The following is a 54,807-nucleotide window of genomic DNA, read 5'->3' as shown; positions in this document are numbered from 1 at the left end:
AGCTCGCGCGCCGCGACGGTCAGTGCCCAGCTCGCCAGCATCACCGCCATCGCCAGCATCGGCCAGAAGCTGCCCGGCCCATCCATGCCAGGGCCGTCGGGCGGGAAATCCTCCTGCCGCGTCCAGAAGAAATAATAGCCGAACACCAGCCCCGAGAAAGCGGTGGCGTCCGCCATCATCGTGATGAACATCGCCCACCAGCCGCTCGCCGAGGCGCCCGAGATATACAGCGGCAGCTCGATGCCGTGGCCGATCGGCTTGCCTTCCTTCTCCGGGATCTCGGCGGTGCCGGTCCACAGCCAGTAGAGCACCAACGCCAGCGTCGCGACGCCGCCGATCAGCGCCGCCCAGTAGAGATGGTAGGTCGTCAGGATGAAGACGCTGCCCAGCGCGATCGCAGTGAGCATCGGCACCACGCTGGGCCCGCCGAGCCGCAGCACCTGCACTGGCCGCGCGTCGAGCACGCTGGTGACGATCGTCTCGCGCCGGCCCTCCTCGGCATCGGGCAGGAAGAAGCGGCCCTCGTCGACCTTGGCGACGAAATCCTTCTGGTCCCAGATCGGGTAGCGGCTCTCGATCAGCGGGATCGAGCGGATGCCCCAGTCCTCGTCGTCGGGATGGGCGAGCCACTCGAGCGTCCCCGCCTCCCACGGGTTGCGCGGCGACTTGGATCGGCGCGGGCTCAGCGCGAGGTCGACGCACACCAGCAGCACGCCCGCGGCGAACACCCAGGAGCCGATCGTCGACGCCAGGTTGAGCCCGCCGATGCCGAGCTCCTCGGGATAGGTGAAAACTCGCCGCGGCATCCCCATCAGCCCGGAGAAATGCATCGGGAAGAAGGTGAGGTTGGCGCCGCCGAACAGCAGCCAGAAGGCGCTGCGCCCGATCCGGTCGGACAGCTTCTTCCCCGTGATCAGCGGCCAGTAATAATAGAGGCCGCCGAACAGCGGGATCAAAGTACCGCCGATTAGCACGTAGTGGAGGTGCGCGACGATGAAATAGGTGTCGTGCGCCTGCCAGTCGAACGGCGCGATCGCCACCATCACGCCCGTCAGCCCGCCGATGACGAAGATCGCGATCGAGCCAGTGACGTAGAGCAGCGGCGTCGACCAGGTCACGCGCCCGGCCCAGAGCGTGGCGATGAAGGCGAAGATCTGGATGCCGGTCGGGATCGCCACCGCCTCCGACGCGGCGGAGAAGAAGGCCAGGCTGATCTTGGGCAGGCCCGTGGTGAACATGTGGTGCACCCACAGCCCGAAGCTGAGGAAGGCCGTCCCCACCGCCGCCAGCACGATCCAGGGATAGCCCAGCAGGTGCCGCCGCGCGAAGGTCGGCACGATCATCGCGAACAGCGCGATCGAGGGCAGGAAGACGATATAGACCTCGGGGTGGCCGAAGATCCAGAACAGGTGCTGCCACAGGATCGGGTCGCCGCCCCGGGCCGCGTCGAAGAAGGGCCAGCCGAGCAGCCGCTCCAGCTCGAACAGCACGTCGCCCGCGATCAGCGGCGGGAAGGCGAACAGGATCATCACCGCGACGACCAGGATGTACCAGGCGTAAAGCGGCATGAGGTTGAGCCGCATGCCCGGCGGGCGGCATTTGAGCACGCCGGTGATCAGCTCCACCGCAGCGGCGACCGACGACACCTCGATGAAGCTCAGCCCCAGCATCCAGATGTCGGCGCCGAGCCCGCTGAGATCCGTGCGCGTGGTGAAGGGCGGGTACATGAACCAGCCGCCGTCGGGCGCGGCGTCGAAGAAGATCGAGCCCGAGACGAAGACGCCGCCGATCAGGAAGCTCCAATAGCCGAAGGCGCTGAGCCGCGGGAACGGCAGGTCGCGTGCGCCGAGCAGCTGCGGCAGCAGGATGATCGAGACCGCCTCGAACATCGGCACCGCGAACAGGAACATCATCATCGAGCCGTGCAGCGTGAACAGCTGGTTGAAGGTCGACGGCGTGACCAGCTCGTTGCCCGGCTGCGCCAGCTGCACGCGCATGATCAGCGCGAGCACGCCGGCGAACAGCATGAAGCCGAAGGCGGTCAGCGTGTACCACACGCCGACCTGGTTGTTGTTGGTGTCGGTCCAGCGCAGGAACAGTCCCTCGGGCGGCGCCCAGACGGCGCGCAGCCGCTCCTCCTGCGCCGCGCGCAGCGCGCGATCGTCCTGCGCGTGGAGGCTCATCGGTTCGTCTCCAGCCAGCGCGCGATCGCGGTGGCGTCCTGCGCGGACATCTGCGGGTAAGCGGGCATGCGCGCGCCGGGCTTCACCGCCGGCGCCTCGCGGATGAAGCGGACTAGGTTGGCGGTGGTGAGCGGCTGGATCCCCGCCGCCATCGTCTCGCGCGCGCCGAGATGCGTGAGGTCGGGCCCGATCGCGCTCGCCGCGCCGGTGCCGCGCACCGCGTGGCAGCCGCCGCAGCCGTGCGCATCGAACAGCCGCGCGCCCGCGGCGGCGGCGGTGGTGACTGGGCGGCGCTCCGCGGCTAGCCAGGCGTCGAAGGCGGCGGGCGCCATCGCGACCACATCGAACGCCATCAGCGCGTGGCTCAGCCCGCAGAACTCGGCGCATTGCCCGCGGAAGCGCCCCGCGCGCGTGGCGTGGACGACCAGCGTGTTGGTGCGCCCCGGCACCATGTCCATCTTCCCCGCGAGTCCCGGCACCCAGAAGCTGTGGAGCACGTCGCCGCCCTCCAGCGCGAGCACGACGTCGCGTCCGACCGGCACGCGCAGCTCGTTGGCCGCGGTGACCGGCGGCGCACCCGCGGGCTGATAGCGCATCCGCCACCAGAATTGCTCGCCGGTGACGGTGACGCGCAGGTCATCTCCGGCGGCGCGGATCGGGCGCATCGCGGGCAAGGTGACGACGAGCAGCGCGAGCAGCACGACGCTGGGCACGATACCACCCGCCCATAGCACCAGCCGCATGCCCTGGCGGTGGGTCAGTGCGCCCTCGCGCGAACGCGACGCGGTGACCATCAGCGCGGCGAGCGCGAGTGCGATGATCACCGCGCCGAGCACCATCCAGCCGGTCAGCCCGGCGAGCCAGGCGGCCTCCGTGCCGAAGGTGGTGAATGCAGATTGGCGCCCCGAGCCGATGGTCTTGTCCCCCTCGTTCGACAAGGATCGGTATGAAGCTTTGTTCCTGGCCTTGCGGTGACGAAATGTTGCTGCGGTATCGATTGCATCGCCGCCTAGTGCCGCCGGCGCAGGCCGGGGCACGAGGAGGAAGATCGGCGGCTGCCCTCTCCCATGCCGTCATCCTGAGCTTGTCTCAGGATCTACCGTGCCGCACAGTCCGGCGCGGCGGCACCTGCCTGATAGTGGATCCTGAGACGAGTTCAGGATGACGGCATCGTCGGTCGGCACCTCGTGCACGCCAGCACAAAATCATCTCACGCAACATCTCGCCCGCCGGACGGTTACCCGTCACGATGAGTCATACCGACGATCCGCCGCCGCCCTGGTGGGAGAGCGGCACGGTCTACCAGATCTACCCGCGCTCGTTCCAGGACAGCGACGGCGACGGCGTCGGCGACCTCGCCGGGATCGAGCGCCGGCTCGACCATGTCGCCGCGCTGGGAGTCGACGCGATCTGGCTGTCGCCGATCTTCCCCTCGCCGATGGCCGACTTCGGCTATGATGTCGCCGATTACTGCGGCGTCGAGCCGATGTTCGGCGACCTTGCCGCGTTCGACCGGCTGCTCGCCGCGGCGCACGCGCGCGGGCTCAGGCTGCTGCTCGACTTCGTCCCCAACCACTCGTCGGACCAGCACCCCTGGTTCCAGGCGAGCCGTTCCAGCCGGACCGACCCGAAGCGCGACTGGTATATCTGGCGTGACCCTGCCGCGGACGGCGGCCCGCCCAACAATTGGATCAGCGACTTCGGTGGGTCCGCCTGGGACTATGACGCGGCCACCGGACAATATTACCTGCACGCCTTTCTCAGCCAGCAGCCCGATCTCAACTGGCGCGACCCGGCGCTGAAGGCGGCCATGCTCGACGCGATGCGTTTCTGGTTCGAACGCGGCGTCGACGGCTTCCGCATCGACGTGCTGTGGCACATCGTCAAGGCGGAGGGCCTGCCCGACAATCCGCCCAATCCCTATTGGCGCCCCGGCATCACCGAGCGCGACCGGCTGATCCAGCAGCACTCGACCGACCAGCCCGAGGCGCACGCCATCGCCGCCGAGATGCGCGCGCTGGCCGACAGCTACGGGGCCTGCGGGCGAGAGCGCGTGCTGATCGGCGAGATCTTCCTGCCCAACGAGCGCCACGCGCGCTGGTACGGCACGCCCGAGCGGCCGCAGGTGCACCTGCCCTTCAACTTCCAGCTGATCGAGAATGCGTGGGACGCCGCCTCGCTGCGCCGCGTGATCGCCGACTATGAGGCGTCGCTGCCGCCGCACGGATGGCCCAATTGGGTGATCGGCAGCCACGACGCGCCGCGCATCGCGGCGCGGGTCGGCGAGGCGCAGGCGCGCGTCGCGGCGATGCTGCTGCTGACGCTGCGCGGTACGCCGACGCTCTACCAGGGCGACGAGCTCGGCATCGGCCAGGTCGATATCCCGCCCGAGCGCGTGCGCGACCCGCAGGAACTGCGCCAGCCCGGCCTCGGCATCGGCCGCGACCGCTCGCGCACGCCGATGCCGTGGGACTCAGGCGCCTTCGCGGGCTTCTCCGACGTGGAGCCGTGGCTGCCGCTCAACCCGGACTGGCACACGCGCAACGTCGCCGCGCAGGAGGCGGACCCGCGCTCGATGCTGACGCTCTACCGCCGGCTGCTCGCGCTGCGCCGCGCGCATCCCGCACTGGCGGTGGGCGACTTCGCGCTGCTCGACGCCGCGCCCGACGTGCTGGCGTATGAGCGGCGGCACGGCGACGTGACGCTGCGCGTCGCGCTCAACCTGTCGGGCGAGCCGCGCCCGCTGCCGTTCGACGGCGAGGTGCTGCTGTCGACGCTGGAGGGCGCCGGAGACGGCGTGCTGCGCGCGGACGAGGGCGTGGTGATGCGGTGAGTCACTCACACGTTGCCTCCTTCCTGGCGTCATCCTGAACTTGTTTCAGGATTCACCGTGCCGCACACCCGACGGCCGCTGCCCGCACGGACCGCTGGATCCTGAGACGAGTTCAGGATGACGCCGGGAGTGGGAGACGCCCCACACTCCCGCATGACGAAGGACCACGAATGAAGATCGCCATGCTCGCCCCGATCGCCTGGCGTACCCCGCCGCGCCACTACGGCCCGTGGGAGCTCGTCACCCACCTGCTCACCGAGGCGCTGGTGGCGCGCGGCATCGACGTCACCCTGTTCGCCACGCTCGACAGCGTCACCGCCGGCACGCTCGACGGCGTCGTCCCCGCGCCCTACGCCGAGGACCCGAGTGTCGACGCGAAGGTGTGGGAATATCGCCATCTCGCGCACGTGTTCGAGCAGGCCGACCAGTTCGACCTGATCCACAACCAGGCCGATTTCCCCGCGCACGCCTTCGCGCGGCTGGTCGACACGCCGCTGGTGACGACGATCCACGGCTTCTCGTCCGATCGCATCCTGCCGATGTACGAGCCCTTCCAGGACCGCGTCCACTATGTCGCGATCAGCGACGCCGATCGCCACCCCGCGCTGCGCTATGCCGCGACGATCCACCACGGCATCCCGCTCGACCATTTCGCCTTCGATCCGCGCGGCAGCGACGACCTGCTCTTCTTCGGCCGCATCCATCCCGACAAGGGCGCCGAGGAGGCGATCGCCGCGGCGCGCGCGAGCGGGCGCCGGCTCCACCTGTACGGCATCGTCCAGGACCAGGGCTATCACGAGCGCGCGGTGGCGCCCGCGCTCGGCGGCGCGGGGGTGACGTGGCACGGCGCGGTGGGCGGCGCGGAGCGGGTCGCCGCGCTGGGACGGGCACGCGCGCTGCTTCACCTGATCAACTTCGACGAGCCGTTCGGCCTGTCGGTGGTGGAGGCGATGGCGTGCGGCACGCCGGTGATCGCCAATTGCCGCGGCGCGATGCCCGAGCTGATCGAGCACGGCGTCACCGGCTTCCTGGTCGAGACCGTCGACCAGGCGGTGGAGGCGATCGAGCATGTCGGCGACCTCGACCGCGCCGCGTGCCGCCGGCGCGTCGAGGAGCGGTTCAGCGTCGAGCGCATGGCCGACGATTATGCCGCATTGTATCGGCGGATCATCGGCTAGGGTCTGACCCACCTCCATCGATCCGTGCTCCGGCGAACGCCGGCGCCCAGGGCCGCGGGCGTGGCGCTCGGGGCTCCTGCGCCCGCAGGAGCACCCCGCTGGTCCACGTCAGATGGATCAGCCTCTGGGAGGGCGCGACCGGCCAGCGTCGCGCCGCTTCGACATCCTGCGCACGCGGGAGCCCAGCGGCGCCGGCGCTGACCGACGCGCCTCCCGTCACGCTCAGCCGCTCACCCCACGCACCCATCGCGTGCTGGCGAGCGGCCCTCCCCCCGCCTATCTCCCGCGCATGACCGCCCCGCCCGATCGCCGCGCCACGCTCTACCGCATGGTCATGCCCGGCCACACCTGCCCGTACGGCCTCAAGGCCAAGGACCTGCTCGAGCGCCGCGGCTACACCGTCGAGGATCACCCGCTGCGCACGCGCGAGGAGACCGACGCGTTCAAGGCCGCGCACGGCGTCAAGACCACACCGCAGGCCTTCATCGCCGGCGAGCGCGTCGGCGGCTACGACGACCTGCGCCGCCACCTCGGCCAGCGCGTCGCGGCGCCGGGCGAGACCAGCTACCGCCCCGTGATCGCGGTGTTCGCGATGACCGCGCTGATGGCACTCGCCGCCAGCCACGCCGCCTACGGCACCCCGCTCACCGCCCGCGCGGGCGAGTGGTTCGTCGCCTTCAGCATGTGCGTGCTCGCGCTGCTCAAGCTGCAGGACGTCGAGACCTTCTCGACGATGTTCCTCAACTACGACCTGCTGGCCCGGCGCTGGGTGCGCTACGGCTACGTCTACCCTTATGCCGAGGGGCTGGCGGGCCTGCTGATGGCGGCGCACGCGGCGGACTGGCTGTCGGTGCCGGTCGCGCTGCTGATCGGCGGGATCGGCGCCGCCTCGGTGATCAAGGCGGTCTACATCGACCGGCGCTCATTGAAGTGCGCCTGCGTCGGCGGCGCGACCCGCGTCCCGCTCGGCTTCGTCTCGCTCACCGAGAACGTGATGATGGTCGCGATGGCGCTGTGGATGGCGGCGAGATGACCCTTGCCGTCACCGCGGGGAAAGTAAGATACGAGGTTTATCGCAAATAGATGCGCCGCGCGCGCAGACACAAAACGTAATCCTGTCAAAGGACGTCTGTCACGGCTAAGTCGTTGACTCGCCGTTAACCAGAAGCTGTCTGGTTGCGGGCGAGCGAGGTCCGGGACAGGCCGCGATCTCTGCTTCGTCCGACGACAACAGAGGGAGTTGCGGTGATGAGACAGACAGTTCTTCTGGCCTGCGCGGCGATGCTGGCCCCCGCCAGCGCGTCGGCGGCCACGATCTTCGGCGTGGACGAGACCAACCGGCTGGTGACGTTCAGCAGCGCGATGCCGGGCACGTTCACCTCGTCGGTGAAGATCACCGGGACGAACAGCAGCATCGAGGCGCTCGACTTCCGCCCGCTCAACGGCACGCTCTACGGGCTGGGCACCGACCGTATCGTCTACACGATCAACACCGCGACCGGCGTGGCCACCGCCGCCAGCGCGGTGCTGGGGATCGAGGGCAGCGTGTTCGGCTTCGACTTCAACCCGACGATCGATCGCGTCCGCATCGTCAGCAACACCAACAACAATTACGTCTACAACCCGAACGACGGCGCGCTGACCGGCGCGCCGACCACCGCCGCGCTCGGTTATGCCGCGGGAGACGCGAACGCGGGTCGCGACCCGGGGGTGAGCGCCGCCGCGTACACCAGCTCGAGCTTCGGCGCGCCGGGCACCTCGACCCAGCTCTACGTGATCGACACCGACCTCGACGTGCTCGCCAAGCAGAACAACAACGGCGGCGTGCTCACCACGGTCGGCGCGCTCGGCCGCGACCTGGGCTCGCGCACCAGCTTCGACATCGCGGGCAGCGAGGCGTTCGCGTACAACGGCCGCTCGCTCTATGGCGTCGATCTCGCCACCGGCGCGCTGTCGTCGCTCGGCAACACGCCGCGCCAGCTCTTCGGCATCGCGGTCGCGCCCGTCCCCGAGCCGGCGACCTGGGCGATGATGATCCTGGGCTTCGGCGCGGTCGGCTACACGATGCGCCGCCGCACCGCGCGCGTGCGCCCCGCCCAGCTGGTCTGAGCCCCGGGGCCGGGAGGCGCGTTCATCGCGCCTCCCGCGACCCTCACGGCTGGTCCTGCTCCACCTTGGCGGCGGCCTTGCGCTCGCGCTTCCAGCGCGTCGCGTTCTGCACGACACACCCGGTGGCGCTCGCCGCGCCCACCGTGGAGCAGCTGCCGACGCCGACCGCGCCGACGCCCTGATTGGCCGCCTCCTTCGCCGCCCATGCCTGGTTCTCGGGCGTCACCTCGAACTCGCGCAGCTCCTTCGGGATGCGGAACTGTTCCTCGGCGGGCCGGCGCGTGCAGACCACCACCTCGGCCCCGTCGGCGTTGGTCGGGCAGCGCTCGTTGCCGTAGAGCACCAGCACGCCGTTGACGGGCGCGTTGCGCGACACGCCCCCGGCCGCGGTGGTGCGCGGCGCGCGCGGCGCGTCGGGCGACGGCGGCCCGCTCTGCGCCACTACGGCGGCCGGAGCGATCAGCAGCAGCGCCGCGGCGAAGACCCGTCCTACCATCACCTTCCTCTCAGATCCTCTTGGCCGTCGCGATCGCCACCCGGCAGCCGAGCCGGATCACCGCCGACATCAGCGGATAGGCCGGCGCGTTCTCGGCACCGTTCGCCAGCGCGGTGTCGCGATGCTCCAGCTCCTCGGCCTGGAACTCGCGGATCGCCTCGGACAGCTCGGGGTCGCTGTCGCCGAGCGCGACGAGCTGCTCCTCATAATGTTTGTCGATCTCGGTCTCGACCGCGGCGGTGCAGGCCATCGCCGCCTCGGGCCCGATCGCCGCGGTCACCGCCCCCAGCGCGAAGCCGGCGACGTCCCAGAACGGCTGGAACAGCGTGGGCCGCACGCCGCGCTCGACGATCATGCGGTCGAAGAAGGCGCGGTGCTTCTCCTCCTGCAGCGCCATCGCCGAGATCTTGCGCGCCATCGGCGAGCGCTGGCCCATGATCGCGAGCTGCCCCGCGTAGATCCGGATCGCGCCGAACTCGCCCGCCTGATCGACGCGGATCATCGACTCGCTCGCGGCGGGTGTGTCGCCGGGTTTCCAGGTCATGCGCGCCTCCACAGCTGCGATACGATCAGCGCGGCGCCGACGAACGAGAGCAGTGCGTTCCATCCCGCCAGCGACACGCCGAACAGCGACCATTGCGCCGCGTCGCACCGAACGATCGGCGCGGCGAGCAGGTCCTTGAGCGCCTGGTCGGTGGAGAGGCCGAGCGTGCTGGTCGTCTGGGTGCAGGCGGTCATGCCCTGCCACCAGTGATATTCCACCCCGGCGTGGAAGACGCCGATCGCGCCCGAGACGACGATGAGCGCGGCGGCGCCGGCCACCAACGTCGCCTGGACACGCGGCGCACGGACCACGAAGGCCAGCGCCGCCATCGCCGCCGCGCCATAATGGGGCCAGCGTTGCCAGTGGCACATCTCGCACGGGTACAGACCGCCGATCAGCTGGAACGCCCAGGCCCCCGCGAGCAGCGCCGCGGGTACCAGCAGGGCGAGCAGCCGCGCGTGGCGCAGCCCCCTCGTCTCGCGCGCGGCGAACGGCCGATCGAGCGCACCGCCGCCGGTCATTTCTTATTGGCCGTCGGCGGAGTGCTCGCCATCGACTGGGTCACCGCGGCGACCTGCTGCGGCCCGCCCAGCCGCGCGATCGTCTTGAGCGCGTACCACAGTTGGAAGTCCTCGACGCCCTGCTTCTTGAGCGCCTCGGGCGTGGCGGCGAAGCGCGGATCGTCCTTGGTATCCTCCTCGAGCACCGCATTGTCGGGCGACTTGATCTCGTTGATCAGGTGGCGGCGCAGGTCGGCCTCGCGGAAGACCGGCCGTGACTTGTAATCGGGGTCGGAGAGCTGCGGCACGCGGATGTCGGGTTCGATCCCGCCCTCCTGCACGCTGCGCCCCGACGGCGTGAAGTAGCGCGCGGTGGTGAGCCGCAGCGCGGTGCGCGGCCCGAGCTGGAGCAGCGTCTGCACCGAGCCCTTGCCGAAGCTGCGCTCGCCCATGACGAGCGCGCGGTGATGGTCCTGCAGCGCGCCAGCGACGATCTCGCTCGCCGAGGCGGTGCCGGAGTCGGTCAGCACGATGATCGGCAGGCCGTGCGCGACGTCGCCGGGCTTGGCGAAATAGCGCTCGATGTCGTCCTTCTCGCGGCCGCGCTGGCTGACGATCTCGCCGCGCTCGAGGAACGCGTCGGAGACCTCGATCGCCTGGGTCAGCAGCCCGCCGCCGTTCTCGCGCAGGTCGACGACATAGCCCAGCGGCTTGTGGCCGAGCGACTTGTCGATCGCCATCACCGCGGCGCGCGTGTCGGCGCCGGTCGCCTCCGAGAAAGTGTTGATGTTGATGTAACCGACGTCGCCCTTCACCTCCCATTTGACCGGGCGCTGGACGATCACCTCGCGCACCAGCGTGACGTCGATCGGCTTGTCGCGGCCGGGGCGCACGAGCGTGAGCGAGATCTTGGTGCCGGGCTTGCCGCGCATCTGCGCGGTCGCCTCGTCGAGCGTGCCGCCGTAGATCAGCTTGCCGTCGATATGCGTGATGAAGTCGCCCGACTTGATCCCGGCGCGCCCGGCCGGCGTATCCTCCTGCGGCGAGACGACCTTCACCGCGCCGTCCTCCATCGAGACGGTGAGGCCCAGGCCGCCGTAATTGCCCTCGGTCTGGATGCGGAGATTGTCGAAGTCGGAGGCGTCGACGTAGCTGGAATGCGGGTCGAGCGCGGCGAGCATGCCGTCGATCGCGCCCTTGATCAGCTGCTCGTCGGTGACCTTGTCGACGTAATCGGCCTTCACGCGATTGTAGACGTCGAGGAACTTGTCCATCTCGCGATAGGCGCTGGTATCGGCGGCGGCCATCGCGCCGGTGGCGACGGGCACCATCGCGATCGTGGTGACCAGCGCGGCGGCCTGGAGCAGCTTGGACTTCATGCGAACGGTCGAGACCCCGGTGAGAGCGATCCCGCGATGTAGCGGAATTGCACGACCGATCCTAGCGCCCGCGCGGCTGAACCGCGGCTGAGCGCGCGAGGCCGCGCGCGACGATTGGTCCTCCCCTCGCGGGGAGGATCAGCGCGTCACCGCCGCGCCTTCGGCAGGCGGCACTTGCCCCTGCGGCACTCGGGCGGCGCGTAGGCGCCGAGATAGACCGGCGGCGCGGCCACGGCCGCGATCACGACCGGGTCGCGCGCCACCGCCGGCTCGGCCGGGAAGGCCGCGCGCGCGCGTGCGAACAGCGCGCGCGCGCGGGCCGCCCCCGGGACGGTCGCGCTGGCGCCAACCCAGCGCCAGTGCCACGGCTCCCATTTCACGCGCTGGCGGTTGCCCGCGGGGAACGACATCTCGAAGCCGTAGCGCGCCGCGTTCGCCACCAGCCAGCGGAACGCCGGGGTCGCCGCGCCGCACGCCTCGGCGTCGGGGCAGTCGTTGACGCGCGGGCGGAAGGCGAAGTCGAGCGCATAGCCGGTGGCATGCTCGCTGTGCCCCGGCGGCGCGACCGACAGCGCGCGCTCGCCCGCCGCGGTCTGCCCCTCGCGACAGAACACCGCCTGCTGGTAGCCGATCGAGCGGTGGCACGACAGCGCGCGCACTTGTCCGCCCGAGGCCGCGATCAGCCGCGCGAGATCGGGGACGACCTCGCGGCGCAGCACGCACGGTCCCAGCGCGAGCCCGTCCGGCACCGCGACCAGCTCGGCCGGCGGCGCGTCCCCGTAGGGGAGATGGCCGAAGGCGCGCCCGTCCGCGCCCACGCGCACGTTGCTGTTGTCGCAGAGCTGCGCCTGAGCCGACACGGCGAGCGCGAGCAGTGGGACGGCGAGGAAGAGGGAGGCGCGGCGCATCGCGCCCTCTGGCCATGGCGCCGCGGCGATGGCAAGGGCGGGCCGCATGTTAGGCGACCGGGTCCTGTTCCTCGACGGCGAGGCGTTGGTGATCGACAAGCCCGCCGGGCTGCCGGTCGATCCGCCGCGCGACGGCGGGCTGAGCCTCGAGAACCATCTCGCCTCGCTCACCTTCGGCTTCCACCGCTGGCCAGTCGCGGTTCACCGGCTCGACCGCGACACCAGCGGCTGCCTGCTGCTGGCACGCAACCCCAAGGCGCAGGCGCGCTTCCAGCAGGCGTTCGAGGCCGGCCAGGTACGCAAGCGCTATCTCGCGGTGCTCGACGGGGTGCCCGCGGGTGAGCGCGGCACGGTGGAGCTGGCGCTGCGCAAGGTCTCCAGCGCCGAGCGCGGCTGGCGCATCGCGGTCGACCCGCGCGGCAAGGCGGCGCGGACCGACTGGGAGCTGCTCGACGCGCGCGACGGCCGCGCGCTCGTCGCCTTCACCCCGCATACCGGCCGGACGCACCAGCTGCGGGTCCACGCGCGCGAGGGGCTGGGTGTCGCGATCGTCGGCGACCCGGTCTACGGCCGCGCCGACCCCGCCGGGATGATGCTCCACGCCGCCGCGATCGCGCTGCCGCGCCCGGGCAAGGAAGACGTCGCCGCCGCGGCGCCCTGGCCCGAGCGCTTCGCCGCGCTCGGCTTCGCCGGCGGCTGAGCTGCCCTCGACGCGATCGGGAGCGTGGCCGTCACACGCGGGCGGGCGGAACGCCGACGAGGTGGCCGCGCCTTCTGCCTGAGCGGATCAGTCGAACGACGGCTTCTTCCGCCCTGCCTTCACCCCAGCGCGGCCCTTCTTGGCGTCCACGCGTCGGGTCTGCGACGCGCGGGTCGGTCGCGTCGGGCGGCGCTTGGCCTGGACCACGGTCGCCTCCTGGACCAGCGCGATGAGGCGCTCCAGCGCCTCCTGCCGGTTGACGTGCTGCGAGCGCGACCCCTCGCTCCGCAGCACCAGCACGCCCGCCGCCGTCATCCGCGATCCCGCCAAGGCGACGAGACGCTCCTTCACCCGCTCCGGGAGGTCGCTCGCGGCGACATCGAAGCGCAGGATCACCGCCGAGTCGGTGGTGTTGACGTGCTGCCCGCCGGCGCCGCCGGAGCGGGTCGCGGTATAGTCGATCAGCTCGTCGTCGAGGGAGAGGGAGCGGGTGACGGGGATGCGGGCCATGCCGGTATATAACGGCGAAGGCGCCCAGCGCGATGACTCCCGGGAGCGCTGATCCCGAACGCTCGCGCGATGTCGCCGAGCGGCGATCCGGGATCATGGCGGGGTATAGGACCGGCCGAGCGTCGCGCCGCAACATGACGGCCGAACGGATGCAACGTAGCGACACGCGAGCGAGATGCGATGGGCGCACTCGGCCCGCGCCGGCTGTCCCCCTGCCGGCGTCACGAGGAAGTTGGCATGTACATCTCGTCCCGCAGCCGCGCGCCGCTGCCGCGCCAGGCGACCCCGCCGCTGGTCGACAATCCCTTCGCCGCCGAGCTGTTCGCGACCGGCTGCGCGGGTTTCACCAGCCTGGGCGGCACCGTGGTACTCACCTTGGAAGCGGCACGCTGCGATCACTCGGGCGAGACGCCGGTGGTGGAGCGCGTGGTCGCGGGCCGGATCGCGCTGACGGTCGCGGGCGCGCAGGCGCTGGCGGCCGGGCTGAACCAGTTCCTCGACCAGCAGGGGCTCGCCCCGGCGCGCGCGGGCGGCAATCAGTGACGGCGCTGCGTTGCTGGCGCGGGGGCGCTTCCCAACCCGCGATCACGCTTCGGCTGAGCGAGATCGCATCATGGCCGCTGTGCGAGGCGGGCTATAGCCGGGTGGTGGTGCATTGGACGGTGCGGGGCTGAGACCCCGTACCGGTCGCGCGGCGGTCTAGACGGGTACGTCGATCCGTCGTGACGCGGCGGCTCTCGCCTCCGCTGCACCGCGCGACGGCGCTCCTGCCCCTTCGTTCTCCCGCGCACGCGGGAGCCCAGGGCCGCAGATGCCGCGGCACGTCGCTCTGCTCGGCGCTGGGTTCCCGGGTTCGCTGGAACCCAGTTGAGTGACGAGAGACAGGCGGCGCATTGCCACCCGCGCCCGTGGCCGCTCCCGCACCGCGCCGCCCGATTGCGGGCCGGTGTGAGAGCCCCTAGGTCGGCGGCATGTACGAGTTCGCCGTCGCCGCCGAGTCGAAGCCCAACCTTTACGACGATCTGTTCGCCGCGCTGGACGCGCTGACCGGCGACGAGCCCGACCCGATCGCCAACATGGCCAATGCCGCGGCGCTGCTGTGGCAGTATCTGCCCGAGCTCAACTGGGCGGGCTTCTACCGGCTGATCGGCGACGAGCTGGTGCTCGGCCCCTTCCAGGGCAAAGCGGCCTGTATCCGCATCGCACTGGGTCGCGGCGTGTGCGGCACCGCCGCGGCCGAGCGGCGCATCCAGCTGGTCGAGGACGTTCACGCCTTCCCCGGCCATATCGCCTGCGACGCGGCGAGTCGGTCGGAGCTGGTCGTGCCGATCGTCCACGAGGGCCGGCTGATCGGCGTGCTCGACCTCGACAGCCCGGTCCCCGCGCGCTTCGACGCGGAGGACGCGCGCGGCTGCGAGCGGCTGATGGCGTTGCTCGCGCCGCGCCTGGCGGGCTGAGGCGCTACTTCTTCTCGCGCCCGGCGAAGGTGACGAGGCTCTCCGCCCCGTCCGCGCCGATCGCCGCCACGCCGAAGAAATGATCGTCCACCGGCACGCCGGCGACGTCGAGCGTGGTCCCGGTCGCCTCGCGCGAGTCGCTCCACGCCGCGGCGTCGGCGCGGCGCCAGTAGACCTTGTAGCGCGCCGCGCCCGCCACCGGCGCCCAGCTCACCTTGGTGTCGTAGGACAGCGCGCCCGAGATCGCCGCGCTCGCCGGCGCGGCGGGGGCGGCGGCGAGCCGCGCGATCGTCGCGACGTTGATCGCGGTCACCTTGGCGAGATAGCCGAAGTCCATCCCCTCGATCGTGTCGGCGTAGACGCGACCGTTCTCGGTGCGCACGTCCTGGTGCTGGCGATCCCAATTCTCCGCCGCGACCGAGAAGCGCACCGCGGGATAGCCCTGTTTGAGGAAGGGCTCGTGGTCGCCGCCGCGGCCGAAACGGTCGGGCCGGCGGTCGACGAACACGCCGAAGCCGCCGGGCAGTGTCGTCGCGACGCCGCCGATCATCTTGGCCAACGCGCGGCTGGGGCCATCGTCCTCCCCGCCCAGCCCACGCCGCTCGATCGCCTCGGCGAGCGACTCGCTGGCGCGGATCCCCTCAGAGAACACGCGGACGTAGCGGTCGTTGACGACACCGCCCTGCCCCAGCGAGTTGCCGACGATGTCGTTGTTGAGCATCGCGTCGACCTGCCAGCCGCGCGCGCGCGCGGTCTCGGCGAGGAGCGTCGCGCCCCACAAACCCTGCTCCTCGCCCGAGAACGCGACGTAGACGATGTTGGCGCGGAAACGCTCGCGGTGGAGCAGTCGCGCCGCCTCGAGCACCAGCGCCACGCCGCTGGCGTCGTCGTTGGCCCCGGGTGCGTCGCCGGTGACGTTCATCACGTCGGTGACGCGGCTGTCGATGTGCGCGCCGACGATGACGTAGCGGTCCGGGTCGGTGCCGCGCTGGACGCCGAGCACGTCCTCGATCACCACGCCGTCGGGCGCGCGCGGCCCGGTGAAGCGGCGCGACAGGCGCTCGGTGGTGATGCAGCCGCCGCAGTCGCGCGACAGCCTGGCGAACTCGCCCGCCACCCAGGTCCGCGCCGCGCCGATGCCGCGCCTCGGGTCGGTCGGCGACGAGAGCGAGTGGCGCGTGCCGAACGACACCAGCTTCTCCACGGTGGCGCGCTGGCGCTCCGGCGACACCGCGTCGCGCGCGGCGGCGGGGGTGGCGAGCGTCAGCGCGAGCAGCGCGGCGGCGGGGAAGCGGAGCGTCATCGGTCGCTTGTGGCGGGCCGCGGCGGGCGGCGCAATCGCTTGCTGGACGAGGCCGCCGCATCTCAGGCATGACGCGACCCACAGGAACGATCAGCGAGAGGAGCGGCGCCATCACTCGACGCCTCGAACATTTCCCCAACCTGGTGACGATGTTCTTCACCCGCGCCGCCGAGAAAGGCGACGCGCCTTTCCTGTGGCGCAAGCGCGACGGCGCGTGGCAGGCGATCAGCTGGCGCGAGGCCGCCGAGACGGTGGCGCGGCTCGCCGCCGCGCTGCGCGCGATCGGGTTGGAGCGCGGCGACCGCGTCATGCTCGTCAGCGAGAACCGGCCCGAATGGTGCCTGTCCGACCTCGCGATCATGGCGGCGGGCTGCGTGACGGTGCCGACCTACACCACCAACACCGAGCGCGACCACGCGCACGTGATCGAGAACTCGGGCGCGAAGGCGGTGATCGTCTCGACCGACAAGCTCGCCAAGGCGCTGTTGCCCGCGATCCTTCGCTCGATCCGCCCGCAGATGCTGATCGGCATCGACCCGATGCGGCTCGGCCAGACCCCGTTCGAGGTGCACGACTGGCGCGCGCTGATCGAGCGCCACCCCGCCGAGGTGAGCGCCGCCGCCGACCGTGCCGCCGCCGAGTTGGGCCGCGACGACCTCGCCTGCATCATCTACACCTCGGGCACGGGCGGCGCGCCGCGCGGCGTGATGCAGCACCACGGCGCGATCCTGCACAACGTCAACGGCTGCGTCGTCATCATCGCGGAGGATTTCGGCTGGGGGGACGAGGTGTTCCTCTCCTTCCTGCCGCTCAGCCACGCCTATGAGCATAGCGGGGGCCAGCACCTGCCGATCGGGCTGGGCGGGCAGATCTATTATGCCGAGGGGCTGGAGAAGCTCGCCGGCAACATCGAGGAGGTGCGCCCCACGATCATGGTGGTGGTGCCGCGCCTCTTCGAGGTGCTGCGGACGCGCATCACCAAGGGGATCGAGAAGCAGGGCGGCACGCCACAGAGGCTGCTGCGGCTCGCGCTCGACGTCGGCACCAAGCGCTACGAGGGGCGGCTGGGGCTGCGCGACCGGCCCGCCGCGCTGCTGGTCGACACGCTGTTCAAGCGCAAGATCGCGCGCAAGTTCGGCGGGCGGATCAAGGCGATGGTGTCGGGCGGCGCGCCGCTCACGCCCGAGGTCGGCGTGTTCTTCCAGTCGCTCGGCATCTGCTTCCTGCAAGGCTACGGCCAGACCGAGGCGGCGCCGGTGATCTCGTGCAACCGCCCGTCCGCCGGGCTGCGGATGGACTCGGTCGGCCCGCCGCTCGCCGAGACCGAGGTGCGGATCGCGGAGGACGGCGAGATCCTCGTGCGCGGCGAGCTGGTGATGCGCGGCTATTGGCGCAACGAGGCCGAGACCGCGCGCGTGCTCCAGGACGGCTGGCTCCACACCGGCGACATCGGCGAGCTCGACGCGCGCGGTCGGATCAGGATCACGGATCGCAAGAAGGACCTGATCATCAACGACAAGGGCGACAATGTCGCGCCGCAGAAGGTGGAGGGCATGCTGACGCTGCAGCCCGAGATCGGCCAGGCGATGATCTACGGCGACCGCCGCCCGCACATGGTCGCGGTGCTGGTGCCCGACGCGGAATGGGCGTTCGACTGGGCGCGCGCGCAGGGCCGGCGCGATCCCGTGACGCCGGACGATCCGGCCTATCGCGCCGCGCTCCAGGCGGCGGTCGACCGCACCAACAAGGACCTCTCGGTGACCGAGCGCGTGCGCCGCTGGATCGTCGCGGACGCGCCCTTCACGATCGAGAACGAGCAGCTCACGCCCAGCCTGAAGATCCGCCGCCACGTGCTGCGCCAGGTCTATGGCGCACGGCTGGACGCGCTGTACGGGGGGTGAGGCGGATCGTCGTCGTGGCACCTGCCCGTCGCCCCGACTCCTGACACCACCCCGGCGCACGCCGGGGTCGGGGTGGGGAACCTCGGCGCTTCTCTCGATGGCTTTCCCACCTGGACCCCGGCGTGCGCCGGGGTGGTAGTGGAGCGGACGGAGACTGCGGCGGCCGAACCGCGCTACTTCGCCGGCGCGGCCTGAAGCGGCGATCCGGCCGGCGTAGCCGCCGCCCCGCCCGCGGCCGCCTTCGGCACCACCGCCATCGTCCAGTCCTTGTCGGGCCGCAGGTACTTGGCGGCGCTGGCCTGGAGCGCCTCGGGGGTGATGCCGGTCATGTCGCCGATCAGGGTCTGGCTCGCCTCGATCCGCTTGGGGTCGAAGGTGCCGCCCGAGGTCTGGATCAGCCAGAACTGGTTCCCCGACGAGGCGCGCGCCATATATTGCAGCATGGGCACGATCGTGCGGCGCAGCTCGTCCGCGCTGATCGGGGTCGACACCAGCTCGGCCGCGATCTGGCGCGAGAGCTGGAAGAACAAGGGCACCTTATCGGGCGCCACCTTGCCCACCGCGATCAGCCGCCCGCCGCCGGGCAACCCGACCGGCCATTGGCTCTGCGCGGACGGCGAGTAGCTCGCCCCCGCCACCGAGCGTAGCCGGTCGAACAACCGGTCGGCGAACACCGCCGCGAGCACGTCGAGCCGGCGCTGCTCGGCATGGTCGGCCGAGCCGCCCCCGGTCGGCCAGGCGATCACCGCCGCGGCCTGGTTGTCGTCGCCGTCGTGGGTGCGCATCACCGGGGCGGCGTTGTGCTCGGGGAAGCGCACCGGCGCGCCCGTCCCCTCGTCGGCGCGGCGCGGCTTGAGCGCGCCGAAGCTCTTCGCGATCGCGGCGATCGCCTCGTCCGCCTTGACGTCGCCGAACACGTCGACCTCGATCGGCCCGGTCGCCAGCAGCGGCTGCCACAGCTTCTTGAAGTCGCGCGCGGTGAGCGCCTGGATCTGCGCCAGGGTCGGCATGCCCCAGCGCGGGTCGCCGTCGCGCAGCAGCCCCTCGAGGTCGCGCGCCAGCACGCCGTCGGGCGAGGAGTTCAGCCCGGCATAGCCGGTCAGCATCGCCGCGCGCGCGCGCGCCACCGGCGCCGCGTCCCAGCGCGGCGCGGCGAGCTTCGCCGCCATCAGCGTCAGGTTGTCCGCATAGTCGCTCGGGGTCGTCTGCGCGCCGAGCAGGAAGGAATCGTCGCCGATGTCGAAATCGAGCCCCATGCGGCGCCCGGTCGTGAGCGAGTCGAGCGCGCCCTGGTCGAGCGAACCGATACCGCTGGCGATCAGCGCGGTCTCGCCCGCCCAGGCCGGGGTCGGCCTGTTACCCGGCAGCGCCTGATAGCCGCGCCCGAAGCGCACGCGCAGGTAGACGCGCCCGGTCTCGGACGGGTTGGCGTAGATCAGCGCGCGCACGCCGTTGGCGAACGTCACCTGCTCCATCGGCGGGTCGCCCACCGTGGTGCGCGCGGTCGCCTGGCCCGGCGTGCCGAGCTTGGGCACCTTGGAGAAATCGACCGAGCGCTGCTCGGCGCGCTTGCCCGCCAGCTTGGAGACGTCGGCGGTGAGCGCGGCGGCCAGCTTGGTCGCGGCGCTGGCGTCGGGGGTGCGCGTGTTGAGCAATGCGCGCTGGACGTCGCCCTTGAACAGGCGGTTGGTCGATTCCACCATCGCCGCGGGCGTGAACATCCCCTTGGCGCGCGCGCCCTGCAGGATGTCGTAGCTGGTCTTGGGGCCGGCCACGGTCTCGCGGATGTCGAGCGCGTTGACCATGTCGTCGGCCTGCTTGGCGCCCGCCTCGACGCGCGCGGTGTCGACGTCGTTCTTCATCGCCGCGTCGAACTCGGCCAGCTCGCGATCGACCTCGGCCTGGGTCGGCGGCGTCGCCATCGCGTCCGCCACCACCGCGCGCACGTCCTTGAGCGCCGCCTCCCAGTCGTCGCCGATCGGGATCACGTTGGTGAAGGTGCCGTTGGCCGAGCGCGACACGTCGTCGAGGCTGACCGAGGCCTGAAGGAAGCTGCCCCCGGCGCGGGCACGCGACTCCAGCCGCCGGTTGATCAGCCGGGTCGCGAGGAAATCGACCAGTCGCTTCTGGTTGAAGATGATCGTGTCGTCGCGATAGACCCAGGGCCGCAGCACGGCGGTGGCGACCACCGGGGGCAGCGACGGCTCGGCGATCGTCTTGGTCGCGGGCGCCTTGGGATCGGGCTTGCCGAAATCCGGGTCGGCCGGGTCCGCGCCCTTGCCGGTCCAGCCGCCGAAGTTCTTCACCACCAGCCGCGCCGCGACGTCGGGGTCGATGTCGCCCGAGATGATCACCACCGCGCGCGCCGGGCGGTACCATCTGTCGTGGAACGCCTGCACCGTCGCGGGCGAGGCGGCCTCCAGCGTCTTGATCGTGCCGATCGGCGAGCGCTCGGCCAGCGGCTGACCCGCGAAGAAGGTCTGGCGGATCGCGTCGCCGTAGCGCACCTGCGCGCCCGGCGCCTCGCGCTGCTCGGCCAGCACCGCGGGGCGCTCGGCGGCGAGCCCGGCGACCGTGATCGCGGGCTCCGCCATCATCCCGGCGAAGATCTTGAGGCTCTCGTCGAGCTTGACGTCGGTCGCGCCGGGCAGGTCGAGCTTGTAGACCGTCTGGGTCGGCGTGGTGGAGGCGTTCGAGTCCGAGCCGAAGGTGGCGCCGAAGCGCTGCCACACGCGCTTGGCCTCGCCGTCCGGCACGTAGCGTGAGCCGCGGAACGACAGATGCTCGATCAGATGCGCGAAGCCCTGCTCGGCGTCGCTCTCGTACAGCGAGCCCGCGTCGATGCGCACGCGCACCGCCACCTGCCCCGGCGGCACGCCGTTCTTGCGCACCGCGTAGCGTAGCCCGGTCGGCAACGCCCCGAAGTGCCACTCGGGGTCGGGCGGGATGTCCGACCCCTTGAACAGCCACGGCGAGGTGTCGACGCGCATCGCCGGCGCCGGCGCGGGCGCCGCCGCGGCGGGCTTGGCGGGAGCCGCCGCCGCCCGGCGCGCGCGCTGCTGCGCGGGGAGCGGCAGCGACACGGAGACGAGCAGGAGGGCGACGAGCGGCTTCGCGAGCACGCGCGAATACGAATTCATGGGCGCGCTTGTAGGGCGACCGCGGGCCGGCGGCAACTCACGCCGGTGAAACGATCCTTTCCCGTGCCCGAGCAAGCCTTTGCCCAGCGGATGCCACGTTTTGGTCGCGATGCGGGTTTAGCCGGGAAGAACAAAGGGTGGTGGCCCGCGCGCCGCCGCGACGAGGACCGATAGATGAAGCACGACATGCGATCGGCGCAGGCGCCGATGTGGCAGGACAGCGGCGACCCGAGCGACCCGGTCCTGGTACCCGATCTCAACGTGATCTCGGGCGCGCCCGTGCCCGGCACCGAGCTGCGCGCCGACACCGACCGGCCGCTGCTGATCCGCGTCGGCAAGCATCTGCGCGGCGTCTTCGACCGGCTGATCGCGGGCTCGTCGCTGGTGCCCAACGATCCCGTGCTCGACGTCCGCGACTTTCCCTGGAGCGCGCTGCTGCGCGAGCATTGGGAGGCGATCCGCGACGAGGCGCGCGCGGTGGCGCTGGTCGGCAACGCGGCGCCCAGCCTCGCGACGATCTCGCCCGACCATCGCGCCATCGCCGAGGTCAACAAGTGGCGCTCCTTCTTCCTGTGGGGCTACGGCTATCCGATCCACGACAATCTGGCGCGCTGCCCGCGCACCCAGGCGGTGATCGCGCAGATCCCGGGGCTCAACTCGGCCTTCTTCTCGATCCTCGCGCCTGGCACCCACATCCCGGACCATCGCGGCGTGAGCAAGGGGCTGATCACCTGCCACCTCGGGCTGATCGTGCCGCGCGACGGCGACGTGCGCATGCGCGTCGGCGACCGCGTGGTGCGCTGGGCCGAGGGCGAGACGTTGGTGTTCGACGATACCTACCGTCACGAGGTGTGGAACGACACCGCGGGCACGCGCGTGGTGCTGCTGATCCAGTTCGAGCGCCCGCTCCGCCACCCGGGCAAGTGGTTCGCGGACCTGTTCCTCGGCGCGGTGAAGCGCTCCGCCTTCGTGCAGGAGGCGCGCGCCAATGTCGCCAAGTGGAACGCCGCGGTGCAGCAGCTCGACGGGTAGGTCCTCCCCGCTTGGCGGGGAGGGGGCCGCTCGCGAAGCGAGTGGTGGAGGGGGGCTTCCGCAGACGAGTCGCTCGCGGAGAGCCCCCTCACCATGCCCTTCGGGCGCGGCCCCCCCCCCGTACTGGGGAGGAATTTCCCCTTCCACCCGAAACAATCCCTTTCTCGCCGCCCGCTTGATCCCCCGCCGCGCAGGCGCCACATGCCCGCCATGCTGATCGAGACCGAAGCCACGCCGAACCCCGCGACCGTGAAGTTCCTTCCCGGCCGCATCGTGATGGACGCGGGCACGCGCGACTTCGCCACCCCCGAGGAGGCCGAGGCAAGCCCGCTCGCCGCCACCCTGTTCGGCCTGGGCGACGTGACCGGCGTGTTCTTCGGGCGCGACTTCGTCTCGGTCACCGCCGCGCCGGGCGTGAATTGGAGCGACCTCAAGCCCGACGTGCTCGCGCTGCTGATGGATCATTTCACCGCGCAGATGCCGCTGTTCCGCGCCGGTGGCGCGGACTTCAGCGTGCCCGCCGAGGAAGAGGCCTTCACCGACGATCCCGCCGACGCCGACATCGTCGCGCAGATCCGCGAGCTAATCGACACGCGCGTCCGCCCCGCGGTGGCCAACGACGGCGGCGACATCGTCTACCGCGGCTTCGACAAGGGCAAGGTGTTCCTGCGCATGCAGGGCGCCTGCTCGGGCTGTCCCTCGTCCACCGCGACGCTGAAGAACGGCATCGAGCAGCTGTTGCGCCACTATGTCCCCGAGGTGACCGAGGTGCGCGCGGTCTGACGCGCGCACTCGTCCGCTCCCCTCCACCTACCGACAGGATCGCCATGCCCGCGCCCGACCGCCCGATCGACGACGCCGCGCTCGACCAGCTGTTCCGCACCGCCCGGACCTTCAACCATTATCGCGACGAGCCCGTATCCGAGGAGACGCTGCGCGCGATCTGGGACCTGATGAAGATGGCGCCGACCTCGGCCAACCAGCTGCCCGCGCGGCTGGTGTGGTGCGTGTCTGAGGACGCCAAGGCGACTCTCGCGGCTGCCTGTTCCGACAGCAACAAGGCGAAGGTGCTCGCCGCGCCGGTCAGCGTCGTGATCGGCATGGACACCGAGTTCCACGAGCATCTTCCCACGCTGTTCCCGCACGTCGATGCCAAGAGCTGGTTCGACGGCAACCGCGAGCTGCGCGAGGCCTCGGCCTTCCGCAACTCGTCGCTGCAGGGCGGCTATCTCATCCTGGCGGCGCGCGCGCTGGGGCTCGGCGTCGGGCCGATGTCGGGGTTCGACGCGGGCGCGGTGGACAAGGCGTTCTTCGCCGACACGCCCGCGGTGCGCACCAACTTCATCGCCACGCTGGGCTATGGCGACACCGCGACGCTGCATGAGCGGCTGCCGCGCCCCGCCTTCGAGACGTTCAACCGCATCGCCTGACGTGCGCGACCGACTGCTCGTCATCGATACGGCCACCGCGGCCTGCTCGGTCGCGCTGTTCGAGGGCGATCGCCTGGTGGCGCGCGCGCACGAGGAGGTCGGACGCGGCCACGCCGAGCGGCTGGTGCCGATGATCGCAGGTCTGCCCGACGGCGGTCGTGCCGCGCGCATCCTGGTCGACGTCGGTCCGGGCAGCTTCACCGGCATCCGCGTCGGCATCGCCGCGGCGCGCGCGCTCGCGCTCGGCTGGCGCGCGGAGGTGGCGGGTTATGGCGCGCTCGCGCTCGTCGCCGCTGCCGCGCTGGAGGAAAGTACCGGATCGGCGCCACTTGCGGTGATCGCGGAAGGCGGGCACGGTGAGGTCTTCATGCAGCGTTTCGCTCACCCGTTCCGCCCGCTCGACGCGCCGCGCTCGCTCACCCCGGCGGCGGCACTGGCGGAACTCGACGGCGCCGCGGCGATCGGCACGGGCACGCGCTGGCTCGCCGCGCTCGACGCCGCGGTGCCCGATCGCCCCGCTTTGCCCGACGCGGCGCACGCGCTGCTGCTCCCCGCCGGCGAGCGCGCGCTGCCCGCGGTGCCCTTCTACGGCCGCGCGCCCGACGCCAAGCCGCCCGCCCCGCGCCCCGCGGCGCCGTGAGCGCGCGGGTGCGGCTGGTCGAGCTCGCCGCCGGGGGCGCCGCCGACGCCGAGGCGATCGACCGCGTGATGGCCGCCGCCTTCAACCCGCGCTACGGCGAGGCGTGGACGCGCAGCCAGTGCGTCGGCATCCTGGCGATGCCGGGCGTGTGGCTGACGCTGGCGCGGGTCGAGGGCGCGGTGGTCGGCTTCGCGCTGAGCCGCGCGATCATGGACGAGGCGGAGCTGCTGCTGATCGCGGTCGACCCCGCGCACGCGCGCGCCGGCATCGGCGCGACGCTGCTGCGCGGCGTGATCGCCGAGTGTCGCGGGCGCGGGGTCAAGCGGCTCCACCTCGAGGTACGTGCCAACAACCCCGCGGTGGCGCTCTACGCCGCGCACGGCTTCCGCCGCGCCGGCGTGCGCCGCGACTATTACCGCAGCCGCGCCGGCGACACGTTCGACGCGCACACCTACGCGCTCGCGCTGGAGTGACCGGGCGGAGGCCGCCGCCGCCCGTCAGGCGGATCGGCCTCACCACCGTCGTCCCCGACCAGGAAGGCGGATGAGGTCGGCGCGGCCCGATCAGCGCGAACGGCCGACCGTCCTCACTCGCGACGCTCCGCCGACCTCAACTCCCTCGGATCGTACCAATTCCTCTTCTTGCGAGTCGCTAGCGCTTTTCGCAACAAGCCGGACGCACTACATAGGATGGCATGGCCCGTAAGATCGATCTCGAAGCGCTCTGTCAGGAGAAGGGGCTGCGTATCACCGAGCAGCGGCGCATCATCGCGCGCGTGCTATCGGAGGCCGAGGACCATCCCGACGTCGAGAAGGTCTACGCGCGCGCCTCGGCAATCGACCCCGGCATCTCGATCGCTACCGTGTACCGCACGGTGCGGCTGTTCGAGGAGGCGGGCATCCTCGACCGCCACGATTTCGGCGACGGCCGCGCGCGCTACGAACCCTCGCCCGAGGCGCACCACGATCACCTGATCGACGTCGAGAGCGGCCGCGTGATCGAGTTCGTCGACCCCGAGTTGGAGCTGCTGCAGAAGGCGATCGCCGAGCGGCTCGGCTTCCGCCTCGTCGACCATCGCATGGAATTGTACGGCGTCTCGCTCGCCAAGAAGTGAGGCGGATGGCATCGCGGTGATCCGTTCCCCGCTCGCTCACCCCCTCGATGCACCCGCTGGTGTGAGGCTGGCGCCATACCATAGCCCACCACCCCGACGCACGCCGGGGCCCAAGGGGGGGGGCCGTGGCGGCTCGGCCGAGACCTTCCCCACCTCTCCCCCGGCCTCCGCCGCGGTGGTGCTGCCCTTCGAAGATGAGAGCGCCCGCGTCGCGACACGTCTCGGTCGCGCTGCCTCATCGCATCGCGGATGATCGCCTATCTCCGCCTCGCCGCGCTCGTCGCCTGGCTGCTCCTCGCCCTCTCTCTCCACGGCCTATGGCGCGTCATGCGCGCGCGCTCTCCCTGGCCGCGGCGGTTCCTCGGCGTCTCGGCGCGACTGTTCGGCGCGCGCGTCCGCGTGATCGGCACGCCGCTGCGGCGGGACGCGGTGCTGCTGGCCAACCATCTCAGCTGGCTCGACATCCTGCTGCTCGCCGGCGCCAGCGGCTGCGCCTTCGTGGCCAAGGCCGAGCTGCGCGGCGCGCCGCTGGTCGGCTGGCTCAGCACGCTCAACCGTACCGTCTTCGTCCGCCGCGGCGACCGGCTGGGCGTCGCGGACCAGGTCGCCGCGCTCCGCACCGCGCTCACCCGCGGCCAGCCCGTGGCGATCTTCCCCGAGGGCACCACGGGCGACGGCGCCACGCTGCTGCCGTTCAAGGCGGCGCTGCTCGCCGCGCTCGACCCGCCGCCGCCGGGGCTGATGGTCCAGCCGGTGCGGATCGACTATGAGCCCGCCGCGCGCGCGCTCGCCTGGGTCGGCGACGAGCCGGGGGCCGCGCACGCGCGCCGCGTGCTCGAGCGGCGCGGCACCTTCGTGGCGACGCTCACCTTCCTCGCCCCCTTCGCGCCGACGGGCGACCGCAAGGCGATCGCCGCCGAGGCGCGCCGTCGCATCCTGGCCGCGGGTAGCGAGGCGGGCGTGTTTCCGGTAGAGCGCGCGCCATGTCCGTGACCGCCAAGACCCCACCCCAGACCTTCCACGTCAAGTCGTTCGGCTGCCAGATGAACGTCTATGACGGCGAGCGCATGGCCGAGCTGCTGGCGGCCGAGGGGCTGGTCAAGACCGAGGACGCCGACGCCGCCGACCTGGTGGTGCTCAACACCTGCCACATCCGCGAGAAGGCGACCGAGAAGGTCTATTCGGACATCGGCCGGCTGCGCAAGCACGCGCGCGCGCGCGGCAGCGACGCGCCGATGATCGCGGTGGCGGGCTGCGTGGCGCAGGCCGAGGGCGAGGAGATCGTGCGCCGCGCCAAGGTGGACGTCGTGGTCGGCCCGCAGGCCTATCATCATCTGCCGCGGCTGGTGGCGCGCGCCGCCGCGGGCGAGGCCGCGCTCGACACCGACATGCCGCTCGCCTCCAAGTTCGCGCATCTGCCCGCGCGCCGCCGCGTCGGCGCGAGCGCCTTCCTCACCGTGCAGGAGGGCTGCGACAAATTCTGCACCTATTGCGTGGTGCCCTACACCCGCGGCGCCGAGGTGAGCCGGCCCTATGCCGCGATCCTCGACGAGGCGCGCGCGCTGGTCGACGCGGGCGCGCGCGAGATCACGCTGCTGGGGCAGAACGTGAATGCCTGGGGCGACGACGACGGGCGCGGACTCCACGACCTGATCGGCGCGCTCGACCGGCTGCCGGGGCTGGCACGGATCCGCTATACCACCAGCCACCCCAACGACATGGCGCAGGGGCTGATCGACGCGCACCGCGACATCGGGTCGCTGATGCCCTTCCTCCACCTGCCGGTGCAGTCGGGCAGCGACCGCGTGCTGCGCGCGATGAACCGCGCGCACACGGTCGACGGCTACCTCCGCCTGCTCGACCGCGTCCGCGCCGCGCGGCCCGACATCGCGCTGTCGGGCGATTTCATCGTCGGCTTCCCCGGCGAGACCGACGCCGATTTCGCGGAGACGCTGCGGCTGGTCGACCGGGTCGGCTACGCCCAGGCGTTCAGCTTCAAATACTCGCCGCGCCCGGGCACGCCCGCCGCCGACCTCGCCGCGCAGGTGCCCGCGGGGGTGATGGATGAGCGACTGCAGCGGCTTCAGGGAGCGCTCAACCGCGACCAGGCCGCGTTCAACGCGGCCTCGGTCGGCCGGCGCTGCACCTTGCTGATCGAGCGCCGCGGCAAGCTGCCCGGCCAGTGGCTCGGTAAGTCGCCGTGGCTCCAGTCGGTCCATCTCGTCGGCGACCATGCGATCGGCGACCTGGTCGAGGTGACGCTCGCCGCGGCGGGGCCGAACTCGCTCACCGGCGAGGTGACGCTCCGCGACGCGGCGTGAGGCGTGGCCCCCTGCCGCATGCCCCGGCCCATGAAGGGGCAGGATCGGCCGGCTTAGTCTCGCAGACGCGCCACCACCTTGATCTCGAAGTCGAAGCCCGCGAGCCAGGTCACGCCCACCGCGGTCCATGTCGGGTACGGCGGCGCGCCGAACACCTCGCTCTTGACGCGCATGATCGTCTCGAACTGCGCCGCCGGATCGGTGTGGAAGGTCGTCACGTCGATCACCTCGTCGAAGCCGATCCCGGCCGCACGCAGCACGGTCCCGAGGTTGTCGAAGGCGCGACGTACCTGCGCCTCGAACTCGGGCTCGGGCGAGCCGTCGTCGCGGCTGCCGACCTGGCCCGAGACGAACAGCAGCTCGCCGGCGCGCGCCGCGGGGGAATAGCCGTGCGCGTCGTACAACGCGTGGCGGTGGGGGACGTCGACGACATCGCGCAGGGGCATCGGTCTTCTCCTCGGTCGCGCCGCACTGGATCGCGGCCGCTAGGTGACATACGATGCGTAGGTGATTAGATACGAGGCGTATGTCAACTCACATGCGGCACGTATGTGGAAGGAGTCGCCGAGATGACGGGCAGACGGGCCGAGACGATGGAGGCCAATCGCGCGCGACTGCTCGCCGCCGCGCGGACAGCCTTCGCCGCGCACGGTTTCGCGGGCGCCTCGATGGACGAGCTGACCGCCGCGGCGGGGCTGACCCGCGGCGCGCTCTATCACGGTTTCGGCGACAAGAAGGGATTGCTGGCCGCGGTGGTGGCGCAGGTCGACGGCGAGATGGCGGCGCGAGCGCGAGCGGCGTCGGCCGACGCCGGCGACGACTGGCAGGCGCTGCTCGCCGAGGCCGCCGCCTATATCGAGATGGCGCTCGACCCCGAGGTGCGTCGCATCGTGCTGCTCGACGGCCCCGCCGTCCTCGGCGACCCGTCGCGCTGGCCGAGCCAGAACGCCTGCCTCGCCGAGACCCGCGCCACGGTGGCGCGCCTCGTCGCCGCGGGGACGATGCGCCCGGTCGACGTGGAGGCGGCGGCGCGGCTGCTGAGCGGTGCCGCGCTCAACGCGGCGCTGTGGGTGGCGGCCAGCGACGCGCCCGCCACGGCGCTGCCGCGCGCGCTCGACGCCTTCGCGCTGATGGCGGATGGGCTGCGCGCGCGCTGACCCATGCCGGCGCGGGGCGCTGGACGCGTCGTGACGGTACCGCGAGGGTCCGCCGCATGATCGCCGCGCTCGCACCGACCCTGATGATCCGCTGCCTGTTGGCGGAGCTGCTCGCCGGCGCGGTGGCGGCACTGACCCCCGTGGTCGGCACCCGCGTGGAGCGCGCGTTGATCTACCTGCTGCTGGTGCGCCGCACGCTGGAACGCGGTCGCCCCACCCCCGTCGTCGGCATCGGCGAGGCGGTGGGCATGCCATTCGAGACCGCGCGCCGCCACGTCGCCGCGCTCACCGCGACGGGTCATTGCCAGCGCATCGCCGGCGGGATGATCGCCGCCGGCCGGCCGCTCGACGATCCCGCGCTGGCGCCGCGTCTCGCGCTCGTCCACGATCGCGCCGTCGCCTTGATCGAGCGGCTCTCCGCGGCGGCGCTGCTGCCCGAGATCGCGGTCCCGCCGGGGGATTATGACTGGACCGATGGCCTCCGGGTCGCCGCCGATCTCACGCTCGCGGTGGCGCTGGCGGACCGGTCCCGCTGCGCGAAGCCGCTCGATCGCGTCCTCCTCGCCGCCCTGCTGGCGGGCAATGCCGGCGCGGCCCTGTTCCACCGCGCCGCGCCGGCCGACGAGGGCCCGTCGGCGTGGCGCCCGGTGCGCGGCCGCCTCGTCGCCGCGGCGCTCCACCTGCCGGAGGCGACGGTGCGGCGGCGCTACGCCGGTCTCGACGCCGCGGTCGCGGTGACCGCGGGCGGCCTCGTGCTGCGTCCCGCCTGGCTCACCGACGCCGCGGGCGAGGCGGTGGCCGCGGCGTCGCGCGTGGCCCTGCGGCGCCACCTCGGGCAGCTCGCCCGGCACCGGTTCCCCTTCGATGCGCCGGGCACGGCGTATCGTCGCGGCACGCCCCTGCCGCTCGATTTCGGATAGCGCCACGCGCGATTCCGCTTGTTCGCGCCCCGCCGCCGCTGCCACACTCGCCGGCGATGCCATTGCGTCACCGCCCCTCGCGCCTATCTCCCGCCCCAACCGGCGCGTCCGTCGCCGTGCAAGGAGCCGCATGAGCCGAAAGCCCGTTCCCGCCCAATCCGGCGAGCGTTCCCGCGTCGAGCTGCTGTTCGACAAGCCCCAGCTGCTCAGCCAGCTGTTCGGCCAATATGACCAGCATCTGGTGGCGCTCGAGAACCGGCTCGGCGTCTATATCACCGCGCGCGGCAATCGCGTCGGGCTGGAGGGTACCGCCGAGCAGGTGGCGCTCGCGCGCGACGTGCTCAACGACCTGTACCACCGCATCCAGCGCGGCGAGGAGGTCGACACCGGGCTGGTCGACGCCGCGATCGCGATGGCGGCCGAGCCCGTGCTCGACGGCATCATCCGCGCCGATTCGGGCAGCGGCGCGCCCTCGGTGATGATCCGCACGCGCAAGAAGACGATCGTGCCGCGCACCCCCGCGCAGGCGCATTACATGCGCGAGCTCACCTCGCACGATATGATCTTCGCGCTCGGGCCGGCGGGTACCGGCAAGACCTATATCGCGGTGGCGCAGGCGGTGGCGCAGCTGATCTCGGGCAGCGTGCAGCGGCTGATCCTGTCCCGCCCCGCGGTGGAGGCGGGCGAGAAGCTCGGCTTCCTGCCCGGCGACATGAAGGAGAAGGTCGATCCCTATCTCCGTCCGCTCTACGACGCCTTGCACGACTGCCTCCCCGCCGAGCAGGTCGAGCGGCGGATCGCCAGCGGCGAGATCGAGATCGCGCCAATCGCCTTCATGCGCGGCCGCACGCTGGCCGACGCCTTCGTGATCCTCGACGAGGCGCAGAACACCACGCCGGCGCAGATGAAGATGTTCCTCACCCGCTTCGGCCAGAACAGCCGGATGGTGATCTGCGGCGACCCGAACCAGACCGACCTTCCCGGCGGCGTCGCGTCGAGCGGGCTGGCCGACGCCACCTTCCGGCTGGAGGGCGTGGAGGGCATCTCGCTGTGCCGCTTCACCGCGGGCGACGTGGTGCGGCATCCGATCGTCGGGCGGATCGTCGAGGCCTATGAGGGCAGGGAGGCTTGAGGCGACGGGATATCCGGAGGTGTCATGGGCGCGTTGTACATAAAGAACGGCGAGACTGCCGAGCTGGCGCGAGAGGTGGCGGACATGCTCCATGTCACGAAGACCGCCGCGGTGCATGACCCGCTGCTGCACCGACGGGATGCGCTGAGGGCGGAGCAACGGCGCAGCATCCACGAGCGGCTCGACGCGTGGCGTGCTGCTCATCCGCTCGGCGAGCCGACTGGGCGCGAGGCAGACAAGGCCTTCTACGACTCGCTCAACGACGAGGACGACCAGTGACAGTCTTCATCGACGCCTCCGCCCTCGTGGCGACCGCGACGGGAGAGCCGGAGGCGCGCGACCTGGAGGAAGAGTTTGGCGCAGCAGAGCGACGGCTCTCCTCACCGATCGCGCTGTGGGAGACGGCGCGCGCGGTGACTCGCAAGCGCAAAGTGTCGATCGACGTCACTTATGCGGAACTCACGACGCTGTTGCAGGAGTTCGCCGTCGACCTAGTCACGATCGGCGAGGCGGAGACCGTTGCGGCGATCGCGGCCCAGGCACGTTACGGCAAGGGCACCGGCCACCCCGCCCGACTCAACATGGGCGATTGTTTCGCTTATGCCTGCGCCACGACCCATGGCGCCGCCCTGCTCTACACGGGCGACGATTTCTCGCACACGGACCTCGCCTGACATGATCCACGTCGAACTCACCCGCGAGGAGCCCTGGCCCGACGATTCGTGGGAGCAGCGCGCGCTCGCCGCCGCGCGCGCCGCGGTGGGGCACACCCCGCACGGCGACCTGCTCACCACCGCCGCCGCGGTCGAGGTGAGCGTCCGGCTCACCGACGACGGCGAGGTGCACGCGCTCAACCGGCAATATCGCGGCAAGGACAAGCCCACCAACGTGCTGTCCTTCCCGATGGTGCAGCCCGACCTGCTCGACACCGTCAGCCAGAATTCCGACGACGGCGAGCTGCTGCTCGGCGACATCGTGCTGGCGCACGGCGTCTGCGCGCGCGAGGCGGAGGAGCGCGGCATCGCGGTCGCCGATCATTTCACCCACCTTGTGGTGCACGGCACTTTGCATCTGCTAGGCTATGACCACATGAGCGACGAAGAGGGGGACGCGATGGAGGAGATCGAGCGCGCCGCGCTCGCCGACCTCGGTGTCGCCGACCCCTATCTCATACGCGAGGACTGACGAACGGCGATGGCCGACGACCGAAGTAGCGCCGGCAGCGGCGACCACCATCACGAGCCCGGCATCTGGTCCGGCCTGCGCAACCTCATCTTCGGCGAACCGCACGAGGCGACGCTGCGCGAGGTGCTCGAGAAGGCGATCGACCGCTACGAGGAGGATCCCGCGCCCGACCTGAAGGGCGATCTCACCCCGCTCGAGCGCCAGATGGTGCGCAACCTGCTCCATTTCAGCGAGCGCGACGCCGGCGGCATCGGCGTCCCGCGCGCCGATATCGTCGCGGTGGAGGAGGCGACCAGCTTCGCGCACCTGATTGAGCTGTTCGCCGAGGCGGGGGTGAGCCGCCTGCCGGTCTATCGCGAGAACCTCGATCACATCATCGGCATGGTCCATATCAAGGACGTGTTCGCGATCCTGTCACGCGGTGGGGAGCCGCCCGCGACGATCGCGGCGCTGATCCGCCAGCCCCTGTACGTGCCGATGAGCCGCGGCGCGCTCGACCTGCTCGCCGACATGCGCCAGTCGCGGATCCATCTCGCCGTGGTGCTCGACGAATATTCGGGCACCGAGGGGCTGGTGACGATCGAGGATCTGATCGAGGAGATCGTCGGCGAGATCGAGGACGAGCACGACGACGCGCCCGAGGTGCTGCTTGTCCCGCTCGACGGCGGCGCCTGGGAGGCCGACGCGCGGGTCGAGCTCGAGGACGTCGGCGCGACCGTCGACGCGCGGCTGGCCGAGGCGGAGAGCGACGTCGACACGATCGGCGGGCTCGCCGCGGTGCTCGCGGGGCGCGTGCCCGAGGCGGGCGAGTGCGTCGATCACCCGAGCGGCTGGCGGATCGAGGTGGTCGACGCCGATTCACGCCGGATCAACCGCCTGCGGCTCCACCCCCCGGTGCCCGAGCCCGAGGACGTCGACGCCTGAGACGCCGCGACGAACCGAGTTTCCGACGACAGGCAAGGCCTTGCCGAGAGGCGCCAGGGTGAGCTAGCGCGGCAGAGACGGTTCGGGGGCGGTGCGCCGCCCCCCTCGGGCAACCGACCAAGTCAGCCCTTCGGGTCGCCCGCAGGCAGCTCGGTCGGGGGTCGCCGGCGTGCCCCCCACGCCGGCGGCCCACCTCCGCGCCGCGCGCCCATGTCGGCCGGGCGCGGCTGTTCCCTGGTATCCTCAATCATTTATTAACCTCCAGGCGGTCTAATCCCGACGCCCCGCGCGCGCCGCGGGGATCGGAGGTGTTCGATGGCGTCTCTCCTCGCCGCGCTGCTGCTCCAGGCGGCGGTGCCGGCCGCGCTCGCCACGAACGGCGACTGGATCCTGGGCTGCGACAATCTGCGCTCGTGTCAGGCGCTGGCGCGCGGCAGCGGCGGCGTCGAACCGCGACTGAGGCTGGTCTTGCGCCGAGACGGCGCGACCGCGGCGGCGGCGCGGCTCGAGGTGTCGCTCCCGGCGAGCGTCGCGGCGGGCAGCCGAGTCACGCTCGCGGTCGACGGGCGACCGCTCGCGCAGCTGATCGCGCCGGGCGGCGGCGCGGGTCTGGCGCTGCCGTTCGAGGGCAACATCGCCGCGGCGCTGGTGCGCGGCCGGCGCGTGACGCTGCTCGCCCCCGGGCGGCGTATCCTCGCGGGCGCGTCGCTCGCCGGGCTCGAGGCGACGCTGCGCGCGGTCGACGCGGCACAGGCGCGCGAGGGGAGCGCCACCGCGCTCGCGCCACGCGCGCGCGGCATCGTCGTCGTCGCCGCGCTCCCCCCCGCCCCGGTGCTGCCGGTGATCGATCAGCCGGAGGTGACCGGTGAGGCGCCGCGCCGCTTCTCCGCCAGGGACGCGCGCAGGCTGCTCGGCCGCGTCGCCGCCGACTGCGCCGCGGCACGGACATGGCGGCTCGACGCCGCGCACACGCTGCTGGCGGTCGATCCGGGCTGCGCGACGACCCACGGGCTCCCCGCACTCTACCTGCTGCCGCCGAAAGGCGCGGCGACCACCGCGGCGACCGACATCGCGCCGGCGGCGACGCCGCCGAGCTGGGACCCGGCGCGCCGTCGGCTGGTCAGCGCGGCGGGGCCGCTGCGCCAGGAATATGCGTGGGACGGCACGCGCTTCCGGCTCGTGCTCGAGCAGCATGACGCCACGCTGCCCGACGCCGGCGGCGACGCGGACGTGATCACGACCTGGCGCGCGACCGTGGCGGTGCACTGAGCGAGGGCCGCCCGCTCACGCCGTCGCGCGCGTTCGAGGTGAGGTGCGCCCGGCCGTGTGCCGCGACCGCGCTCCCGCTAGCCCAGCACCTCGCCGAGGAAGTCGCGCATCGCGCCCCAGCTGCGGCGATCGGCGCGCGCCTCATAGGCGACGCCGGGCACGGTCGAGCCGCGCCGGCTCTCGTCGGTGAAGGCGTGGCCGGCGTTGCCATAGGCATGGATCTGCCAGTCGGCCTCCGCCTCGCTCAGTTCCTGCGCCAGCGCGGTGACCGCCTCGGGAGGGCCGAGCGGGTCGTCCCAGCCGTGGCAGACCAGGACCTTGGCGCGGATCGGCGACACGCTCGCATGATCGGGCCGGTCGTACACGCCGTGGAAGCTCACCACGCCGAGCACGTCGAGCCCGGCACGCGCCATGTCGAGCACGCACTTGCCGCCGAAGCAGAAGCCGATCGCGGCGGTGCGCGCGGCGTCGACCTCGGGCTGAGCCGCGAGCGCGGCGAGGCTGGCGGCGAGCCGGTCGCGCAGCAGCGCGCGGTCGGCGTTGAGTTCGTCCATGTAGCGCGAGATGTCGGGGCCGGGCGCGGCGCGGCGCCCCTCGCCATACAGGTCGCAGGCGTAAGCGGCGTAGCCGAGCGCGGCGAGCGCCTCGGCCTTGGCGTTGTCGGCCTCCTTCTGGCCGAGGATGTTGGGCACGACGAGGACGCCGGGGCGCGGCGCGGCGTCCGAGTCGTCCCAGGCGAACACGCCGGCGAAACGGCCGCCGGGGCCGTCGTGGAGGAGCGGGCGGCGGGTGATCGGCATCGCTGGGTCTCCGGGCGAGCGTGGTTGTCTCGCACGCCGCATGCGCTAGAGCGATGCCGAGCGAGCGGCAAGCGGGAGCGAGCGTGGACGAGGCGGCGACGGCGAGGCGCGACTATGCGGTACGGCGCGGTGACCCCAGCGAGGCCGCGATCGCGGCACTGCTCGCCGCGCACGTCGCGGACCAGCGCGCGGGCACGCCGGCGGGCTTCTCCTTCGCGCTCGACGCCGCGCGGCTCGCGGCGCCCGACGTCGCGCTATTCGCCGCCTGGGACGGCGACACGCTCGCCGCGGTCGGCGCGCTCAAGCGGCTCGACGACGGCGCGGGCGAGGTGAAGTCGATGCGCGCCGCCCCGGCGTATCGCGGCCTCGGTGCGGGGCGCGCGATCCTCGACGCGATCGTGGCGGCGGCGCGTGCGCAGGGGCTGACGCACCTCTATCTCGAGACCGGCACCACCCCGGCCTATGACGCCGCGCTGACGCTCTACCGCCGCGCGGGCTTCGCGCCCTGCGCCGCCTTCGCCGACTATCGCCCCAGCCCGCACAATCAGTTTCTCGCGCTCGCGCTCTAGCAGTTTCTCGCGCTCGCGCTCTAGCAGTTCCTCGCGCCCCCGCTCTAGCAGGAGTATCCGCATGCCCACGCTCGTCCTGATCCGCCACGGCCAGTCGGCCTGGAACCTCGAGAACCGCTTCACCGGCTGGTGGGACGTCGACGTCACCGAGCAAGGCGCCGCCGAGGCGCGCGCCGCGGGCGAGCTGATGGCCGCGAAGGGGCTCGACTTCGACCAGACCTTCACCTCGCTCCAGACTCGCGCGATCAAGACGCTCGACCTCGCGCTGGAGGCGATGGGGCGGTTGTGGCTGCCGGTGGAGAAGGACTGGCGGCTCAACGAGCGCCATTATGGCGGGCTGACCGGGCTCAACAAGGCCGAGACCGCGGCCAGGCACGGCGACGAGCAGGTGCATGTCTGGCGCCGCAGCTTCGACGTGCCGCCGCCGCCGATGGAGGCGGGGAGCGCCTTCGACCTCTCCGCCGACCGGCGCTACGCCGGCATCGACATCCCCTCGACCGAGAGCCTGAAGGACACGATCGCGCGCGTGCTGCCTTATTGGGAGGAACGGATCGCGCCCGCGCTCCGCGACGGTCAGCGCGTGCTGATCTCGGCGCACGGCAACTCGCTGCGCGCGCTGGTGAAGCATCTGTCGAACATCCCCGACGACGAGATCACCGGGCTGGAGATCCCGACCGGGCAGCCGATCGTCTACGAGCTCGACGAGCGGCTGGCCGCGACCGACCGCTATTATCTCAGCGAGCGCTGAGGCACGCGACCCGCGCCGGCCAGAAGGTCGAGCCCGAACCGTGCGGCCGGTCCGCCGCCCTCTACAATGAGGGCGGTGGTCCGGCCGTTCGCGTCTCCGCGCCACCTCGATCGTCCCGGAGTGAGCAGGAAGCGCGCTATGTCCCGCCCCACGCCCCGCCCCCTGCTCCGGCTCACGCTGTTGATCGTCGCGGCGCTGATCCTCGCCGCACTCGCCTATGGCCTCAGGGTTCACCGCGTCGGCGATCCGCCGGGACGAACGACGGCGATCGTCGGCACGAGCGCCGCCGCCGCGCCCGCTCCTGCGCCGGGCCCGACACCGACGGCGCTCGGTGACCCGCGGCGGTCGCGCGAGCGCGCGCCGATCGGCTCGGCCGCCGCCGTCCTACCCTGATCCCGCCGCGACGCGCCCGGTGGGCGACTACTCGCCACCGCGTCGCTGAACCTCACTCCGGGTCGACGGCGCGATCGCCGAGCGCGCGCGTCCCCGTTCTCAGCGCAGGGTGGCGCGGTAGCGCAGCAGCGCCTCGGGCTCGTCGGTCTGGATGATGCTGACGCCGTCGCGATACAGCCGCCCCCAGACCGCGTCGGGATCGCGGAGCGCCTCGCGGTCGCCGCCATAGCCAGCGGCGAACCCCTCCCACAGGCTGTTGACCCACAGCCGCACGCCGCACGCGCGCGCCGCCGCGCTCACCTGGACGAGCTGCGCCGCCCCCAGCCGCGGCAGCTCGACCCCGAGCGGGTGCGCCGGCGCGGCGGTCTGGCGGCGCAGCAGCGCGGCGAGATCGGCCCGCCGCCCCGGGTTGAGCAGGATCGGCATATAGCCGACGCCGGCGAAGGTCGGCTCCGCCGCCATCGCGGGCGTGTCGGCGCCCACCTCGCTCTTCAGGATGATCGCCTGCTCCATCCGGGCGCGGCGCACCGCGGCGGCGACCTCGGCATAGATGTTCGCCTTGACGTCGAGGTTGAGCAGGATGCGCCCGCGCGCCAGCGCCAGCATCTGGTCGAGCGTGAGCAGGCGCTCCTCGCTTACCGCGGCGCCGTCGCCGCCCTCGCCCTCCGCGCCGAGGCGCAGGTGGAGCCGTTGCAGCTCCGCCCAGCCGAGCCGGTCGACCGCGCCCTGGCCATCGGTGGTGCGGTCCACCGTCGCGTCGTGCAGGATCACCAGCACGCCGTCGGCCGAGCGGCGCACGTCGACTTCCATCACGTCGACCCCCAGCGCGACGCAGCGCTCCAGCGCGGCGCGCGAGTTCTCCGGCACGCTCGCGCCGAGCCCGTGATGCGGCGCCGGCGCGTGGCAGCCGCGATGCGCCGCGACGATCAGCCCGCCGCGCGGGTCGTCGAGCCGCGCGCGGATCGCGGCGCTGCCGCCCGCCGGGCCGGTCGAGGGCGAGGCGGGCGCGGCGACGGTCAGCGCGGCGGCGAGGAAGGCGATCGGCATCACTCTTGCCTCATCGTGTCGGGGTCAGCCGCAGGCCGACCCAGAAGCTGGTGGGCATGGAGTAGCGATCCTTGAGCAGGTTCACCCCCGGCCCGGTAAGTGTGGTGATGCCGCGATGGGTCAGGTTGCCGACCTGCGCGATCAGACTGGCGGCGGGTGACAGCCGGTAGCTGGCCGACAGGTCGACCTGGCTGCGCGGTGCCCAATAGAGGTCCTGCCACGCGATGTTGCTGACCAGGGCGCGCAGCGCGCGGCCCTGGCGATTGAGCGCGGCGCGCAGCTCGACGGCGTCGGCGGCGTAGAAGAGGGTCGCGTTGGCGGTGTAGCTCGGCTGGCCGACGAGCCGGTCGACCGCGCGGCTGCTGGTGGTGCCCGGCGTCGGCGAGAAGGGCACGGTCAGGCGACCGTCGAGCAGCGCGAGGTTGGTCGAGAGACCGATGCCCGCGAGCGGTGCGGCGAGCGCGCGCAGGCTGTTGATCACCACGCTCGCCTCGGCCCCCCGGATCCGCGCCGCGGCGGCGTTGGCGGGGGTGCTGATCGCGGCATGGGTGTAGGTCGTCCCGTCGAACGTGAAGGCACCGATCCGCGTGAGCGTGAAGATCTCGTCGCGGATCTTCTTGTCGAACAGCGCGAGCGAGACCAGCCCGTCGACCGCGTCGACGCGATAGTCGGCGGCGAGGTCGAGGTTGCGCGACACGCGCGGGCGTACCTCGGGGTTGCCGATCGTGACGGACACGCCGTCCGCCGCGGCATTCCCCTGGTCGGCGGTGCTCACGAAGGTGGTCGACGTGCGCGCGGCATATGCGTCATACGGCGGGCGGCCGAGCGTGCGGCTCGCGGCCGCGCGCAGGTCGAGCGCCGGCGTGGCATGCACCGTCAGCAGCGACGAGGGCAGCCACTCGCGATAGGAGGAACGCGTCGCGTCGGGGACGTAGACGTAGCTGCCGCTGGCGCGCTCGAGCTGGCGCCGCCGCCCGACCGTCTCCTGCCGCACCTCGTCGTAGCGCAACCCGGTGACGAGATGGACGATATCCTCGCGCAGCGTCGCCATCGCATAGCCGCCGCCCAGCCGCTCGCGATGCTCGAAATCGTCCTGGTTGTTGTAGGTCGACTGGTCGGTGGCATTATAGGCGCTGGGCGGCGCCGCCTCGACCTGGCGGCGCGCGCGCCGCGGATCGATCGCGAACATGTTGAGCGCCAACCCTTCCATCGGTGCGTTGGAAGGCCCGAGCACGTCCGCCATCGCCAGCCTGGGCGCACGGACGTTGGGCGCGAACTCGCTGCGGTCGATGGCGTAGCGCGGGCGGTCGTCGCTATAGCTCGCGCCGACCGCCAGGCCGGGGCCGCGATCGTCGCGCCCCTGGTTGATCGCATAGTCGAGCCGGGCGGTCGCGACCCGGTCGCTCGCCGCGCGCAGATAGTCGCGCGCCGGGCGCCAGTAGAGCAGGCTGTAGTTGCCGACGTCCTCGTACGCCGCGGCGGTGATGGGGAAGCGCTGGTCGCGCGCCGAGGTATCGTAGGTGAAGCCGTACTCCGCGGTCTGGACCGGGTTGGCGCCCTTGCCCACGCCGCTACGCCCGATCGCGTCGGGCTTCGCCGCCCCGGGCCGGGCGACGTTGGTGGCATATTTCACCATGAAGATCGGCTCGACATAGGTCGCGCGCGAGGCGGAGACTCGCGCCGACAATGCCTGGTGATCGCCCGGACGCCACGTCGCGCCGGCCTGGCCGACGCGGGTGCGCGTGGTGGTGATATGATGGGCGTAGCCGACCTCCACGTCGCCCTTCGGATAGCGGCCCGAGGTGGCGGTCTGGTCATAGACGCGCGTGCGGTCGCGCGGATCGACGATCAGCTCGTTGCGCTCCATGTCGTCGCGGAACTCATAATAGCCGCCGGTGGCGAACAGATCGAGCCGGTCGGCCGCGCGCGCCTCGAACTTGGCGGTAACGCCGACGCGGCTGCGCGCGTCCATCACATACCAATATTTGTCCTGCTGCGGCACCGCGCGGCCGTTGCCGAGCGCATTGCCGCCGAGCAACAGGCCGGTGCCGTCGTAGAAGCCATAATGCACCGTATCAGTGGTCATGTGCGTCTCGGTGTAGCTCGCCAGCGACTGGTAATTGGCCGAGAGCGTCGCGCCGAACTGATGCGCCGCGCCGAAGGTGGCGCTCGCGGTGGCGATCACCCGCCCGCCCGGATCGTTCTGATCGCGCGGCTTGCCATTGTCGCTGGCGTGGCCGAGCGAGCCCTCCACGGTGAGGAACGTGGCGCCGCCCTGCTCGAACGCCGAGCGTGTGCGCAGGTTGACCGCGCCGCCGGTGGCGTTGGGATCGAGATCGGGGGTGAAGGTCTTCACCACCTGGATCTCGCTCACCATCGAGGAAGGCAGGATATCGAGCCGCACCCCGCGCGTGATCGAACCAAGCGTGCCGTTGGGCGTGCCGGGCGAGGCGATCGTCAGCCCGTCGATCGTAACATTGTTGTAGCTCGGGCCGAGCCCGCGCAGCACCGGCGTGGCGGCCTCGTCGCGCGGATGCTCGTTGTCGGTGGCGGGCAGCACCGAGAGGCCCGGAACGCGGCGGAGCGCCTCGACGATCGTCGCGTCGGGCAGCGCGCGCACATCGGTGGCGCTGACCACGTCGACGATGTTGGTCGCGCCGCGCTTGGCCGCGATCGCGGCGGCGTTGGCGCGGCGGATGCCGGTGACGACGATTTCCTTGTCGGCGGCGTCGCCCGATCCGGTCGCGGCCGGATCCGTGACGCCCGTCGATGGCGTGGCGGGTGCGTCCGCCTGTGCCAGCGCCGGCGCGGCGGCCACCGCCGCGGCGGTGGCGAGCAGCCGCGCGATCGCGGCAGCGTGTCGTGTCATGTCCCCTGTCCCCCTGACCCGCGGCACCCTCGTGGGAGAGGGCCGCCGCGGGCGGGGTGTCGGCGAGACGTTGCGCCAGCGTTACGATTAGCCGATGCGGGTCAGGCGAGCGCGCGTGCCTCCGGCGCGCGGCGGCGCCGCAGCGCGATGCCCGTCAGCGCGAAGCCGAGGATCATCGTCAGCCAGGTCCCGGGCTCGGGCACCGCGGCGCGCGCGACGATGCCGCCGGTGTAATCGAGCACGCTGACCCCATCGGTGGTGCCGGCGCCGTAGCTGACGCCCTGACCGGTGTCGCCGTTGCTCCAGAAGTTCACCGCCTTGCCGCTGCTGGTGGTGAAGACCAGTCCATAGATGTCGAGGAAGCCGCCGCCGAACGGATAATCGGTCGCGGTCGGCGGTGAGCCGCCCGGATAGAAGAGATTGTCGTAGGAGAAGCCGGGCGCGAGGCCGTCGGGCCCGGGCACGCCGTTCTTGACGATGTAATGGCCGAAGCTCGCCGGGGCGAGCAGGTTGTCGGGAGTCGGCTTGCCTGGGCTGCTCGGCACCACGCCGGTGATCATCGTGGTCAGGTCGATGTTGCTGTTGGTGAGCGTCCCGCTCGCGCCGGTGACGATATAGGAGCCGACCGGGTCATAGGTGTTGGGCGAGGTGCCGATCGGCCCGGTGTTGGGATTGGCCTCATAGGTGAGCGAGACCGTGCCGCTCAGCCCGCCGCCACTGAAATCGAACACATAGCTGGCCGCGCTGGCCGGCGCGCCCATCGTCACGGCCGCCGCGGCGGCGATCACTGCCCATGGCCTCATCGTTCTTCCCCTCCGAGACTCGCGCCGTCGGGTCGCCGCGGCGCCGGCGCGGACGGTAGACGAGAACGTGGTTAATGGATTGTACGTTCGGGCCGGGTCGCGGGCGCGGGATCAGCTCGCCATCGGCAGGCGCAGCCGCACCAGCAGCCCGCCGAGGTCCTCGCTCTCCTCCAGCGCGACCGTGCCGTCGTAGATCTCGGCGACGTCGCGCACGATCGCCAGCCCCAGGCCGGTGCCGGGCTTGCCGGTGTCGAGCCGCACGCCGCGGTCGAAGATGCGCACCCGGTCGGCCTCGGGGATACCGAGCCCGTCGTCCTCCACCACCACCTCGACGAAGCCCGCCTGCGCGCCCACCGTGACGAAGACGCTGCCACCGCCGTACTTGGCCGCGTTCTCGACGAGATTGCCCATGATCTCGTCGAGGTCCTGGCGCTCGATATGCGCGATCAGGTCCTTGGGCCCGGTCATGTCGATGCGGACGTGCGGGTAGAGCCGCTGCACCGCGCGCTCGACCGACTCGACGCTGGGCCACACCGCCGCGCGGCTGTGCGCCGAACCGCGCCGCCCGACCGCGCGCGCGCGTGCCAGATGGTGATCGACCTGGCGCCGCATCGTCCGCGCCTCGCGTATCACCGTCGCGGCGAGATCGTCCGACTGGGCGGTGGCGGCGTTCATGATCACGGTGAGCGGAGTCTTGAGCGCGTGCGCCAGGTTGCCGGCGTGGCGCCGCGCCTCCTCGGCCTGAGTCTCGTTGTGCGCCACCAGCGCGTTGAGCTCCTCTACCATCGGCAGCAGCTCGAGCGGCATCTTGCCGCTGATCCGGCTGGAGCGGCCCGCGCGCATCTTGGCGATCTCGATGCGCAGCCGGCGCAGCGGCAGCAGCCCGTAGAAGGTCTGCAGCGCCGCCAGGATCACCAGCCCGACGCCGAGCAGCACGAAACTGCGCACCAAGGTGCGGCGCAGCACCGCGATCTGCGCGTCGAGCGCCTCCCGGCTCGACGCCACCTGGAAACGCCAGCGCACCTTGGAGCCCGGCAGCGTCACGTCGCGCTCGACGATGCGCAGCTTCTCGTCGGCGAACTGCGTGCTGTCGTAGCTGTGGACCGACCGGTCGTTGTGCGGCCTGCCATAAGCGAGCTGTCGGTCCCACAGCGAGCGCGACACGAACGCCTCGTGCCCCGGCGCCGAGACCTGCCAGTAGAGCCCGGAATAGGGCTCGACGAAGCGTTGGTCGGCGGGCTCGCGGTTGAACGTCACCTCCCCGGTCGAGTCCATCTCGGCCGAGACCAAGAGCGAACGCAGCACGTACTCGAGCTGGTCGTCGGCGTTGCCCGTCACCGCGCCGACCAGCACACGGTCGAGCGCGAACCCGCCGCCGACCAGCAGCGCCGAGATCCACAGCGCCGCGATCAGGATCATGCGCCGCGTGATCGAGCCGCGCGCGCGCGGCTCCTCCGGCGGCAGCTCGGCGGCGGAGTCGGCCGCGGTCACGCGCTCACGCGTCCGGATCGTCCAGGCTGTAGCCCAGCCCGCGGATCGTGGTGATCACGTCCTGGCCCAGCTTCTTGCGGATACGCGTGACGAACACCTCGATCGTATTCGAATCGCGGTCGAAGTCCTGGTCGTAGATATGCTCGATCAGCTCGGTGCGGCTGACCACCTTGCCCTTGTGATGGAGCAGGTAGCTCAGCAGCTTATACTCCTGCGCGGTGAGCTTCACCGGCTCGCCGTTGCGCGTCACCTTGCCCGAGCGCGTGTCGAGCCGCACGTCGCCCGCGGTCAGCTCGGACGAGGCGTTGCCCGAGGCGCGGCGGATCAGCGCGCGCAGGCGAGCGATCAGCTCCTCGGTCTGGAACGGTTTGGCGACATAATCGTCGGCGCCCGCGTCGAGCCCCGCGACCTTGTCGGACCAGCTGTCGCGCGCGGTGAGCACCAGCACCGGGGTGGTGCGCCCCTCCTTGCGCCAGCGGTCGAGCACGGTCAGCCCGTCGATCTCGGGCAGGCCGAGGTCGAGCACGATCGCGTCGTAGCTCTCGGTCGAACCGAGGAAATGTCCCTCCTCGCCGTCGGTGGCGAGATCGATGGCATAGCCCGCGCCCTCGAGCGTGGACTTGAGCTGCTGGCCGAGGTTCGGCTCGTCCTCGACGATGAGCACGCGCATTACTCTTCTTCCCCTCAGTTGCCGGTACGGCCGATGACTTGCCCGGAACGGCCGTCGACGTCGACCCAGATGACGTTGCCGTCGCGCAGGAACTTGAGCGTGTAGACGCCGCTCGGCATCTCCAGGTCGACGCCGATATATTGCGCGCCCTTCATCGTCGGCAGCACGCGCCGCTCGATCTCGGGCAGCGGCAGGATCCTGCCCGCGCGTCGCGCCTGCAGCGCCACCGCCCCCTCGCGCACCTGATCGGGCGCGGCCACCGCGGGCGCGGCGAGCCCGACCGGGAGCAGGAGCGGGAGCAGGCGGCGGTGCATTCTCACTCGTGCTCGCATAGGGAGAGGGGCTTGAACAGCCTGTGAATGGCCGGGATGCCGCGCAGCAACCCGCTGCGCCCGCGGGATGTTCCGCGCGCTGAGCGTCAGGAGCCCAGCAGCTCGCCGAGCCGGCGGGTCAGCTGCACCAGCGTCACCGGTTTCTGCAGCCGCGCGACGTCGCGATAGGTCGGCGGGATCGTCGCCGTGTCATAGCCGCTGAGGAACACCACCGGCACGCCGCGCGCCAGCAGCGCGTCCGCGAGCGGGAAGCTGAGCTCGCCGCGCAGGTTGATGTCGAGCAGCGCGGCGTCGGGCATCGCCTCTCCCGCGGCGTGCGCCAGCGCGGGGGCGAGGCTGGCGAACAGCGTGACGCTCGCGCCCGCGTCGAGCAGCGCGCGCTCCAGCCGCACCGCGACGTAGAACTCGTCCTCGCACACCAGCAGCCGCCGCCCCACGAGCGTGCCGGCGCCCCCGTCCGCCGTGTCGCCGCTCACGCCGCGCCGCCGAGCGGGACATGGAGGCGGCACGTCACCGCGCCGGCGACGATGCGATAGTCGCTCGACGCGCCGAGCTGGAACGGCAGCGCGCGCTCAATCAGCTCGCGCCCGAAGCCGCGCCGCGAGTCGCTCGCCGGCGCGGGAAGGTCGCCGGTCTCCTCCCAGCCGAGATCGAGCATCGCCTCGTCCGCGGTAACGTTCACCTGCCAGCGGATCGCGATCCGCCCCGCGCCGCGCGCGATCACCCCGTGCTTGCGCGAGTTGGTGGCGAGTTCGTGGATCACCAGCGCCAGCGTCTGCACCATCGTGCTCGGCAACAGCACGTCGGGCCCGTCGAGCACGATCAGCGACTCCCGGTCGGCGATGCCCAACGCGTCGCGCTCGGTCTCGAGCAGGTGGCGCAGCGTCAGCCGCTCGCCCGCCGAGAGCAGCCGCTGCGCGCGCGCCAGCGCCTGCAGCCGATCGTGGAAGCTCGCCTCGAACGCCTCGGGCGAGGCCGCCGCGGCCATGGTCTGGAGCGCGATGCCCTCGACCACCGCGAGCAGGTTGCGCGTGCGGTGCTGCAGCTCGGCCACCAGCACCGCCTGGCGCGCCTCCAGCGCGCGCAGGTCCTCGACGTCGGTGAAGGTACCGACCCAGGTCGGCTCGCCCAGCTCGAACGCGGTCGGCAGCGCGCGGCCCTGGTACCAGCGGTAGATGCCGTCATGCTGGTGCCAGATGCGGCATTCCACCTCGAAGATGCCGCGCGCCTCGGCCGCGCCCCAGGCCTCCTCCACCGCGACCGCGTCCTCGGGATGGACCGCGTCGAGCCAGCCGCGACCGAGGCTCGAATCGGGGTCTCGCCCCGTCACCTCGGTCCATTGCGGCCCCATCCAGCGCCACTGCGCGCCGGGCTCGGCGCACCACACCAGCTGCGGGATGCCCTCGAGCACCAGCCGGAGCTGCCACTCGCTGCGCTCGCGCGCGGCACGCTCGTCGCCGCGGCGGCGCAGCGCGTCGATCCGCAGCATGCTGGCGGCGACCAGGCTGGCGTAGATGCGCAGATAGGCGAACTCGGCCGAGAAATCGCGCGGCTCGCGCGTGCTGATGTGGAGCAGCCCCAGCATCGGCGTGCCCGGTCCGTCGCGCAGCGGGATCAGCGCCAGCCCGCGCTGATCGAAGCGGCGCAGCAGCCCGCGCGTCTCCAGCCGCGGCTCGTCGCGCGCGTCGGGCACGATCACCGGCTCGCCGTCGCGCAGCAGCCGGCTCTCGAGGGACTGCTCGTCGCGCCGGGTGATGCTGCCGCCGATCAGCGCGGGCGCGATCCCGGCGCCGGCGCGCACCTCCACCGAGCGGTGGTCGGCGCTCTGGCGGTATAGCAGCACGATGTCCGCCCCGACCGCGCGGCGGACGTAATCGCACGCCTCCTGCAACAGGCGATCGATGTCCTCGGACAGGATGGCGAGCTCGGCGAAGGCGGCGAGCATCTCATGCTGATGGAGCGCGGCGTCGGGCGCGCGGGAGGACGCGGGGAACGCGTCCAGCGGCGATCCGTCAGCAGGCATCGCATTCGTCTCCGCACGCCGCGCCCGCGACCCCGGGTCGCCGCGTGAATTGCCCCGAGCCTGCCGCATAGACACCAGAACTTATTGGATAAACTTGTCGATGCCGGCCGCGTCCCGAGCGCTCCGGTGCGGCTTCATCCCGTTTCGGGACATAACGCCCGTCGGCGCCGAACGGCGCTGCCGCGGGCGTTTCGGCAAAAAATTTTCGTTCGCCGATCGTTCTCTTGCAATCGCGGGAGCCCGCGAAAGTCCGCGCGTCGCCGCACCGCATGTGGCGGCGCGAGCGCTTAGGTCCGCCATCGACCGCTTTTAGCGGGTTGCCCCTCATCGCGATCTGCCACAATCTGTAGAGGTACGGGCGGCGTATCGACCCCAATGGTAGTAGAACGAGGCGTTCGCCCCCATATCGGTGGGCCACGCCGGGGCGATCGCGGCGAACGCGATGGTCTCTTTTTGTTCTCAAGGAGTTCGGCGTCGGCTAGGATCGGGGACTGCCTCGATTCGGTGACAGGAGCCAGGAGCGGGAGCGGCATGGCGATGGATTTCAGGGAAACGGACGGTGCGGCGATGATCACCGAGACGATCGAGACAGCGACGGCGCCCACCCAGGGGCGGGCGAACGGCGAGGCGCAGCCCGGCGGCGACACGATCGCCAAGCACGGCGCGCGTGCGCGCCCTTATCCGGTCGAGGTCGACCACGGGCGTGACGCGCTGCTGACCGACTTCGGCAAGGAGACGCTCAAGGACCGCTACCTGCTGCCCGGCGAGAGCTTCCAGGACCTGTTCGTCCGCGTCGCCTCGGCCTATGCCGACGATGCCGCGCACGCGCAGCGGCTGTACGATTATATCTCCAAGCTGTGGTTCATGCCCGCCACCCCGGTGCTGTCCAACGGCGGCACCGGGCGCGGGCTGCCGATCAGCTGCTACCTCAACTCGGTCCCCGACAGCCTCGACGGCATCGTGCAGACCTGGAACGAGAACGTCTGGCTCGCCTCGCGCGGCGGCGGGATCGGCACCTATTGGGGCAACGTCCGCGGCATCGGCGAGCCGGTCGGGCTCAACGGCAAGACCTCGGGCATCATCCCGTTCGTGCGCGTGATGGACTCGCTGACGCTCGCGATCAGCCAGGGCTCGCTGCGGCGCGGCTCGGCGGCCTGCTACCTCGACATCTCGCACCCCGAGATCGAGGAGTTCCTCGAGATCCGCAAGCCGTCGGGCGACTTCAACCGCAAGGCGCTCAACCTGCACCACGGCGTGCTGATCCCCGACGCCTTCATGGAGGCGGTGCGCGACGGCGCCGAGTGGCAGCTCCGTAGCCCCAAGGACGGCTCGGTCCGCAACACGGTGGACGCGCGCGCCCTGTTCCAGAAACTGGTCGAGACCCGGCTGGCCACCGGCGAGCCGTACATCGTCTTCGCCGATCACGTGAACTCGACGATGCCCAAGCATCACCGCGACCTCGGGCTCAAGGTCTCGACCTCGAACCTGTGCAGCGAGATCACGCTCCCGACCGGCCGCGACCATCTCGGCAACGACCGCACCGCGGTGTGCTGCCTCTCCTCGCTCAACCTCGAGACGTGGGACGAGTGGAAGGACGAGAAGGGCTTCGTCGAGGACGTGATGCGCTTCCTCGACAACGTGCTGCAGGACTACATCGACCGGCACGAGCCGGGGATGGAGCGCGCGGCCTATTCGGCGGGGCGCGAGCGCTCGGTCGGGCTGGGTGTGATGGGCTTCCACTCCTTCCTCCAGCAGCGCGGGCTGCCGTTCGAGGGGGCCATGGCGAAGAGCTGGAACCTCAAGATGTTCCGCCAGATCAACGCGCAGGTGAACGAGGCCTCGATGGTGCTCGCGCACGAGCGCGGGCCGTGCCCCGACGCCGCCGACATGGGGGTGATGGAGCGTTTCTCGTGCAAGATGGCGATCGCGCCGACCGCGTCGATCTCGATCATCTGCGGCGGCACCAGCGCGTGCATCGAGCCGATCCCGGCCAACATCTACACGCACAAGACGCTGTCGGGCAGCTTCGCGGTGAAGAACCCGTACCTGGAGAAATTGCTCACCGAGAAGAGCAAGAACTCGGACGCGGTGTGGAACTCGATCCTCGAGCATGGCGGCTCGGTGCAGCACCTCGACTTCCTCAGCCAGGAGGAGAAGGATTGCTACAAGACGTCGTTCGAGATCGACCAGCGCTGGCTGCTCGAGCTCGCCGGCGACCGCACGCCCTATATCGACCAGGCGCAGTCGCTGAACCTGTTCATCCCGGCGGACGTAGAGAAATGGGACCTCTTGATGCTCCACTTCCGCGCCTGGGAGCTGGGGATCAAGTCGCTCTATTACCTCCGCTCCAAGTCGGTGCAGCGCGCCGGCTTCGCGGGCGCCGAGGGCCAGGGCGGCGTGGAGGCGGACAACACGCTCGCCAAGCCGCAGTTCTCGCTGGCCGAGAGCACCGACTATGACGAATGCCTGGCGTGTCAGTGAGGTGATATCAGCGGACTAAGCGGATCACCCTCACCCTTCCCGTCGCCTCCGGCGATGGGCCCCTTCCCTCTCCCGCTGGGAGAGGGAGGGAGGCGCGCAGCGCCGGAAGGGTGAGGGTGACCGCCACAGGAGACAAACGATGCGTCTCTACGACGATCGACCGTCCGGCACCGTCGCGCGTGCGCGGCAACTACGCCGCGACTCCTCCGCTCCCGAGCGTCGCCTGCTCCGCGCGCGGCGTGCTGCCTTTCCATACGTCAAATGGCGTCATCAGGCGCCGATCGGGCCGTTCGTCGCCGACATGCTGTGCCTGTCCCACCATCTGGTCGTCGAGGTCGACGGCGACACCCACGCCGAGACGGTCGGCTATGACGCGCGTCGCGCCGCGGCGATGCGCGCGCTGGGCTACACCACGCTGCGCTTCACCAACGCCGAAGTGATGGAGAATATCGCCGGCGTGCTGGAGCGCGTGTCCTTCTCCCTCAGGGAGAAGGAGGGAGCGGCGCAGCCGCGGCAGGATGAGGGTGAGCGCTCCACGAGAAAGGGCGACGCCCGATGATCCGGCGTCTCCCTCACGCTCCCACGACCTGCGGCCGCGGGCTCCTCCCTCTCCCGCCGGGAGAGGGACTTACCGCCTCACTCGGCCTCTTCGAACATGTCCTGCGCGTTCTGCGCGGTCGCCGACAGGCGCACCGTCTCGCCCTCGATCTCCGCGACCAAGCCGAGCGGCAGGTAATGGTGCTTCGCGCCCTGCCCGTCCTCGGTGGACGGCGAGTCGTTCTTGGTCAGCTTGATGCGGTCGCCGTCGACATGGTCGACCGTGCCGACGTGAACGCCGTCCGCGCCGATCACCTCGGCATGTTCCTTGATCTGGCTGGCATCGACCATGGTCAGTCTCCTCTGTTCGGTTCGGGGGCGCAACGCGCGGGGCGGGAGATGGTCGCATGCTGAGCACGCTGCCGCTCCAGTCCGCGATCATGTTCGCGGTCGCGGCGGTGTTCGCGCTCGCGGGCGCGTGGCTGCTCGCCGAGCTGCGCCGCCCGCTGCCCGAGGCGCGCGTCTACGCCTATCGCATGGTCGGCGTGATGGCGCTGTCGGGCGGCGTCGTGCTGGCGCTGTCCGCCGCGGCGATGTGGCAGTGGAGCCTCGAGCCGTGACCGACCCGCCCTCCTGATCCGACCCGATCATCCCTATCTCGACCAACAGCGTCCCGGAGTAACCGCCATGTCCCTTCTCGAAGCCCGCAAGCAGTACAAGCCGTTCGAATACCCCTGGGCGTTCGAGTTCTGGAAGCGCCAGCAGCAGCTCCACTGGCTGCCCGAGGAGGTGCCGCTCGGCGAGGACTGCCGCGACTGGGCGCAGAAGCTGACCGACCACGAGCGCAACCTGCTGACGCAGATCTTCCGCTTCTTCACCCAGGCCGACGTCGAGGTGCAGGACTGCTACCACGAGAAATACGGCCGCGTGTTCAAGCCGACCGAGGTCAAGATGATGCTGACCGCGTTCAGCAACATGGAGACGGTCCATATCGCGGCCTACAGCCACCTGCTCGACACGATCGGCATGCCCGAGAGCGAGTATGGCGCCTTCCTCGAGTACGGCGAGATGAAGGACAAGCATGACTACATGCAGAACTTCGGCGTCGACAACGACCAGGACATCGCGCGCACGCTCGCCATGTTCGGCGGCTTCACCGAGGGCGTGCAGCTGTTCGCCAGCTTCGCGATGCTGATGAACTTCCCGCGCTTCAACAAGATGAAGGGCATGGGGCAGATCGTCAGCTGGTCGGTGCGCGACGAGAGCCTGCACTGCGAGGGCATCATCCGCATGTTCCACGCCTTCTGCGCCGAGCGCCAGTGCCTGACCAAGGCGGTGAAGGACGACATCGCCGACGTGTGCCAGACGACGATCCGGCTGGAGGACAATTTCATCGACCTGGCGTTCGAGATGGGGCCGGTCGAGGGGATGAAGCCCAAGGAGATCAAGAAGTACATCCGCTATATCGCGGACTGGCGGCTCAACCAGCTGGGGCTGAAGCCGATCTACATGATCGACGAGCACCCGCTGCCGTGGCTGACCCCGCTGCTCAACGGGGTGGAGCACGCCAATTTCTTCGAGACGCGCGCGACCGAATATTCGAAGGCCGCGACCAAGGGCCAGTGGAACGACGTGTGGGACTCGTTCGACAAGCGCCAGAAGGCCAAGAGCGGCAGGCCGGCCAACGAGGACGCGGGCGAGACCAGCGGCGACATGTTCGCGGGCGTGGCGGCGGAGTGAGCCCTTCTCCCCTCCCTTCAGGGAGGGGTCGGGGCTGGGGCCTTGGCGCGAGGGACGCCGCTCGCGGAAACGCCCCACCCCGGTCCTCCCCTGAAGGGGAGGGAGCACCGACTGACCACTGCTCGATGACGATGACGGACCATCGGCAGCGCGGCCTCGATCTCGTGCCGCTCGAACCGATCGCGGGAGCGGACGGATGATGAAGCTCACCGGCCTGATGGTGACCGGCCCTGCCGCGCTGCCGCTGACCTCCTCCGACGGAGCGCGCACGAGCCGATCGCTCGCGATACGGTCATGACCCGTCCGCTCGCCGACCCCACCTATCTCGCGCGCGCCTTCCTGGAGGTCGGCGTCCTCGCCTGGCCGAACGACGTCGAGCTGTCACCGGCCAGCCCGGATCGGCGGCTCGACGCGTCGGGCGCACTGGTCAGGGCGGAGGCCGCCTACCGATGACCCCCAGCTGGCACCCCGCCCCCGACAGCGGCATCGCGATCCGCGCGGTCGAGGCCAATGGCCTCACCTTCGAGGTCGCCGAGGCGGGGCGCGGCGAGCATCTCGCGCTCTGCCTCCACGGCTTCCCCGAGCTGCACTATAGCTGGCGTCACCAGATGCCGCTGCTCGCCGCGCTCGGCTACCGCGTCTGGGCGCCCAACCAGCGCGGCTATGGCGGCACCTCGCGCCCGCCGGCGGTGGCCGACTATACGATGGACCAGATCGTCGCCGACGCCGCCGCTTTGTTCGACGCCAGCGGCGCGCGCACGCTCACGCTGATCGCGCACGACTGGGGCGGCGCGATCGCGTGGAACTTCGCGATCAACCGGGTCCGCCCGCTCGAGCGGCTGGTGGTGATGAACCTGCCCCACCCCGCCTGTTTCGCCGCGGCGCTGCGCCACTGGCCGCAGCGCCGCCGCAGCTGGTACATGAGCGCGTTCCAGCTGCCCTGGCTGCCCGAGCGCGTGATGGCGCTCGGCGACGCCGCGCTGGTGCGCCATGCCTTTCGCGGCATGGCGGTGGACAAGACGCGCTTCCCCGACGCGGAGCTCGACGTCTACGCCGCGGCGGCGCGGCGGCCGGGCGCGCTCAAGGCGATGATCGACTGGTATCGCGCCGCCGCGCGTCACCGCGACCGGATGCGCTTCGGCCATGGCGGGCGAGTCGAAGTGCCCACGCTGATCGTCTGGGGCGAGGAGGATGCCGCGCTCGGGCTGGAGACGCTCGACGGCACCGAGCGCTACGTCGCCGACCTCACGGTGCGGCGGCTGCCGGGCGTGTCGCACTGGGTGCAGCAGGAGGCGCCCGAGCGGGTCGAGGCGATCCTGCGCGAGTGGCTGCCGCGCGGGGGGTGAGGGGTGTGGCGGCGAGCGGGCGATGCTCGTCTCGCGGACGCCGTGCTCCGGCGTACGCCGGATCCCAGGGCGGCGCACGTCACGCCCGCGACCCTGGGTCCCTGCGTCCGCAGGAACACGGGGGACGGTAGCGCCGGTCCGCTCCCGCCCCGCCGTCATCCTGAACTCGTTTCAGGATCTACGGCGCAGCGGGCGCTGCCGCCGCTGGAAAGAAGACGCGGGCGGCGAACGCCCCGTCCTCCACTCGGCCGCGGCGTGAGCGGCCAAGTGGATCCTGAGACGAGTTCAGGATGACGGCAGCGAGTAGAGGAGAGGAAGAACCTCCCCCCCTCACTCCCCGAACGCGCGCCTGATCAGGTCCGCGGTGGAGGCGTCGAAGTCGCCGCCGCCCTTGGCCGCCGCCTTGGCCATCTCCTTGCCCAGCTCGACGCCGAACTGGTCGAACGAGTTGATCCCCAGCAGCACGCCGTTCACGAACACGCGATGCTCGTAGAAGGCGATCAGCGCCCCCAGCGTGCGCGCGTCGAGCCGCTCGAGCAGCAAAGTCGACGACGGCCGGTCGCCGGGGTAGCTGCGGGCCGGGTCGGCGGCGTTCGCGCGGCCGCTCATCAGCGCCGCGCCCTGCGCGAAGGCGTTGAGCAGCAGCTGGCGGTGATGCTCGGGCGGCAGCGTGTCGCCCGCCTCGATCACCGCGAGGAACTCGACCGGCACCAGGTGCGTGCCCTGGTGGAGCAGCTGGAACACCGCGTGCTGCGCGTCGGTGCCCACCCCGCCCCAGGTGATCGGCGCGGTCGGGCGGCCGACCGGCTGGCCGTCGACCGTGACGCCCTTGCCGTTCGACTCCATCTCGAGCTGCTGGAGATAGCTCGGCAACAGCCGCAGCCGCTCGTCATAGGCGAAAGGCGCGCGCGTCTCGGCATGCCGGACCTGGGTGTAATAGAGGTCGGCGAAGGCGGCGAGCGCGGGCGCGTTCTCGTGCAGCGCCGACAGGCGGAAGTGGCGGTCCATCTCGGCCGCGCCCTCGAGCAGCTCCTCGAACTGCTCCCAGCCGAGCGCGATCGCGGCGGGGAAGCCGATCGAGGACCACAAGGAATAGCGCCCGCCCACGCCCTCGGCGAAGGGCAGGATGCGCGTCTCGTCGACGCCCCACTCGATCGCCTTCTCGGGCGAGGCGGTCAGCGCGATCACGCGGCCATACGGGTCCTCGACCCCCGCGCCCGTCATCCACTGGATGACGCTCTCGGCGTTCATCATCGTCTCGGTGGTGGTGAAGGTCTTGGAGGCGACCACCAGCAGGGTCGTCTCGGGGTCGAAGTCGTCGAACACGTCGTCCAGCGCCATGCCGTCGACGTTGGAGACGATCGCCACCTCGTAGCGGTCGCTGCCGCGTCCCAACGCGTCGACCAGCAGGTGCGGGCCAAGCGCCGAGCCGCCGATCCCGACGTGGAGGATCGAGCGCACCGGCCCGAACGCCTCGGCCTCGATCGCGTCGATCAGCCCGCGCATGCGCGCGTGATAGGTGGCGGCGCGCGCGACGCTCTCGGCCTTGCCCTCGCCGCGCTCGGCGGTGTGCTCGACCGGGCGGTCCTCGGTGACGTTGACGTTGGCTCCGTTGAACAGCGCCTCGCGCTTGCCGGCGAGGTCGACCGACTTGGCCAGCGCCTCGAAGGCGGTGAGCGCCTCGGCGGTGAGATGCGTCTTCGACCAGTCGAAGTGGATGCCGGCGACGTCGAGCGACAGCCGCTTCAGCCGATCCGGGTCGTTGGCGAAGAGCGTCTCGAGCCGCTCGAGCGGCAACGCCTCGATCGTCGACCAGTCCGCCATGTCATCTGTCCTTCCGGCTGTCTCGTGTCGCGGCGCACAACGGGTCGGCGGCGCCAAGGCTCCGCTTGACGCGACGCGACGGTTGCGCGACGCGGTGCTTCATGGCCACCCCCACAGCCGCCGGCAAGCCCGCGCGTTCGGAAACCGCCGAGACGATCCGCTTCCTGCTGAAGCTGGCGCTCTTCGTCTTCGTGCTGCGGAGCTTCATCTTCTCGCCTTTCTCGATCCCGAGCGAGTCGATGCTGCCGCGGCTGCTGATCGGCGACTATCTGTTCGTCTCCAAGTGGAACTACGGTTACTCGCGCTGGTCGTTGCCCGGGGGCGTGCCGCTGATCCCGGGGCGCATCCTCGCGCACGACCCCACCCGCGGCGACACGGTGGTGTTCCGCTCGATGGGGCCGGACGACCATGACGTGATCAAGCGCGTGATCGGCCTGCCCGGCGACACGGTGCAGATGCGGAACGGCCAGCTGTTCCTCAACGGCAAGGCGATTCCCAAGCAGCGGGTCGCCGACTTCGTCGTGCCGCTCTCGCCCAACTTCCCCGCCGAGAAATGCGGCGCGCGCTTCCAGGACAGCGACGCGCAGGGTCACCCGGTGTGCCGTTACCCGCGCTTCCGCGAGACGCTGCCGGGCGGGCGCAGCTACACCGTGCTCGACCAGGAGAACATCCCCGTCGCCGACGACACCGACGTATACCAGGTGCCCGCTGGCAACGTCTTCCTGATGGGGGACAATCGCGACGATTCGGCGGACAGCCGCTTCGCCCCGCCGGTCGGCATGGGCTATATCCCGATGGAGCGGATCGAGGGCAAGGCGGTGGTCACCTTCTGGTCGACCGACGGCTCGGCCGAGTGGCTCAAGCCGTGG

General features: G+C 71.3%; 56 protein-coding genes (2 of these 56 cut by a window edge). 34 read left to right on the top strand and 22 right to left on the bottom strand.

Annotation, left to right across the window (positions count from 1 at the left end; genetic code table 11):
* Both ctaD and KZ813_RS12375 read right to left on the bottom strand, forming a co-directional pair.
* Positions 1-2,183, bottom strand: partial view of a cytochrome c oxidase subunit I gene (gene ctaD, locus KZ813_RS12380; RefSeq protein ID WP_219755287.1) — the 5' portion only. It extends 343 nt beyond the left edge of the window; the window shows 2,183 of its 2,526 coding nt (coding positions 1-2,183); its start codon is at positions 2,181-2,183; the stop codon falls past the left edge of the window.
* Complete coding sequence (locus KZ813_RS12375; RefSeq protein ID WP_258046707.1) at positions 2,180-3,121, bottom strand: c-type cytochrome; 942 nt, start codon at positions 3,119-3,121, stop codon at positions 2,180-2,182. The genes ctaD and KZ813_RS12375 overlap by 4 nt, the downstream gene beginning before the upstream one ends.
* A 311-nt stretch (positions 3,122-3,432) precedes the next feature.
* Between KZ813_RS12375 and KZ813_RS12370 the strand changes: the two genes are divergently transcribed.
* The 4 genes from KZ813_RS12370 to KZ813_RS20160 all read left to right on the top strand — a co-directional run bounded on the left by KZ813_RS12370 (position 3,433) and on the right by KZ813_RS20160 (position 8,303).
* On the top strand, positions 3,433-5,016 hold the full coding sequence (locus KZ813_RS12370) for an alpha-amylase family glycosyl hydrolase (protein ID WP_219755286.1): 1,584 nt from the start codon (positions 3,433-3,435) through the stop codon (positions 5,014-5,016).
* 170 nt (positions 5,017-5,186) lie between these two features.
* The gene (locus KZ813_RS12365) at positions 5,187-6,194 is read left to right on the top strand and encodes a glycosyltransferase family 4 protein (RefSeq protein ID WP_219755285.1); all 1,008 of its coding nucleotides are present in this window, start codon (positions 5,187-5,189) and stop codon (positions 6,192-6,194) included.
* 289 nt (positions 6,195-6,483) lie between these two features.
* A complete protein-coding gene (locus KZ813_RS12360; RefSeq protein WP_219755284.1) occupies positions 6,484-7,227 on the top strand; it encodes a MauE/DoxX family redox-associated membrane protein in 744 nt (247 codons plus the stop codon).
* A 215-nt stretch (positions 7,228-7,442) separates the two neighbouring features.
* Positions 7,443-8,303: a DUF4394 domain-containing protein gene (locus tag KZ813_RS20160; RefSeq protein ID WP_258046706.1), complete on the top strand. Its 861-nt coding sequence runs from the start codon at positions 7,443-7,445 to the stop codon at positions 8,301-8,303.
* Between the two features lie 43 nt (positions 8,304-8,346).
* On the opposite strand, the gene KZ813_RS12350 is transcribed toward KZ813_RS20160, so the two are convergent.
* The 5 genes from KZ813_RS12350 to KZ813_RS12330 all read right to left on the bottom strand — a co-directional run bounded on the left by KZ813_RS12350 (position 8,347) and on the right by KZ813_RS12330 (position 12,130).
* The gene (locus KZ813_RS12350; protein WP_219755283.1) at positions 8,347-8,799 is read right to left on the bottom strand and encodes a hypothetical protein; all 453 of its coding nucleotides are present in this window, start codon (positions 8,797-8,799) and stop codon (positions 8,347-8,349) included.
* 10 nt (positions 8,800-8,809) lie between these two features.
* Positions 8,810-9,343 carry a demethoxyubiquinone hydroxylase family protein gene (locus tag KZ813_RS12345; RefSeq protein ID WP_219755282.1) on the bottom strand — a complete coding sequence of 178 codons (534 nt, stop codon included), beginning with the start codon at positions 9,341-9,343 and terminating at the stop codon, positions 8,810-8,812.
* A complete protein-coding gene (locus KZ813_RS12340; protein WP_219755281.1) occupies positions 9,340-9,864 on the bottom strand; it encodes a disulfide bond formation protein B in 525 nt (174 codons plus the stop codon). The genes KZ813_RS12345 and KZ813_RS12340 overlap by 4 nt, the downstream gene beginning before the upstream one ends.
* A complete protein-coding gene (locus KZ813_RS12335) occupies positions 9,861-11,222 on the bottom strand; it encodes a S41 family peptidase (protein WP_219755280.1) in 1,362 nt (453 codons plus the stop codon). Before KZ813_RS12335 ends, KZ813_RS12340 begins: the two co-directional genes overlap by 4 nt.
* 146 nt (positions 11,223-11,368) lie before the next feature.
* Complete coding sequence (locus tag KZ813_RS12330; RefSeq protein ID WP_219755279.1) at positions 11,369-12,130, bottom strand: M15 family metallopeptidase; 762 nt, start codon at positions 12,128-12,130, stop codon at positions 11,369-11,371.
* A gap of 46 nt (positions 12,131-12,176) precedes the next feature.
* Between KZ813_RS12330 and KZ813_RS12325 the strand changes: the two genes are divergently transcribed.
* Positions 12,177-12,830 (top strand): RluA family pseudouridine synthase, encoded by a 654-nt coding sequence (locus tag KZ813_RS12325; RefSeq protein WP_219755278.1) that lies wholly within the window; start codon positions 12,177-12,179, stop codon positions 12,828-12,830.
* An 87-nt stretch (positions 12,831-12,917) separates the two neighbouring features.
* On the opposite strand, the gene arfB is transcribed toward KZ813_RS12325, so the two are convergent.
* Positions 12,918-13,340, bottom strand: a complete 423-nt coding sequence (arfB, locus tag KZ813_RS12320) for an alternative ribosome rescue aminoacyl-tRNA hydrolase ArfB (RefSeq protein WP_219755277.1) — start codon at positions 13,338-13,340, stop codon at positions 12,918-12,920.
* A 237-nt stretch (positions 13,341-13,577) separates the two neighbouring features.
* Here arfB and KZ813_RS12315 point away from each other — a divergent pair, with 237 nt between their 5' ends.
* The gene (locus KZ813_RS12315; protein ID WP_219755276.1) at positions 13,578-13,883 is read left to right on the top strand and encodes a hypothetical protein; all 306 of its coding nucleotides are present in this window, start codon (positions 13,578-13,580) and stop codon (positions 13,881-13,883) included.
* A gap of 428 nt (positions 13,884-14,311) precedes the next feature.
* Positions 14,312-14,797 carry a free L-methionine (R)-S-oxide reductase MsrC gene (msrC, locus tag KZ813_RS12310; RefSeq protein ID WP_219755275.1) on the top strand — a complete coding sequence of 162 codons (486 nt, stop codon included), beginning with the start codon at positions 14,312-14,314 and terminating at the stop codon, positions 14,795-14,797.
* A 4-nt stretch (positions 14,798-14,801) separates the two neighbouring features.
* Here msrC and KZ813_RS12305 read toward each other — a convergent pair whose 3' ends face one another.
* A complete protein-coding gene (locus KZ813_RS12305; protein ID WP_219755274.1) occupies positions 14,802-16,100 on the bottom strand; it encodes a M20/M25/M40 family metallo-hydrolase in 1,299 nt (432 codons plus the stop codon).
* A 149-nt stretch (positions 16,101-16,249) separates the two neighbouring features.
* Here KZ813_RS12305 and KZ813_RS12300 point away from each other — a divergent pair, with 149 nt between their 5' ends.
* Positions 16,250-18,001 carry an AMP-dependent synthetase/ligase gene (locus tag KZ813_RS12300; protein WP_258046730.1) on the top strand — a complete coding sequence of 584 codons (1,752 nt, stop codon included), beginning with the start codon at positions 16,250-16,252 and terminating at the stop codon, positions 17,999-18,001.
* A gap of 173 nt (positions 18,002-18,174) precedes the next feature.
* Here the strand turns inward: KZ813_RS12300 and KZ813_RS12295 are convergent, their stop codons facing one another.
* The gene (locus KZ813_RS12295) at positions 18,175-21,141 is read right to left on the bottom strand and encodes a M16 family metallopeptidase (protein ID WP_219755272.1); all 2,967 of its coding nucleotides are present in this window, start codon (positions 21,139-21,141) and stop codon (positions 18,175-18,177) included.
* Positions 21,142-21,315: 174 nt separating this feature from the next.
* Here KZ813_RS12295 and KZ813_RS12290 point away from each other — a divergent pair, with 174 nt between their 5' ends.
* From KZ813_RS12290 to miaB, 8 genes are all read left to right on the top strand, one after another.
* Positions 21,316-22,173, top strand: a complete 858-nt coding sequence (locus KZ813_RS12290) for an aspartyl/asparaginyl beta-hydroxylase domain-containing protein (RefSeq protein ID WP_258046705.1) — start codon at positions 21,316-21,318, stop codon at positions 22,171-22,173.
* 210 nt (positions 22,174-22,383) lie between these two features.
* Positions 22,384-22,956 (top strand): NifU family protein, encoded by a 573-nt coding sequence (locus KZ813_RS12285; RefSeq protein WP_219755271.1) that lies wholly within the window; start codon positions 22,384-22,386, stop codon positions 22,954-22,956.
* 44 nt (positions 22,957-23,000) lie between these two features.
* Entirely contained in the window at positions 23,001-23,603 is a 603-nt protein-coding gene (locus KZ813_RS12280; RefSeq protein WP_219755270.1) for a malonic semialdehyde reductase, read from the top strand.
* The gene (gene tsaB / locus KZ813_RS12275) at positions 23,554-24,243 is read left to right on the top strand and encodes a tRNA (adenosine(37)-N6)-threonylcarbamoyltransferase complex dimerization subunit type 1 TsaB (protein ID WP_219755269.1); all 690 of its coding nucleotides are present in this window, start codon (positions 23,554-23,556) and stop codon (positions 24,241-24,243) included. The genes KZ813_RS12280 and tsaB overlap by 50 nt, the downstream gene beginning before the upstream one ends.
* Positions 24,240-24,716, top strand: a complete 477-nt coding sequence (rimI, locus tag KZ813_RS12270; RefSeq protein WP_219755268.1) for a ribosomal protein S18-alanine N-acetyltransferase — start codon at positions 24,240-24,242, stop codon at positions 24,714-24,716. Before tsaB ends, rimI begins: the two co-directional genes overlap by 4 nt.
* A gap of 221 nt (positions 24,717-24,937) precedes the next feature.
* A complete protein-coding gene (locus KZ813_RS12265) occupies positions 24,938-25,357 on the top strand; it encodes a Fur family transcriptional regulator (protein ID WP_219755267.1) in 420 nt (139 codons plus the stop codon).
* A gap of 249 nt (positions 25,358-25,606) precedes the next feature.
* On the top strand, positions 25,607-26,350 hold the full coding sequence (locus KZ813_RS12260) for a lysophospholipid acyltransferase family protein (protein WP_219755266.1): 744 nt from the start codon (positions 25,607-25,609) through the stop codon (positions 26,348-26,350).
* Complete coding sequence (gene miaB, locus KZ813_RS12255; protein ID WP_219755265.1) at positions 26,341-27,678, top strand: tRNA (N6-isopentenyl adenosine(37)-C2)-methylthiotransferase MiaB; 1,338 nt, start codon at positions 26,341-26,343, stop codon at positions 27,676-27,678. Before KZ813_RS12260 ends, miaB begins: the two co-directional genes overlap by 10 nt.
* Positions 27,679-27,731: 53 nt before the next feature.
* On the opposite strand, the gene KZ813_RS12250 is transcribed toward miaB, so the two are convergent.
* The gene (locus tag KZ813_RS12250) at positions 27,732-28,124 is read right to left on the bottom strand and encodes a RidA family protein (protein WP_219755264.1); all 393 of its coding nucleotides are present in this window, start codon (positions 28,122-28,124) and stop codon (positions 27,732-27,734) included.
* A gap of 123 nt (positions 28,125-28,247) precedes the next feature.
* Between KZ813_RS12250 and KZ813_RS12245 the strand changes: the two genes are divergently transcribed.
* The 8 genes from KZ813_RS12245 (at position 28,248) to KZ813_RS12210 (ending at position 34,265) form a co-directional block, all read left to right on the top strand.
* Positions 28,248-28,835 carry a TetR/AcrR family transcriptional regulator gene (locus KZ813_RS12245; RefSeq protein WP_258046704.1) on the top strand — a complete coding sequence of 196 codons (588 nt, stop codon included), beginning with the start codon at positions 28,248-28,250 and terminating at the stop codon, positions 28,833-28,835.
* Between the two features lie 56 nt (positions 28,836-28,891).
* The gene (locus tag KZ813_RS12240; RefSeq protein ID WP_219755263.1) at positions 28,892-29,755 is read left to right on the top strand and encodes a hypothetical protein; all 864 of its coding nucleotides are present in this window, start codon (positions 28,892-28,894) and stop codon (positions 29,753-29,755) included.
* Positions 29,756-29,885: 130 nt separating this feature from the next.
* Complete coding sequence (locus KZ813_RS12235; protein WP_219755262.1) at positions 29,886-30,887, top strand: PhoH family protein; 1,002 nt, start codon at positions 29,886-29,888, stop codon at positions 30,885-30,887.
* Between the two features lie 24 nt (positions 30,888-30,911).
* Positions 30,912-31,166, top strand: coding sequence for a type II toxin-antitoxin system VapB family antitoxin (locus tag KZ813_RS12230; RefSeq protein ID WP_219755261.1), 255 nt, complete (start codon positions 30,912-30,914; stop codon positions 31,164-31,166).
* Entirely contained in the window at positions 31,163-31,561 is a 399-nt protein-coding gene (locus KZ813_RS12225; RefSeq protein WP_219755260.1) for a type II toxin-antitoxin system VapC family toxin, read from the top strand. Before KZ813_RS12230 ends, KZ813_RS12225 begins: the two co-directional genes overlap by 4 nt.
* 1 nt (position 31,562) lies before the next feature.
* A complete protein-coding gene (gene ybeY / locus KZ813_RS12220) occupies positions 31,563-32,072 on the top strand; it encodes an rRNA maturation RNase YbeY (RefSeq protein ID WP_219755259.1) in 510 nt (169 codons plus the stop codon).
* A gap of 9 nt (positions 32,073-32,081) precedes the next feature.
* Entirely contained in the window at positions 32,082-32,996 is a 915-nt protein-coding gene (locus KZ813_RS12215) for a hemolysin family protein (RefSeq protein WP_219755258.1), read from the top strand.
* A gap of 315 nt (positions 32,997-33,311) precedes the next feature.
* Positions 33,312-34,265, top strand: coding sequence for a DUF1176 domain-containing protein (locus tag KZ813_RS12210; protein WP_219755257.1), 954 nt, complete (start codon positions 33,312-33,314; stop codon positions 34,263-34,265).
* Between the two features lie 77 nt (positions 34,266-34,342).
* On the opposite strand, the gene KZ813_RS12205 is transcribed toward KZ813_RS12210, so the two are convergent.
* Positions 34,343-35,065: a dienelactone hydrolase family protein gene (locus KZ813_RS12205; protein ID WP_219755256.1), complete on the bottom strand. Its 723-nt coding sequence runs from the start codon at positions 35,063-35,065 to the stop codon at positions 34,343-34,345.
* 83 nt (positions 35,066-35,148) lie between these two features.
* Here KZ813_RS12205 and KZ813_RS12200 point away from each other — a divergent pair, with 83 nt between their 5' ends.
* The 3 genes from KZ813_RS12200 (at position 35,149) to KZ813_RS12190 (ending at position 36,775) form a co-directional block, all read left to right on the top strand.
* Entirely contained in the window at positions 35,149-35,634 is a 486-nt protein-coding gene (locus KZ813_RS12200) for a GNAT family N-acetyltransferase (protein WP_308461875.1), read from the top strand.
* A gap of 61 nt (positions 35,635-35,695) precedes the next feature.
* Positions 35,696-36,382 carry a 2,3-diphosphoglycerate-dependent phosphoglycerate mutase gene (gene gpmA, locus KZ813_RS12195; RefSeq protein ID WP_219755254.1) on the top strand — a complete coding sequence of 229 codons (687 nt, stop codon included), beginning with the start codon at positions 35,696-35,698 and terminating at the stop codon, positions 36,380-36,382.
* 138 nt (positions 36,383-36,520) lie between these two features.
* Positions 36,521-36,775: a hypothetical protein gene (locus tag KZ813_RS12190; protein WP_219755253.1), complete on the top strand. Its 255-nt coding sequence runs from the start codon at positions 36,521-36,523 to the stop codon at positions 36,773-36,775.
* Positions 36,776-36,874: 99 nt separating this feature from the next.
* Here the strand turns inward: KZ813_RS12190 and KZ813_RS12185 are convergent, their stop codons facing one another.
* The 8 genes from KZ813_RS12185 to KZ813_RS12150 all read right to left on the bottom strand — a co-directional run bounded on the left by KZ813_RS12185 (position 36,875) and on the right by KZ813_RS12150 (position 46,010).
* A complete protein-coding gene (locus tag KZ813_RS12185) occupies positions 36,875-37,822 on the bottom strand; it encodes a glycerophosphodiester phosphodiesterase family protein (RefSeq protein WP_219755252.1) in 948 nt (315 codons plus the stop codon).
* Positions 37,823-37,832: 10 nt separating this feature from the next.
* Complete coding sequence (locus tag KZ813_RS12180) at positions 37,833-40,691, bottom strand: TonB-dependent receptor (RefSeq protein WP_219755251.1); 2,859 nt, start codon at positions 40,689-40,691, stop codon at positions 37,833-37,835.
* Positions 40,692-40,792: 101 nt separating this feature from the next.
* Entirely contained in the window at positions 40,793-41,494 is a 702-nt protein-coding gene (locus tag KZ813_RS12175; RefSeq protein WP_258046703.1) for a PEPxxWA-CTERM sorting domain-containing protein, read from the bottom strand.
* A gap of 111 nt (positions 41,495-41,605) precedes the next feature.
* Entirely contained in the window at positions 41,606-42,913 is a 1,308-nt protein-coding gene (locus KZ813_RS12170; RefSeq protein WP_219755372.1) for a sensor histidine kinase, read from the bottom strand.
* Positions 42,914-42,989: 76 nt separating this feature from the next.
* The gene (locus KZ813_RS12165; RefSeq protein WP_132910018.1) at positions 42,990-43,655 is read right to left on the bottom strand and encodes a response regulator transcription factor; all 666 of its coding nucleotides are present in this window, start codon (positions 43,653-43,655) and stop codon (positions 42,990-42,992) included.
* A 14-nt stretch (positions 43,656-43,669) separates the two neighbouring features.
* Positions 43,670-43,969 (bottom strand): hypothetical protein, encoded by a 300-nt coding sequence (locus tag KZ813_RS12160; RefSeq protein ID WP_258046702.1) that lies wholly within the window; start codon positions 43,967-43,969, stop codon positions 43,670-43,672.
* A 104-nt stretch (positions 43,970-44,073) separates the two neighbouring features.
* A complete protein-coding gene (locus KZ813_RS12155; RefSeq protein WP_219755249.1) occupies positions 44,074-44,463 on the bottom strand; it encodes a response regulator in 390 nt (129 codons plus the stop codon).
* Positions 44,460-46,010, bottom strand: coding sequence for a sensor histidine kinase (locus KZ813_RS12150; RefSeq protein WP_219755248.1), 1,551 nt, complete (start codon positions 46,008-46,010; stop codon positions 44,460-44,462). The genes KZ813_RS12155 and KZ813_RS12150 overlap by 4 nt, the downstream gene beginning before the upstream one ends.
* A 537-nt stretch (positions 46,011-46,547) precedes the next feature.
* Between KZ813_RS12150 and KZ813_RS12145 the strand changes: the two genes are divergently transcribed.
* Both KZ813_RS12145 and KZ813_RS12140 read left to right on the top strand, forming a co-directional pair.
* Positions 46,548-48,491: a ribonucleoside-diphosphate reductase subunit alpha gene (locus tag KZ813_RS12145; RefSeq protein WP_219755371.1), complete on the top strand. Its 1,944-nt coding sequence runs from the start codon at positions 46,548-46,550 to the stop codon at positions 48,489-48,491.
* A 139-nt stretch (positions 48,492-48,630) separates the two neighbouring features.
* Positions 48,631-49,050, top strand: a complete 420-nt coding sequence (locus tag KZ813_RS12140; RefSeq protein WP_219755247.1) for an endonuclease domain-containing protein — start codon at positions 48,631-48,633, stop codon at positions 49,048-49,050.
* 77 nt (positions 49,051-49,127) lie between these two features.
* Here KZ813_RS12140 and KZ813_RS12135 read toward each other — a convergent pair whose 3' ends face one another.
* Positions 49,128-49,379, bottom strand: coding sequence for a DUF2171 domain-containing protein (locus tag KZ813_RS12135; RefSeq protein ID WP_219755246.1), 252 nt, complete (start codon positions 49,377-49,379; stop codon positions 49,128-49,130).
* A 56-nt stretch (positions 49,380-49,435) separates the two neighbouring features.
* Here KZ813_RS12135 and KZ813_RS12130 point away from each other — a divergent pair, with 56 nt between their 5' ends.
* The 4 genes from KZ813_RS12130 (at position 49,436) to KZ813_RS12115 (ending at position 52,114) form a co-directional block, all read left to right on the top strand.
* Positions 49,436-49,648: a hypothetical protein gene (locus tag KZ813_RS12130; protein ID WP_183923849.1), complete on the top strand. Its 213-nt coding sequence runs from the start codon at positions 49,436-49,438 to the stop codon at positions 49,646-49,648.
* Between the two features lie 67 nt (positions 49,649-49,715).
* Positions 49,716-50,768, top strand: a complete 1,053-nt coding sequence (locus KZ813_RS12125) for a ribonucleotide-diphosphate reductase subunit beta (protein WP_219755245.1) — start codon at positions 49,716-49,718, stop codon at positions 50,766-50,768.
* Positions 50,769-51,062: 294 nt separating this feature from the next.
* Entirely contained in the window at positions 51,063-51,221 is a 159-nt protein-coding gene (locus tag KZ813_RS12120; RefSeq protein ID WP_219755244.1) for a hypothetical protein, read from the top strand.
* Positions 51,218-52,114: an alpha/beta fold hydrolase gene (locus tag KZ813_RS12115; RefSeq protein WP_219755243.1), complete on the top strand. Its 897-nt coding sequence runs from the start codon at positions 51,218-51,220 to the stop codon at positions 52,112-52,114. Before KZ813_RS12120 ends, KZ813_RS12115 begins: the two co-directional genes overlap by 4 nt.
* 330 nt (positions 52,115-52,444) lie before the next feature.
* Here KZ813_RS12115 and pgi read toward each other — a convergent pair whose 3' ends face one another.
* On the bottom strand, positions 52,445-53,938 hold the full coding sequence (gene pgi / locus KZ813_RS12110; protein WP_219755242.1) for a glucose-6-phosphate isomerase: 1,494 nt from the start codon (positions 53,936-53,938) through the stop codon (positions 52,445-52,447).
* Positions 53,939-54,039: 101 nt separating this feature from the next.
* Between pgi and lepB the strand changes: the two genes are divergently transcribed.
* Positions 54,040-54,807 carry the 5' portion of a signal peptidase I gene (lepB, locus tag KZ813_RS20155; RefSeq protein ID WP_258046701.1) on the top strand. It continues 48 nt past the right edge of the window, so 768 of the gene's 816 nt are visible here — the first part of the coding sequence; the start codon lies at positions 54,040-54,042; its stop codon lies beyond the right edge, outside the window.

This window comes from Sphingomonas folli, from assembly GCF_019429525.1.
GTDB lineage: Bacteria > Pseudomonadota > Alphaproteobacteria > Sphingomonadales > Sphingomonadaceae > Sphingomonas > Sphingomonas folii.
Note: the sequence above shows the minus strand (reverse complement) of the source record. Positions and strands in the feature narration are given on the sequence as shown.

Excerpts from the sequence above, each read along its gene's own strand:
- arfB (WP_219755277.1), bottom strand. The coding sequence starts at position 13,340 with ATGGCCCGCATCCCCGTCACCCGCTCCCTCTCCCTCGACGACGAGCTG.
- KZ813_RS12350 (WP_219755283.1), bottom strand. The coding sequence starts at position 8,799 with ATGGTAGGACGGGTCTTCGCCGCGGCGCTGCTGCTGATCGCTCCGGCC.
- KZ813_RS12360 (WP_219755284.1), top strand. The coding sequence starts at position 6,484 with ATGACCGCCCCGCCCGATCGCCGCGCCACGCTCTACCGCATGGTCATG.
- KZ813_RS12175 (WP_258046703.1), bottom strand. The coding sequence starts at position 41,494 with ATGAGGCCATGGGCAGTGATCGCCGCCGCGGCGGCCGTGACGATGGGC.
- KZ813_RS12265 (WP_219755267.1), top strand. The coding sequence starts at position 24,938 with ATGGCCCGTAAGATCGATCTCGAAGCGCTCTGTCAGGAGAAGGGGCTG.
- KZ813_RS12160 (WP_258046702.1), bottom strand. The coding sequence starts at position 43,969 with ATGCACCGCCGCCTGCTCCCGCTCCTGCTCCCGGTCGGGCTCGCCGCG.
- miaB (WP_219755265.1), top strand. The coding sequence starts at position 26,341 with ATGTCCGTGACCGCCAAGACCCCACCCCAGACCTTCCACGTCAAGTCG.
- KZ813_RS12240 (WP_219755263.1), top strand. The coding sequence starts at position 28,892 with ATGATCGCCGCGCTCGCACCGACCCTGATGATCCGCTGCCTGTTGGCG.
- KZ813_RS20160 (WP_258046706.1), top strand. The coding sequence starts at position 7,443 with ATGAGACAGACAGTTCTTCTGGCCTGCGCGGCGATGCTGGCCCCCGCC.
- KZ813_RS12180 (WP_219755251.1), bottom strand. The coding sequence starts at position 40,691 with ATGACACGACACGCTGCCGCGATCGCGCGGCTGCTCGCCACCGCCGCG.
- KZ813_RS12300 (WP_258046730.1), top strand. The coding sequence starts at position 16,250 with ATGTTCTTCACCCGCGCCGCCGAGAAAGGCGACGCGCCTTTCCTGTGG.
- KZ813_RS12125 (WP_219755245.1), top strand. The coding sequence starts at position 49,716 with ATGTCCCTTCTCGAAGCCCGCAAGCAGTACAAGCCGTTCGAATACCCC.
- KZ813_RS12170 (WP_219755372.1), bottom strand. The coding sequence starts at position 42,913 with ATGATCCTGATCGCGGCGCTGTGGATCTCGGCGCTGCTGGTCGGCGGC.
- KZ813_RS12120 (WP_219755244.1), top strand. The coding sequence starts at position 51,063 with ATGACCCGTCCGCTCGCCGACCCCACCTATCTCGCGCGCGCCTTCCTG.
- KZ813_RS12335 (WP_219755280.1), bottom strand. The coding sequence starts at position 11,222 with ATGAAGTCCAAGCTGCTCCAGGCCGCCGCGCTGGTCACCACGATCGCG.
- KZ813_RS12365 (WP_219755285.1), top strand. The coding sequence starts at position 5,187 with ATGAAGATCGCCATGCTCGCCCCGATCGCCTGGCGTACCCCGCCGCGC.
- KZ813_RS12345 (WP_219755282.1), bottom strand. The coding sequence starts at position 9,343 with ATGACCTGGAAACCCGGCGACACACCCGCCGCGAGCGAGTCGATGATC.
- KZ813_RS12145 (WP_219755371.1), top strand. The coding sequence starts at position 46,548 with ATGGATTTCAGGGAAACGGACGGTGCGGCGATGATCACCGAGACGATC.
- KZ813_RS12140 (WP_219755247.1), top strand. The coding sequence starts at position 48,631 with ATGCGTCTCTACGACGATCGACCGTCCGGCACCGTCGCGCGTGCGCGG.
- KZ813_RS12330 (WP_219755279.1), bottom strand. The coding sequence starts at position 12,130 with ATGCGCCGCGCCTCCCTCTTCCTCGCCGTCCCACTGCTCGCGCTCGCC.
- KZ813_RS12370 (WP_219755286.1), top strand. The coding sequence starts at position 3,433 with ATGAGTCATACCGACGATCCGCCGCCGCCCTGGTGGGAGAGCGGCACG.
- tsaB (WP_219755269.1), top strand. The coding sequence starts at position 23,554 with ATGAGCGGCTGCCGCGCCCCGCCTTCGAGACGTTCAACCGCATCGCCT.
- KZ813_RS12190 (WP_219755253.1), top strand. The coding sequence starts at position 36,521 with ATGTCCCGCCCCACGCCCCGCCCCCTGCTCCGGCTCACGCTGTTGATC.
- KZ813_RS12230 (WP_219755261.1), top strand. The coding sequence starts at position 30,912 with ATGGGCGCGTTGTACATAAAGAACGGCGAGACTGCCGAGCTGGCGCGA.
- KZ813_RS12210 (WP_219755257.1), top strand. The coding sequence starts at position 33,312 with ATGGCGTCTCTCCTCGCCGCGCTGCTGCTCCAGGCGGCGGTGCCGGCC.
- KZ813_RS12235 (WP_219755262.1), top strand. The coding sequence starts at position 29,886 with ATGAGCCGAAAGCCCGTTCCCGCCCAATCCGGCGAGCGTTCCCGCGTC.
- KZ813_RS12115 (WP_219755243.1), top strand. The coding sequence starts at position 51,218 with ATGACCCCCAGCTGGCACCCCGCCCCCGACAGCGGCATCGCGATCCGC.
- KZ813_RS12185 (WP_219755252.1), bottom strand. The coding sequence starts at position 37,822 with ATGCCGATCGCCTTCCTCGCCGCCGCGCTGACCGTCGCCGCGCCCGCC.
- KZ813_RS12205 (WP_219755256.1), bottom strand. The coding sequence starts at position 35,065 with ATGCCGATCACCCGCCGCCCGCTCCTCCACGACGGCCCCGGCGGCCGT.
- msrC (WP_219755275.1), top strand. The coding sequence starts at position 14,312 with ATGTACGAGTTCGCCGTCGCCGCCGAGTCGAAGCCCAACCTTTACGAC.
- KZ813_RS12325 (WP_219755278.1), top strand. The coding sequence starts at position 12,177 with ATGTTAGGCGACCGGGTCCTGTTCCTCGACGGCGAGGCGTTGGTGATC.
- KZ813_RS12285 (WP_219755271.1), top strand. The coding sequence starts at position 22,384 with ATGCTGATCGAGACCGAAGCCACGCCGAACCCCGCGACCGTGAAGTTC.
- gpmA (WP_219755254.1), top strand. The coding sequence starts at position 35,696 with ATGCCCACGCTCGTCCTGATCCGCCACGGCCAGTCGGCCTGGAACCTC.
- KZ813_RS12130 (WP_183923849.1), top strand. The coding sequence starts at position 49,436 with ATGCTGAGCACGCTGCCGCTCCAGTCCGCGATCATGTTCGCGGTCGCG.
- KZ813_RS12290 (WP_258046705.1), top strand. The coding sequence starts at position 21,316 with ATGAAGCACGACATGCGATCGGCGCAGGCGCCGATGTGGCAGGACAGC.
- KZ813_RS12215 (WP_219755258.1), top strand. The coding sequence starts at position 32,082 with ATGGCCGACGACCGAAGTAGCGCCGGCAGCGGCGACCACCATCACGAG.
- KZ813_RS12165 (WP_132910018.1), bottom strand. The coding sequence starts at position 43,655 with ATGCGCGTGCTCATCGTCGAGGACGAGCCGAACCTCGGCCAGCAGCTC.
- KZ813_RS12340 (WP_219755281.1), bottom strand. The coding sequence starts at position 9,864 with ATGACCGGCGGCGGTGCGCTCGATCGGCCGTTCGCCGCGCGCGAGACG.
- KZ813_RS12295 (WP_219755272.1), bottom strand. The coding sequence starts at position 21,141 with ATGAATTCGTATTCGCGCGTGCTCGCGAAGCCGCTCGTCGCCCTCCTG.
- KZ813_RS12245 (WP_258046704.1), top strand. The coding sequence starts at position 28,248 with ATGACGGGCAGACGGGCCGAGACGATGGAGGCCAATCGCGCGCGACTG.
- KZ813_RS12150 (WP_219755248.1), bottom strand. The coding sequence starts at position 46,010 with ATGCCTGCTGACGGATCGCCGCTGGACGCGTTCCCCGCGTCCTCCCGC.
- pgi (WP_219755242.1), bottom strand. The coding sequence starts at position 53,938 with ATGGCGGACTGGTCGACGATCGAGGCGTTGCCGCTCGAGCGGCTCGAG.
- KZ813_RS12305 (WP_219755274.1), bottom strand. The coding sequence starts at position 16,100 with ATGACGCTCCGCTTCCCCGCCGCCGCGCTGCTCGCGCTGACGCTCGCC.
- KZ813_RS12135 (WP_219755246.1), bottom strand. The coding sequence starts at position 49,379 with ATGGTCGATGCCAGCCAGATCAAGGAACATGCCGAGGTGATCGGCGCG.
- ybeY (WP_219755259.1), top strand. The coding sequence starts at position 31,563 with ATGATCCACGTCGAACTCACCCGCGAGGAGCCCTGGCCCGACGATTCG.
- KZ813_RS12260 (WP_219755266.1), top strand. The coding sequence starts at position 25,607 with ATGATCGCCTATCTCCGCCTCGCCGCGCTCGTCGCCTGGCTGCTCCTC.
- KZ813_RS12315 (WP_219755276.1), top strand. The coding sequence starts at position 13,578 with ATGTACATCTCGTCCCGCAGCCGCGCGCCGCTGCCGCGCCAGGCGACC.
- KZ813_RS12280 (WP_219755270.1), top strand. The coding sequence starts at position 23,001 with ATGCCCGCGCCCGACCGCCCGATCGACGACGCCGCGCTCGACCAGCTG.
- KZ813_RS12250 (WP_219755264.1), bottom strand. The coding sequence starts at position 28,124 with ATGCCCCTGCGCGATGTCGTCGACGTCCCCCACCGCCACGCGTTGTAC.